Here is a 56,744-nt window from a genome sequence, read left to right as displayed (position 1 = left end):
GCGACGGCACGGACAATGGTGACGACACACCACTGGAAACCCGCGTTCTGCGAGTGCGCCAGGCCTTGACCAAGGGCCAGGCACTGATTGTCTTCGACCCGGAGAGCGAGCAATGCCAACTGATGCTCAAGCACGACGTGCCCAAGCACCTGTTTGATTGAAGCCTTCAGCGTCCCTTGGTTTTCACCCGTTTGTTCTGGATGCGTTCGTAGATTTCGCAGCGATACACTTTGACGTCCTGTGGCGCTTCGACACCAAAGCGGATGCTGCTTCCGTTGATCGCGAGAACACACACGGAAATGTTGTCACCGATGGAAATGGTTTCGCCCACAATGCGAGTGAGTACGAGCATGAGGAGTGTCCTTCAGGGGTTACTGGCCCTTGAAGATGCCCGGCCCGCGGTATGCCTACAATGCTCCGACAGCAAACCAGACCGGACTGACAGCCATGACGCACTACGCTTACGGAAAGGTCTGACAATCCGGCTGATTGTAGGACCGATCTGTCAGGACGCGGAGAATCGCGGCCCGAACAGGATGATGCTCGCGCCGATCACACACAACGCCACGCCAAGCCAGTCCGAACCCAGCGGACGAATCCGCTCGACCACGGCCAACCAGCCGATTGACGCAATGATGTAGATGCCGCCGTAAGCGGCGTAGGCGCGGCCGGCGTAGGTGGCTTCGATACGGGTCAGCAGCAGGGCGAACAGGGTCAGGCTGAGGAGCGCCGGCACCACCCACCACATGCTTTTACCCTGGCGCAGCCACATCCAGAAGGCAAAGCAACCGGCAATTTCGAACAGCGCGGCGAGAAAAAACCACAGGTAATTGAGCATGCAAGCGTCTCGCGAGGATGGCCGATGGCGGCCACCCTAACCACAGCGCTGCCTGCGAGCAAGATCAGCTTGCGGATTGCCTGGCCTTGGCGCGCATTTTGTCGGCCATGACGGTCATTTCGTTGTAGAGCAGTTGCGGGTTCTTCTGCTTGAGCGCCCAGGCCATGCGGCCCTGTTCGTGGGGCAGGATCATGAACTCGCCGGCGGCGACCTGCCGGTAGATGTAGTCGGCGATGTCAGCGGCGCTGATCGGCGAGCTTTCCAGCAACTTGCCGACCTGGGCTTTCATGGCCGGGGTCGGACCGCGGAAGGAGTCCAGCAGGTTGGTCTGGAAGAACGATGGACATACCACATGCACGCCGACTTCCTGATGCGCCAGTTCGATCAACAGGCTTTCGGACAACGCCACCACGCCCGCCTTGGCCACGTTGTAGTTGCTCATCGCCGGGCCTTGCATCAACGCGGCCATGGACGCGATGTTGATGATCTTGCCTTTGCTTTTTTCCAGCAGCGGCAGGAAAGCCTTGCAGCCCTTGACCACGCCCATCAGGTTGATCGCGATCTGCCAGTCCCAGTCCTCCAGGGACAACTCACTGAAGAACCCGCCAGACGCCACACCCGCGTTATTGACGATGACATCGATGCCGCCGAATTTGACTTCGCAGGCCTGGGCGAACGCCGTCAACTGGCTGTAATCGCGCACGTCGCAGCGCTGGATGAAACCATCGCCACCGGCTTCACGGACCAGCTTCAGGGTTTCCTGCAAACCGGGCTCGCTGACGTCCGACAACGCCAGTTGCCAGCCTTCACGCGCCCAGCGCAGCGCGATTTCGCGACCCAGGCCAGAGCCTGCACCAGTGATCATCATGCGATTTTGCATAGCAAACAGCCTTGTTGTTCTCGGAAGATGCACCGAGTGTAGCGAAGGATATTGCCCGACCCACGCTCCATCAGATTGCTGAATGGCCCGAGCAAACCGCGGGAGCCTTTGACGTAACCAATGCAGCAAAAAAAAAGATAGAGGCCCGCCAGGCAAAAAAAAGAGGCTCTTGAAGAGCCTCTTTTTCTATTGCGTCACAACTTAGTCCGGCTTGCCATCAACAACACCGGCGGTGTTGTCCAGCAGGCTCTTGGTCGCTGTTTGCAGGAACGCTTCGAGCTTGAGTTTTAACTCGGCGGTACGCGGCGCATCGGCAATGACTTCGGCGCGAGGGTTGGCCCCCAATTCATACTGATACAACTTCGGCGCCATGTCCTTGTCCTTCGGCAGGACCAGAATCTGGTCTGCGGTGAGGATGGCCGTGGTCTGCTCGCTGCCCGACGGCTTGATCACACCAATACCGGCGTCACCTTCCGGCAGGTTGAGCAGGTCGCGTCCCCAGCACTGATGGCGCACTTCGCCACCAATGCGGCCCATGATGGTCGGCACGATGTCGATCTGAGTGCCCACGGTGTGGTCACGCTGGCCGAACTTTTCCTGGATGCCCGGCGCGATCATCAGCATCGGCACGTTGAAGCGGCCCAGGTCCATTTCGGTGATCTGCTGTTCGTTACCAAAACCGTGGTCACCGACGATGACAAACAGGGTTTCCTTGAAGTACGGCTCCTTGCGGGCCTTTTCAAAGAACTGGCCCAGTGCCCAATCCGAGTAACGCATGGCGGTCAGGTGTTCGTTCAGGCTGCCACGATCGGTCACGCGCTCGACCGGCAATGGCGTCGGCAAGGCGTAAGGCGTGTGGTTGGACAGGGTTTGCAGCAAGGCATAGAACGGCTTGCCGTTTTCCCGTGCCTTGAGCTCGACCAGGCCACGGTCGAACATGTCCTGGTCGGACACGCCCCAGGTCGGATCAGAGAACACCGGATTCACGAAATCGTTACGGCCGATGAAGTTGGTCATGCCCTGATTGCTGAAGAAACCCGACTGGTTGTCCCAGGCGAAATCACCGTTGTAGACATACACGTCGTCGAAGTTACGGGCGCTGAGTAACTGCGGCAGACCGGACAGCTTGTGGCTGCCTTCCGGGGTCTGCATCAGGTATTCGAAACCCGGCAGGTTCGGGAAGCAGGCCATGGTGGCGAACATGCCCTGGTGGGTATGGGTGCCGTTGGAGAAGAAGCGGTCGAACATCAAGCCTTCCTTCGACAGTTTGTCTAGGTACGGCGTGATGTTGCCCGGCCCACCCAGCGCACCCACCGAGTGACCGGCCATGCTTTCCATCAGGATCACGACGACGTTCTTGATCGGCAGGGTCTTGTCCGCTGGCGGGGTGTAATCGCGACGTACCGCCGCGGTATCGGCATCCACCAGTTTTTCGGACGGCAGCACCAGCATGTCACGCACCACTTGCCGGGCTTGTGGCTGTGGCAGGGTTGCCTTCCAGATATTGTCGCGATCTTCGGACATCCGGCTTTTGGCTGCGGCTACCAGCGACAACGTGCCGTTGAGGCCCAACTGGTTGGCGAAATTCGAATCGGTGGTATAGACGTCACCCCAACGCAGCGGCGGGCCCTGGCGCAGGGTGCCACGGGCGGCGACCACGCAAACCAGCAGGCACACCACGAATACCGCGATACGTGCATACCACGGCGCAACCTGGCGCGTGCCGATGCTGCCGCCACTGAACGGACCACGGGGACGGGTCGCACGATCGGCGCCCATGAACGCCAGGCTCAGGATCCAGGTGCCCACGGCCCATGCCAACAGGTAACGGACCACCGGGAAACCGTACCAGAGCATGCTCATCACGGTTTTCGGGTCTTCCTTGACGTACTGGAAGACCAGGCCGTTGAGGCGCTGGTGGAACTCACGGTAGAAGTCCATTTCCATCAGGCCCAGGAACAGCGCGATGCTTGAGACGATCGTCAGCCAGAGACGGAACAGCCCGCGTGCCGCCATGGCCCGGACGCTGAACATTGCCAGCAGCAACGGAATGCTGAGATAGACCACCAGGCGCAGGTCGAAACGCAGACCGTTGGCGAATGCCTCGAGGAAGGTCGAAGCCGGTGTGTCGAGGATCATCGAGCGGTTGTAAACCAGCAGCGCGACGCGCAGCAGGCTGAACATGACCATCATGACCAAGGCACACAACAGCGTGTAGGCCAGATGCGATTTGACGGTTGGTTGCAGCAGGCGACTAGAAGCTCGCTGCTGATTCAGGGCGTCCGGGATTGCCATGTCGTTTTAGGACCCATTGGAAGTTGAAGTTTCAAAAATACAGCTGCGCCTTGCCCTCTTTTCGGCCCGTACAAGGCCTGGGGGTTTGCGCGGTGCGCAAATGTTGCACGATCAACGGCAGCATTGCCATTGATAACTACCCTCATTCCGACTGTTTCATCCTGCATTCAGGAATACGCAGCGCGCTGCGGGAGAACCGGCGAATTGTCTTGGAGACTGGGTGAAAATTTCGTGCAACGCACATTCGGAAACAAATTAAAGCGCCCCGCCCTGTCAAAAACGCAAACGCCCCGAACCGGTCGGGGCGCTACGAAGTCACCTTGAAAGCACGACAGCGTTACTTCTCGGCGCGTTCCTTGAGAGCTTTCAAGGTATTGAACGGGGCATCCACCACAAACTTGTTGGCCACCATCGACGGCACGCTGCCGCCCGGCTCGGTGTGCACCTGATAGGTCACTTCGACCTGGTCGCCCTTGGGCACGAACTTCCAGAAACCGTCGACCTTGGTGACCCGGACGAAGCCTTTTTCTTCAGGAATGTATTTTGGTACGCCTTCGAGCTTGCGGGTCAGGCTGCCATCAGCGCCTTCGATGGTGGTGACGTGCAGCACCGAATCACGCGCAGTAACCGGCCACGGGGTGTTGAACTGAGTGTACGTCCAGCTCTGGTCACCTTCGTGCTTGAGCAGCTTCTGGGTTTTGCATTCGTGAATCCAGGCGCAGGCTCCGGACACGTCTTCCTGCAACGCGCGCAGCTTGGCTACGGTGGTTTTCATCAGCGTGACGCCCTGGTAGGCCTTGTAGTCGGAGCCGGCCACCTCACTCAGGGAGATCTTGATGCCGTCTTCGTCTTTTTTGACTTTCCAGTCTTCGGCCTGGGCCGTCGAAGTGGCCAGCACAACCGTCAATCCACACAACACAGCCATACGATGCAGCGAACCCATAGTCTTATTCCTTATTGTTGAAGTTCCGTTCGTTGGGCTTGCACCTCCGATCACCTTCAGGTTTTTCGGAGGTGATCGGAGGTGCAAGCCCACACATCACGCCGCCGTCATTTGCTCCCACCAGCCAATCAACCGGATCGCTTCTTCGCTGCTGCTTCCGCACACCTCAGGGTCGGCCTCGAAGGCAGAACACACCGCCGGCCGTTCCGGCTGGCCGAAAATATTGCACAGGTTATCGGAGGAAAGTTGCAGGCAACGCTCCCCCGCGGCTTTGCCGTTGGGCATACCGGGAATCGGTGAACTGATAGAAGGGGCAATGCAACAAGCGCCACAGCCCTCACGGCATTTCATGACGACAAGCTCCTCGCGACGAGCAATGTATAAAAGGACGGGGCACAGAGTACCCGCTTAAACAGTTGTTTTAAATTACCTGCGAGCGGGTTTTTCAATGCAAACAAGCATGACCGACCAGTCGCCGACAAAGCGTCTGGTCTGCGGTTCGCGGATCCTGGTGAGGTTACTGCTTGAACTCGAAGTCCAGTGCCGCGCCTTCGACATCGCGGCGCTCTTCCTTTCGCAGTTGCAGCTGCATTTCATTGCTGAGCAGGCGCCCGTTGAGCTGGAACGGGCTGCTGCCGCTTTTGTCACCGAACATCTGGGGTAACAACGATTCGCGCCCGGACAACGGCACCGCTCCGACCGGCTTGAGCTCCTGGACCATATCCTTGGGCAGGCTCAGGTCCAAATTGGCGGATGGAAGCTCGGTCTTGACCACTTCGCTGGCCGGTTTCGATTTGGAGGCAATGGGCGGGCGCTTTTTCACGGGCGTCGCCGGTTTCTCGGCCGGCGAGGCTTTTTTCACAGGCTCGGGTTTTATCGGTGCGACGTGGAAACTGCCGGTGGCCTCCTGATCCTGCTCGGTAGCTGCTACGACGAATGCCGGCTGAATACTCGCAAACAGGCAGAGCAAAAGCCAGGCGGCAGGAAAAGTCGGTTTCATGTATCCCACGGTGGGTGCAAACGGCAGAGGTGCATATGCTCGCCTGTTGCAGCCCACAAGACAAGCACCGTAGCAGCCTGTTACAAACCGCCCGCCAGCTCCTGGCAGAGCTGGGTGGCCAGCATGCCCAAGGTCATCAACGCGCGCTCGGCTTCACGATTCCACGGGATGCCGCAATTGAGGCGAATGCAGTGATTGAACTGCTCGGTATTACTGAAGATCAGTCCCGGCGCAATGCTGATGCCCTGCTGCAATGCCCGCACGTGCAACTCCTGGGTGTTGACCCGTCCCGGCAGACTGACCCACAGAATGAAGCCGCCGGTAGGCCGGGTCATCTGCGTGCCTTCCGGGAAATACTGCTGCACGGCCAACTGGAAGGCACTGAGGTTCTTACGGTATTCCTGACGGATGAAGCGCAAATGCCGGTCGTACCCGCCATTTTCCAGGTAAGCGGCGATGCCCATCTGGGTCACGCTGCACGCAGAATGCGTGCTGAAGGTCTGCAAGCGCTGGATTTCCTGCTGATACTTGCCGGCAATCATCCAGCCGATCCGCACGCCAGGCGACAGGGTTTTAGAGAAGCTCGAGCAATAGATCACCCGATCCAGCCTATCGTAGGCCTTGAGGGACTTGGTACGCCCTTGCTCGAACATCAGCTCGCCGTAGATATCGTCTTCGACAATCTGGATATCGAAGTCCGACGCCAGGCGCAGCAATTGTTTCTGCCGCTCCTCCGGCATGGTGCCGCCCAATGGATTGCTCAGTCGCGTGGTCAGCACCAACGCCTTGATCGACCATTGGTTGGCCGCCAGTTGCAGGGCTTCCAGGCTCATGCCCGTGGCCGGATCGCTGGGGATCTCGATGACCTTGAGGCCCAACAGGTCGGCCAGTTGCAGCAACCCGTAATAGGTCGGCGACTCGGCCGCAATCAGATCGCCCGGACGGGTCAGCACGCGCAAGGACATCTGCAGGGCATCGACGCAGCCGTGAGTAATCACCACTTCCGACGGATCGACCACCACACCGGCATCGCGCATGCGGATCGCCACCTGTCGGCGCAACGGCTCGAAACCGGGGCTGAACATGTAGCTGAAGGCCCGCGGGCTATGGAAACGGGTGACTTTGGCCAATTGCTGATGCAGTGCTCGCACCGGTAAATAATCGACACTCGGCACTGCAGCGCCCAGCGGGAAGACCCCTTCACGACGGGATTCGACCAGGACTTGTTGAATGATGCTACTGCGGGTGACCAGGCCGGGGCGCTCGACCCGGGCGATGTCCGGCGTCGGTGCGGTGAGTGCCGGCGTCTGGTGCACGTAGTACCCCGACTGCGGCCGGGCGCGGATCAACCCCTGATCCTCGAGATTGGCATACGCCTGCAACACCGTCGCATGGCTGACATTGAGCTGCGAGCTCATCTTGCGCACCGAAGGCACGCGCTCCCCCGGCTGATAGACCCCACGGCGGATGTCTTCGGCCAGTTGTTGAGCAATACGTTGATAGAGCAAAAGATTGGTCATGACGCAGCACTCGATTTCACGGGCATTTTATTCTTGTGTGAAACAATACCGGAACAGTTTAGAAGTGTACGGGGACAGTTGCCACAATAGTCGACCGTACAGTGCAGTGTCAGCAAAATCTGTACTGTTTTTTGCAGCAATCGGCGGACATAAAAAAACCCGGCGTTGCATGGCAGGCCGGGTTGTAGGAGCTGTAGGAGCTGTCGAGTGAAACGAGGCTGCGATCTTTCCAGGTTCACTTAAATCCCAAGCGAAAGATCAAAAGATCGCAGCCTCGTTTCACTCCGCAGCTCCTACAGGGTGCATAGCGCCACCCTGGAGCAGCCTTACCGGGCAGCGCCGAGCTGGCCCTTTTCGTCGGAAAACACAATTTCCACCCGACGGTTCTGCGCTCGACCCCGTTCCGACGCATTCGCGTCCACGGGATACTCGTCGCCATAACCCTCGACCTGGATGCGCTTGTCGTCGATGCCCAGGTCCATCAACACGTCAGCCACCGATTGTGCGCGGTCGCGGGACAGCTTGAGGTTTTCCTGCTTGCCCCCGGTACTGTCCGTATAACCTTCGATCCGTACCACACGCTTGGGGTTGAGTTGCAGGAACTGCACGATCTTCAACACCACACGGTTGGCCGAAGGTTTCAATTCCGCTTCGCCGGTGTCGAACAGCATGTCGCCCAATGTCATCACCAGGCCACGGTCGGTCTGGGTGGTCGTCAATGCCAGGATCTGCTCTTCGAGCCATTTGCCTTGCTGCTGCACGCTGAACAGTTTGGATTCACGCAGTGCCAGTTGCAGGCGCTGCCGCTCCAGTTCGAGTTTCGCCGCTTGCTCTTCGTTGAGCGCCTGATCGGTGTGTTCCCGGGCAATGGCGCTATAGCGCTGGCTCAGGTAGGCGTAATGCACCACGTCCGAACCGCTACCCCAATAGCTGGACAGGCGATCGGCACGGGCCAGGGACTCCCCGGCGCGAATCACGTCCTTGGGGGCGATTCGCAGCACATTGGAGTCTTCCTTGACCTTCTGAAAATCGGTTCCAGCCTGCTGCAATGCGGTCTCGCTGTGCTGGCTGGCGCAACCAGACAGGCTCGCGCAGCCCGCCAGGATCAAACCGCCGAGGGCTTTGCTCTTGAGGCTCATTCGGCATCTCCCAGTTGCTTTTGCAGGCGGGCGATGCGGGTGTTCAGCACGTTCAACTGCTCCTCGCTCTTGGCCTTCAACACCTTGGCTTCAGCCAGGCGCGCATCGAGTTCGGCCTGTTCGGCCCGCATGCGTGCGTTTTTGAAGGATTGATCGGTCATGTTGCCTTTGGCGCGGTTGTACTTGTCTTCGGCCAGTTTCATTTCCGGCACATCGTCGGTGGTGGCGCCCACGGCCTTGGCCTGTTCGAGAGCCTGTTCGGTCAGGCGCATCTGTTCATTCGGCGCAGGATCGGTTGCACAACCCGCCAGGGCGGCAAGGGCCACGGCAGCGAAAAGAGGTCGAATACTCACTGAAAATCCTTACTGTTTTGGGGCACTGACGGGTTGTTGCAAGGGTTGCTGCGGTTGTGAGCGTTGTGCCTTCCAACGCTCGATATTGCGCATCAGCACGGCTTCCGTCAGTCCGGACGCGGGCAATTCTGTCATCTTTTTGGCCAACTGTCCGCGCAACCACGGATCGTTGCAGGCCGAGTCATGGGAAATCGCCAGGTACAGGCCAGGCTTGTCGACCGGTTGCGAGCGAGTGACCAAATCACCGGCCATGCCCAGTGTCTGTGCGGTCGCCATACCCGAGTAACGTCCTGCCAGCACAAACTCGACCTCGCCCAACAGCAGTTTCTGAAAGGCCTGGGTCAGGTTGGACGTGCGCGTGAGGGTTAATTGCTGTCCGGCAAAGGTGCTGAATTGCGAAGTCAATCGAGCCTTTTCCGACACGGCACCGCTATGGCCGTGCAGATCTTGTGCTTCGTTATAGATCAGCGTCGAGTCCTTGCGGGTCCAGACCAGATAGTCGTTTTCCAGCACAGGTGGATGGATGTAATCCAGGGATTCCAGCTCACTGACGGTCAACGTCGCGTCCGCCAGCATGTCCATGCGCCCGCTGCGCACTTCGTCCAGGGCCTGGGCGCGTTTGCCGGCATACAGCAGTTCGACCTTGAGCCCCAACTCCCCCGCCACTTGCTGCAGCAAATCGGCACTGGCACCGATCAGGCGTTCGGGATTCTGCGGGTCTTGCCACAGGTACGGTGGCGCGTCCGGGCTGCCGGTGACCACCAGGCGTTCGCATTTGCCTGCGGCGACAGACAGCGCCGGCAATAGCGTCAATCCCAGCAAGCTCCACACACAGCGCAGATCCATGGTTTCACACTCCACTCATACCCGGTTATGCCCCCCTGTAGGAGCGAGCTTGCTCGCGATGGTTTCAAATGCACCGCTTGTATCCAGGATCCCCGCGTCATCGTTGACGTTCATCGCGAGCAGGCTCGCTCCTACAGGGGACAAAGCCCAAAAAAAAGCCCGACCAAAAGGCCGGGCTCTTTATAAGTGAAGCAGCCGGATTAGACCAGCTTCTCGAACTCAGGGATGGCTTCGAACAAGTCCGCCACCAGGCCGTAATCGGCCACCTGGAAGATCGGCGCTTCTTCGTCCTTGTTGATCGCAACGATCACTTTGGAGTCTTTCATGCCAGCCAGGTGCTGGATCGCGCCGGAGATACCGACGGCGATGTACAGCTGTGGAGCAACGATCTTGCCGGTCTGACCGACCTGCATGTCGTTGGGAACAAAACCTGCGTCGACCGCGGCGCGCGAAGCACCAACGGCAGCGCCCAGCTTGTCGGCCAGGGCGTACAGGTGTTTGAAGTTGTCACCGTTCTGCATGCCGCGCCCGCCGGAAACGACGATCTTGGCAGCGGTCAGTTCCGGACGATCGGACTTGGCCAGTTCTTCGCCAACGAAGCTGGAGATGCCAGCGTCGTGGGCAGCGCCAACAGCTTCAACGGCAGCGGAGCCACCTTCAGCTGCAACCGGGTCGAAACCGGTGGCACGCACGGTGATCACCTTGACCGCAGCGTTCGATTGAACGGTAGCGATGGCGTTACCGGCGTAGATCGGACGCTTGAAGGTGTCGGCGCTTTCTACCGAGATGATCTCGGAGATCTGGTCAACGTCCAGGGCAGCGGCAACGCGCGGCAGGATGTTTTTGCCGTTGGAAGTAGCGGCAGCCAGGATGTGGCTGTAACCCTTGCCTAGCTCAGCTACCAGCGGAGCGACGTTTTCCGGCAGCTGGTGAGCGTAGGCAGCGTTGTCAGCTACCAATACTTTGCTCACGCCAGCGACTTTCGCAGCGGCTTCAGCCACGGCGCCAGCGCCCTGACCTGCAACCAGAACGTGGATGTCGCCACCGATTTTGGCAGCGGCAGCCACGGTGTTCAGCGTGGCCGGGGCCAGCACTTTGTTGTCGTGTTCAGCAATAACCAAGATAGTCATTTAGATTACCTTCGCTTCGTTTTTCAGTTTCTCGACCAGTTCAGCCACCGACTTGACCTTGATACCCGCGCTGCGTGCAGCAGGCGCTTCGACTTTCAGGGTCTTGTTAGTGGAGGCGGTGGAAACGCCCAAAGCGTCCGGAGTCAGCACTTCGAGAGGCTTCTTCTTGGCTTTCATGATGTTTGGCAGAGACGCATAACGCGGCTCGTTCAAACGCAGGTCGGTGGTGACGATGGCCGGCAGTTTCAGGGAAACCGTCTGCGCGCCGCCGTCGATTTCGCGGGTCACGGCAACGGTATCGCCGCTGACTTCGACTTTCGAAGCGAACGTGCCCTGACCGTAGCCGCTCAATGCAGCGAGCATCTGGCCAGTCTGGTTGTTGTCGCTGTCGATGGCCTGTTTGCCAAGGATCACCAGCGATGGCTGTTCCTTGTCGACAACGGCCTTGAGCAGCTTGGCAACGGCCAGGGAGGTCAGCTCTTCAGCGGACTCAACCAGGATGGCGCGGTCGGCACCCAGAGCCAGCGCGGTGCGCAGTTGCTCTTGAGCGGTGGACGGGCCTACGGAGACGACGACGATTTCAGTCGCAACACCCTTCTCTTTCAGGCGTACGGCTTCTTCCACGGCGATTTCGCAGAACGGGTTCATCGACATCTTGACGTTGGCAAGATCGACGCCGGAATTGTCCGCCTTGACGCGAACCTTGACGTTGTAATCCACAACGCGTTTGACAGCTACAAGAACCTTCATGGATTCCTCGTTACTCTCCGGTGAAAAGAAAGTCGCCTAGGCGAACCTGGCGGTTGATGCTCATCGGGCGCAAGGGCACCTCCAAAAACGCCGGCAAAGCTGTCAAGTGACCATCGCTCATGATCTGGATGACCGTCCGTCAGTGGTGACTGACGAGTCATTCAACATCGCGGCGTGTAAACTGCGCATCAACCCCGCGCAGCGCATCACTCTCTACTGCCATCGCCCTGTCTTTAGAGGTGCTCTTGAAACCAACAGTCAGCCTACGGCGAGCGCAAAACCGCCCGTATCTTGACCGGAACGCCTATTCCGGTCAATACGCCAAAATGGCCGTTCATAAGGCGCGTGACTTTGATTTCTCTGGCTTTGAGCCAATTCAAACAAACGTTTGTATTGGACGCTGAGAGTGGTGTAGATATAATGCGCCACCCAAAGAGAAAGGTGGTCAATCGATTGTCCGCTCTCGGCGTTGCGCCGGGATTCATGGATGCGACACTGAACCTCCATATTAGAAAAAAAACTGTTGAGCCTTGAGTAGGAGATAACCTGTGGAACGCGAATACATGGAATTCGACGTTGTCATCGTCGGTGCCGGCCCCGCGGGTCTTTCCGCCGCCTGCCGCTTGAAGCAGAAGGCCGCCGAAGCCGGTAAGGAAATCAGCGTCTGCGTGGTCGAAAAAGGCTCCGAAGTCGGTGCTCACATTCTGTCCGGTGCCGTGTTCGAACCACGGGCCCTGAACGAACTGTTCCCGAACTGGAAAGAACTCGGTGCGCCGCTGAACACCCCCGTCACCCGCGACGACATCTTCGTGCTCAAGAACGCCGAAAGCGCGCAGAAAGTTCCTGACTTCTTTGTGCCCAAGACCATGCACAACGAAGGCAACTACATCATCTCCCTGGGCAACCTGTGCCGCTGGCTGGCCCAGCAGGCCGAGAACCTGGGCGTGGAAATCTACCCGGGCTTCGCTGCTCAGGAAGCGCTGATCGACGAGAACGGCGTGGTGCGCGGGATCATCACCGGCGACCTGGGCGTCGACCGCGAAGGTAACCCGAAGGAAGGCCTGTACACCCCGGGCATGGAACTGCGTGGCAAGTACACGCTGTTCGCCGAAGGCTGCCGCGGCCACATCGGCAAGCAACTGATCCAGCGCTTCAACCTGGACACTGACGCGGATGCCCAGCACTACGGCATCGGCCTGAAAGAAATCTGGGAAGTCGACCCGGCCAAGCACCAGCCTGGCCTGGTGGTGCACACCGCCGGTTGGCCGATGGACATCATGGGCACCGAGAACACCGGTGGCTCGTTCCTCTATCACCTGGAAAACAACCAGGTCGTGGTTGGCCTGATCGTCGACCTGTCCTACAGCAACACCTACCTGTCGCCGTTCGACGAGTTCCAGCGCCTCAAGCATCACCCGGTGCTCAAGCAGTACCTGGAAGGCGGCAAGCGCATCAGCTACGGCGCCCGCGCAATCAGCAAGGGCGGCCTGAACTCGCTGCCGAAAATGGTGTTCAAGGGCGGTGCGCTGATCGGTTGCGACCTCGGCACCCTGAACTTCGCCAAGATCAAAGGCAGCCACACCGCGATGAAATCCGGCATGCTCGCCGCTGAATCGGTGGCTGACGCGCTGTTCGCCGAGAAGGACGGCAGCGAAGAACTGACCACCTACGTCGACGCCTTCAAGAAGAGCTGGCTCTACGAAGAACTGTTCGCCAGTCGCAACTTCGGCCCGGCGATCCACAAGTTCGGCGCCATCGTCGGCGGTGGTTTCAACTGGCTCGACCAGAACATCTTCGGCGGCAAACTGCCGTTCACCCTGCACGATACCAAGCCGGATTACGCTTGTCTGAAGCTGGCGGCCGACTGCAAGAAGATCGACTACCCGAAACCGGACGGCAAGATCAGCTTCGACAAACTCAGCTCGGTGTTCATCTCCGGTACCAACCATGAAGAAGAGCAACCGTGCCACCTGAAGCTAGCCGATCCGAGCATCCCGATCAGCAAGAACCTGCCGCTGTACGATGAGCCTGCCCAGCGTTACTGCCCGGCTGGCGTGTACGAAGTGATCACCAAGGAAGACGGCGAGAAGCGCTTCCAGATCAACGCCCAGAACTGCGTTCACTGCAAGACCTGCGACATCAAGGACCCTGCACAGAACATCACCTGGGTGACGCCGGAAGGCGCTGGCGGCCCGACTTACCCGAACATGTAAGCCGAACCGCGAACATCAAGGCTCCCGACATGGGGGCCTTTTTGTTGCCTGCGATTGTAGGAGCGAGCTTGCTCGCTCCTACAGTAGGGGTGCTAAACCTCAAGCCGCGCGCTCGTCGCCAGGATTACGCTCGAAGTAGCGCTTGTACTCGCGACTGAACTGCGACGTGCTCTGATACCCCACCCGGTGCGCCACCTGCGCCACGCCCAGCCCCTCGCCCAGCAACAACTGCTGCGCCCTGAGCAGACGCAGTCGCTTCAGATACTGCACCGGCGACAACAAGGTGCTGCGCTTGAAATGCTCGTGAAAGGTCGACGCACTCATGTTCGCGCAACTGGCCAGGGTCTCGACGTTCAGCGGTTCGGCGAAATGCGCATGCAGATGACTGAGGGATGCCGCAATCCGGGCGAACTGCCCCTGCTGTTCAACCAGCGCCCGCAACACATCGGCTTGCGGACCGCGCAATGCGACGAACAGCAACTCGCGCAAACGCGCTTGCCCCATGATCTGGCACTCCAGCGGGTCGTGCAGGCAACGCAACAGTCGCTCGACACAACCGCGCATCGCATCATCGAGCACTGCCGAAGTCATGGACTCAGGTGTTTGCGCCGGAATATGCCGCCCCGGCGCCAAGCCCATTGCCAATACCAGCTCGCCCAGCATCACCCGGTCGATCGCGACAGACACGCCCAGCATTGGCCCGTCCGGCGCGGCAAAGGTTTCACACTCGAAGGGCACCGGCAGCGCTTGAATCAGATAGTGCCCTGCCCCGTACTCAAGGGTTCGCGGCCCCAGGTACGCCAGTTTGCTGCCCTGGGCGATGATCACCAGGCTCGGCTCGTAGATCTGCGGTCCACGGGCCACATCGCAACTGGCCCGCAGAACCTGCACGCCCGGCAATGCAGTCGGGACGAAACCGTTGCGAGTGGACAGCGGCTCGATCAGCGAAACCAGGCTGGCATTGGCATCAAGATGACGGGTCAACTGCATGAAAAAAACTTCGAAAAAAAGGGATGAAAGCATCATCGCAGGTCTGATCGCCAATGGAATCGCTCAAGGAGCGATGCCGGAGGAATAGGCATGACACCCGGAGGAATCGCCATGGCCGCTACCGGGTTCGACGCCCAGAATGCGCCACCTCACCCGTCAGCGCTTTTGCGAGGTTCACCATGTACACCGCCATTGGATACGCCGCCCAGTCGGCCACCACTCCCCTCGCCCCTGTGAAATTCGAACGCCGCAGCCCACGGGCCGACGACGTTGCCATCGAGATTCTCTACTGCGGCGTCTGCCATTCAGACATCCATCAGGCCCGCAACGAGTGGGGCATTGCCGTTTACCCGCTGATGCCTGGTCACGAAATCGTAGGCAAAGTGACCGCCGTCGGTGCGAATGTCACCCAACACAAAGTCGGCGATCTGGTCGGTGTCGGCTGCATGGTCGATTCATGCCGCCATTGCGAAGCTTGCCAGGCCAACCTGGAGCAATATTGCCTCGAAGGCCCGACCATGACCTACGCAACCCCGGACCGCGTGGATGGCAGCAACACCATGGGCGGCTACTCGGACAGCATCGTGGTCAGCGAGCACTTTGTGGTACGCATCCCCGAGAAACTGAACCTGGCCAGTGCCGCACCGATTCTTTGCGCCGGTATCACCACTTATTCGCCACTCAAGCACTACGGCGTGAAAGCCGGTGACAAGGTCGGGATTCTGGGCATGGGCGGCCTCGGCCACATGGGCATCAAGTTCGCCAAGGCGATGGGCGCCGAAGTGACGCTGTTCACCCGTTCGGCAAGCAAGGCCGAAGAGGCTCGCCGCCAGGGCGCGGACCATGTGATCGTGTCCACCGATGACGCGCAGATGCAGGCCGCCGCCGGGCATTTCGACTTCCTGCTCGACACCATTCCGGTACAGCACGACCTCAACCCCTACCTCGACACCCTGCGTTTCGACGGCGTGCATATTCTGGTGGGGTTGATCGAACCCGTAGAGCCGCCAGTGCATGCGGCCAAACTGGTCCTGGGCCGCCGGGTATTGGCCGGCTCGCTGATCGGCGGCATCGCCGAAACCCAGGAAGTGCTGGATTTCTGCGCCGAGCACAACATCACCTGCGACATCGAGATGCTCGACATCCGCCAGATCAACGAGGCTTACGCCCGTATGATCGCCGGTGACGTGAAGTACCGCTTCGTCATCGATATGGCGACCTTGAAAATCTAAACCTTTAAGCCAAGCTCCGCCGACAGCCGGGCCGTGACCCCTTTGATCAGGGGAATCAGCTCGGCCATTTTTTCCAGTGGCATATAGGGTACGGTGCTAGCGATGCTGATGCCGGCGACGATGCGTTTGCTGGCATCGCGCACTGGCGCCGCCACGCAACGGATCGACGGTTCGTTGTCTTCCAGGTCGAAGGCGTAGCCGCCGGCCACGTACTCGACCATGCGCTGCTCGAACTGCTCCCAGGATTGCTCCGGGTGCTGTGGCCAGAATTGATTTTTCCCACCCACCGGCAGACTGACTTCGTACAGGCGCTGCCACTCTTGCGGTGAATCATCGAGCATCAGTGCCTTGCCGATCCCGGTGCGCGCCAACGGCATGCGATGGCCGACCCGCGAACGCATTTCCGGGCCATTGCGCCCCGGATTCTTGTGCAGGTACAGCACTTCGTCACCTTCACGAATCGCCAGGTGAATGGTGTCGCCGGTCAATGCCGACAACTCGTCCAGATACGGCCCGGCCAGGGTCACCAAGGGCAGCTCTTCACGGGCCTGAAAGCCCAACTCGATCAGTTTCGGCCCCAGCAGATAACCGACTTGCGGCACCACCCGCAGATAACGCTCGTCCACCAGGCAACTGGCCAGGCGATGGGTGGTGCTGCGCGTGGTGCCGATCAGCCGGGCGATTTCCTTGAGATCGCGGGCGCCACTGGCCACGGCCTGGACCACACCCAGACCGCGAAGCAGGGTCTGGGTGCCGGTCGGCGCGGCGTCCTTGGCGATTTTTGGGGCGTCTTCCTGCATATCCAGCCTTTACCGTTGAGCGAGTGAACGGGCGGCATTATGGTCGCCCGCGTGCCACGACTACAACTTGATACGCTCGACCTTGCCCACCAGCAGGATGTAGGACAGTGCACCAATCAGTGCCAGCACCGAGATGTAGGTGATCGCCGGGGCAAAAGAATCTCCCGTCGCGAGGAAACCGATCACGATTGGCGTGGCGATCGCCGACAGGTTACCGATGAAGTTGAACACCCCGCCGGTCAGCCCGAGCAGGCGCGCCGGGGCGAGCGTCGATACCAGCGACCAGGTGATCGAAGCCAGGCCATTGCCGAAGAATGCCAGCGCAAGGAAGGCAATCACCAACGGCGTCGACTCGACGAAGTTGGCGCCGATGATCGAGGTGGAAATCAGCAGTCCGCTGATGATCGGCAACTTGCGGGCGAAACCTACCGTGCAGCCGCGACGGATCAAAAAGTCCGAGAAGAAACCGGAACACAGCACACCGATGAACGCGGCGAGAAACGGCAGCGACGCCAACAGGCCGGACTTGATGAAGTCCATGCCGCGGTATTTCACCAGGTAGGTCGGGAACCAGGTCAGGAAAAACCACAGCGTCGAATTGAGGCAGAACTGCCCAAGGTAGATACCCCAGAGTTTGCGCTTGGACAGGACAATGCCCAGGTCAGTCCAGCTGAATTTGGCTTTGACTTTGGCCTGTTCGGCCTGGATATCCACCAACCCGCCGCCCTCGCGGATCAAATCGATTTCCGCGTCATTGGCACCTTTGAAATCCCGCGGCTCGCGATACACCGCGTACCAGATCACCGCCCACACAATGCCCACCGCGCCGGTGGCGACAAACACCATGTGCCAGCCGAATTCGTGCTGAAGCCACGCCAGTACCGGCGTCAGGAAGGCCAGGCCGACGAATTGCCCGGAGGTGTAAAAACCAATCGCAGTGGCACGCTCGCGCTCGGGAAACCAGGTGGTGACCACGCGGCTGTTGATCGGATACGCCGGCGCTTCCAGCGCACCGACTGCCATACGCAACACGAACAGTGCAATGAAGCTGGCGGCGAAGCCGAGCATCACCGTGGCCACCGACCACAGCAGCAAGGCAACGCTGTACAGAATCCGTGGCGGCACACGATCCACCAGCCAGCCGCCAGGGATTTGCATGGCAGCGTAGGTCCAGCCGAACGCGGAGAAGATCAGGCCGACGTGGATCGGGTCGATGCCCAGGTCACTGGTCAATGCCGGGGCGGCAATCGACAGGTTACTGCGGTCCAGGTAGTTGATCACCACGGTGATGAACAACAGCACCATGATGAAAAAACGCTTGCGGCTGGGCGTCACCAACGACGCCTGCCCGGTGAGGGTTTGCGGTTGCATGGGGAGTGCCTCTTCTTATGTTTATTGAGGTCGTTCTAAAGATTGGCGCTGAACCCTGTAGGAGCTGGTTTGCCAGCGAAGGCGGTGTGTCATTCAGCATTGATGTCGACTGACACACCTTCGCGAGCAGGCTCGCTCCTACAGGGGATTTGCGGTGGGTCAGGGAGCACTCACCACTCGGCAAAGCTGCCATCGGCATGGCGCCAGATCGGGTTGCGCCAGCGGTGGCCGATGGCCGCGCGTTCGATCACGTATTCCTCGTTGATCTCGATGCCCAGGCCCGGGCCGTTCGGGATCTTCACGAAGCCTTGGTCGTAGTCGAACACCCGTGGGTCTTTGACGTAGTCGAGCAGGTCGTTGCTCTCGTTGTAATGGATGCCCAGGCTCTGCTCCTGGATGAATGCGTTGTAGCAAGCCGCATCCAGTTGCAGGCAAGCCGCCAGGGCAATCGGGCCCAGCGGGCAATGCAGCGCCAGCGCGACGTCATAGGCTTCGGCCATGTTGGCGATCTTGCGGGTTTCGGTGATGCCACCGGCGTGGGACGCATCCGGCTGGATGATATCGACGTAGCCTTCGCTGAGCACGCGCTTGAAATCCCAGCGCGAGAACAGCCGCTCACCCAAAGCGATCGGCGTGCTGGTCAGCGGCGCGAGCTCTTTGAGCGCCTCGTAGTTTTCGCTGAGCACCGGTTCTTCGATGAACATCAGCTTGTACGGATCGAGTTCCTTCATCAGCACCTTGGCCATGGGCTTGTGCACCCGGCCATGGAAGTCCACGCCGATGCCGACGTTCGGGCCAACGGCATCGCGCACGGCAGCGACATTGGCCAGGGCCTGGTCGACCTTGTCGAAGGTGTCGAGGAATTGCAGTTCTTCGGTACCGTTCATTTTCACCGCGGTGAAACCACGCTCGACCGCTTCTTTCGCCGCCCGTGCGGTATCTGCCGGACGGTCGCCGCCGATCCACGAATACACACGAATCCTGTCCCGCACCTGACCGCCCAACAGGTCGCTGACCGACACGCCCAGCGCCTTGCCCTTGATGTCCCACAAGGCCTGGTCGATACCGGCCAGGGCGCTCATGTGGATCGCGCCGCCACGGTAGAAGCCGCCGCGATAGAGCACGGTCCAGATGTCTTCGATGTTGCGCGGGTCTTTGCCGATCAGGTAGTCGGACAATTCTTCAACGGCAGCGGCAACGGTGTGGGCGCGGCCTTCGACCACGGGCTCGCCCCAACCGGTGACGCCCTCGTCGGTTTCGACCTTGAGGAAGCACCAGCGCGGCGGAACGATGAAGGTGGTCAGTTTGGTGATTTTCATCTATTTGTCTCTCTTGTTAGATGCAGCGCTCGCAGCGCCCAAAAGTCTTAGCGAAGGGCCTTCCACGCAGCGACATAGGCCTTGGCATTGGCCGCCACTTGTTCCGCCGTCATGCCCGGTTTGAACAGCCCGGAGCCAAGGCCGAAGCCTTTGACGCCAGCGTCGATAAACACCTGCATGTTGTCCGGCGTGATGCCGCCGACCGGTGCCAGAATCGTTCCCGCCGGCAGCACTGCCAGCCAGGCTTTGACGACCGCCGGCCCCATCTGCTCGGCCGGGAACATCTTCAGCACATCCGCGCCTTCAGCCAGTGCCGCGAAGGCTTCGGTCGGCGTAGCGACACCCGGCGACAGGTAAAGTCCCGCCGCTTTCGCCGCGCGCAAGACCTTCGGATCGCTATGGGGCATGACGATCACCTGGCCGCCCGCGGCCTTCACTTGCTCGACCTGCTCCGGTGTCAACACCGTGCCGGCACCGATCAGGCAATCGGCGGGCAAGATGCTGCGCAGGATGCGGATACTTTCGTACGGCTCAGGGGAATTGAGCGGCACTTCGATGACGCGAAATCCGGCGGCGTACAGGACTTCGCCGATGGCGGCCGCTTCCTGCGGGCGCAGGCCGCGCAGGATCGCGATCAGTCCGTTTTGCGCCAAGGCTTGTTTGAGCATGTCAGGTCTCCAGTCAGGTTTAACGGGATGCGGTGCGCGTGACCAGGCCGGCAGCCAGCGCCAGTTGCCACAATCCGCGTTCGGTGGCCTGTTCGGCCAGGGTCACCCGGGCAAAACCGCAGGCGTCGAGCGCACGGCTGTAGCGGGCACAGAGTTGGGTGTTGCCGATGAGGATGATCGAAGGCAGGTGCACGCTGTTGCGTCGGCGCCGCTGGACGCTGGCCAGGGCCGCCAACTCATGGCCGATCAGCAGGCCGGACAGGTAGTCCGCCTGGGCGGTGGCGCTCAATTCGCCGGTCAGCCCGAGACTGCGGGCGCTGAACATCGTCGACAGCGGACCGGTTTCACCGTCCGCCGACAACGCGACCTGCACGCCACGATCAAACGCATCGCCATCGAAGGATCCGCCACGCTGATGGGTGCGTCCGAGAATGCTGTGCTCGCTGAGCACGGCGAACACTTCGCCGGTCATGAACGTATCGAAATGCACGATGCAGCCGTCGGCCACTTCCACCCATTTCGAATGGCTGCCCGGCAGGCCGATCAGCAGATCAGCGCCCGCCTCGCTCGCCAGGTTTTGCAGCACACCGAGCACCTGGGTTTCTTCGCCGCGCATCACGTTCGGCAGACGCGAACGCTCGATGACGCCGGGCACGATGTACACATCGATGCCGCGCAGGCTGCGCACAGTTTGCAAGGAAGTACCGAGAGTGGCGACGTTTGCCGGCGTGTCGCGGTAGGCCGCTTCGCGCCAGCCCTGGGCGCTGCCGACCATGCCGCAGGCAATCACCGGCAAATCCTGCTGGGCGTCGAGCCAGTCGCCGCAGGCCTCGTCGAACGCCAGTTCAAAGCCATCGGCGCATTCCCGACCGCCAATGATTCGCGGCGCTTTCGGTAGCTGCATGATCCCCGACGACAGCGAACGCTGTTCGAGGACCAAGCCACCTTCAGCCAGTTTGTAAGCACGTAATGAGGTTGTCCCCCAGTCGAGCGCGATCAATTGCGCCTGCATCGCTTCACCTGTTTTGGTTTTTGGCAGTGAGTGAGCGGGACTATAAACCTGCGCCGGGATAAATCTCAATATATAAATATCGATCCCATATTATGAGACATGACAAAAAAAGATCGCAGCCTTCGGCAGCTCCCACACGGGATCGTCCGCCGCGGTTTGGCGGTGTACATCGATCCGTAGGAGCTGCCGAAGGCTGCGATCTTTTAAGAGGTTTCAGTTACCCGCTGCGAAATCCCGCAACACCGCTCCATCCATCCGATAGCGAACCCACTCCTCCTGCGGCTGCGCCCCCAGGGATTTGTAGAATTCGATGGCCGGGGTATTCCACTCCAGCACGCTCCACTCGAAACGGCCGCAGTCGTTGGCGCAGGCGATTTTCGCCAGATGCCGCAGCAGGGTCTTGCCCGCGCCTCCGCCGCGCTGTTGCGGGGTGATGTAGAGGTCTTCGAGGTACAGGCAATTGCTGCCAAGCCAGGTGGAATAGCTGAAGAAGAACACCGCGAAACCGATGGGTGCACCGTCGCGCAGGCAGATCAGGCCATGGGCGGTGGCGCCTTCGCTGAACAGGCTGCGCTCGATGTCGGCAACACTGGCGATGACCTCATGGCGGGCACGTTCGTAGTCGGCCAGTTCAGTGATGAACGCGAGGATTTGCGGTGCGTCACTGGGGGTCGCCGGGCGGATTTCGATCGTCATGGACGTGCCTTGTCAAAAGTGGAAAACGCCATACTAAGTCGGCGCGGTACTTGTGGCGAGGGGGCTTGCCTGTGGCGAGGGGGCTTGCCCCCGTTGGCCTGCGAAGCAGGCCCTTCCTCAGCGATTGCGTTACACCAGAAAGACTCCAGTGTTTTTATTGGGGTTGCTGCGCAACCCAACGAGGGTAAACCCCCTCGCCACAAAAGCGGGATCGCCACAACAGTGCAAATGCGTTACTCCGGCCAACACTAACCCTGGCATCGATAACCTCGGACCTAACATTCGGGCACTGCGTGATTAGATAGCCGCGCTGCTCATTTATCCGGCCAAGGAACCACGTCATGCCTACCGCAACACCTCCTGTCTCAAGCAAGTTGTTCGGCCTGTTTTGCCTCGCCAGTTACCTGTTGTCGCTGTCCTACGGTTCGACGTTTTTGCTGTCGTTGTTGATTGGTTCTCGCGGTGGCAACGAACACGACGCCGGCAGTGTGATTTCGGCGGCGATGCTCAGCACCTTTGCGGCGGTGATTGTTTCCGGTCATTTGTCCGACTTGCTCGGTGCCGCCCGATCGGTGGCGCTGTTCGGTGTGTTGCTGGTAGCGGCCAGCCTGGGCTTCGCCCTGACCCCGGGCTTCGGTCACCTGCTGTTGTTTTTCGGGCTGTTGCTGGGCCTGGGCTGGGGCGTGTTCTACACCCTCGGTCCGATCATCGTCGCAAGCCTGGTGACACCCGCACAGCGTGCGAAATACTTCGCCCTGCTGTCGGGCAGCATGATGACCGGGATCGGCAGCGGCCCGTTGCTCGGCCGCGCGGCGAGTGCGCTCGGTTATCCGGTGACCGCCGCGTTTTACCTGGCGGCGCTGGCCAGCCTGATCGGTGTACTGCTGTTCTGGCAACTGGACCGGCAATTGAAACAGGCTCCCATGCGATCGACCAGCGTGTCGCGGATTTCCTGGCGTGCAGCGGCTCAGGTGCTGTCGTCCAGGGCCGTTTTCCCGATCATCATGGTCGGTCTCGGCGGCTGCGTTTTCGGTGGTCTGTCGAGCTTTCAAACCAGTTATGCGGCGGCGCACTCGCTCGACTACTCGTTGTTCTTCCTCGGTTTCATGAGCGCGGCGATCAGCGGCCGCATGCTGGTTGCCGGCTTCGTGGTCAAGCGCGATCCATTGCGTGCATCGTGCCTGCTTTCGGGGTTGATGCTGACGTCGATCGTGATGTTCGGTTTTGTCGTCGACAGCAGCTTCAGCTACCTGCTCGCGGCGGTGATGCTCGGGATCGGTTACGGCCTGACCTACTCGGTGATCAACGGCCTGGCCGCCAATGAAGCGCCGAACGGCAGCACCGCGCAATCCTTGTTGTTGTTCAGCCTGTCGTACTTCATCGGCGTGTTCGGCTTTCCATTGCTGGCCGGGAAAATCATCGTCGAACAAGGCATGCCCACGCTGTTGCTCACGGTGTTGGCGGTTGCCTCGCTCAACTGGCTGATCACCTTGGGCCGTTTGATCTGGCGTAGAGCCACAGCGGTCAGGGCATTGGAACAGGCCTGAGCCGTTCGTCGCTGACAATGCACCCATCCGGATCGAGGGCGGACTAATCAGGTAAGGACTCTACCCGTTGGAGACAACACCATGATCCTGTCCAGGTTGACCGCCCTCGCCCTCGCCGCCCTGCTGTCTTCTGCCGCGTTCGCCGGGACCATCGGCTCGAGCACCGGCCCGACCAACCCGGTGGAAAAGCCCAGGGCACCGGCGATCCAGAGTGCTCCTGGCATGAACACCGATGGGACGACGATCGACCACAACCTCCCGCCTGCCACCGGCACCGACCCGCGAACCCAGGGCAAAGACATGGGCCGTCAGGGCGGGAAGAACCTGCCGGACAAAAAAACACCCGGCAGTGGCGGCCTCGGTTCAAGCACCACCGAGGACGAGGAAAGCAACATGAGCCAGTAATCAAGCCAGGAGAAATCCCATGCCTCGTGGAAGCAAAACCAAATACACGGCCGAGCAAAAACGCAAGGCGCAACACATCGAAGACAGTTACGAAAGCAAAGGCCTTTCAAAGGACGAAGCCGAAGCCCGCGCCTGGGCGACAGTGAACAAACAGTCCGGCGGCGGCGAACGGGCCGGTGGGTCGGGGCGCAAGAAACCGGCCAGGGCAAAGTCGGCAGATCGCAAGGAGTCGGCGCGTCGAGCGGTGGCCACTCGTAAGGGGCACTCACGCGATAGCGCTGTATCCAGAGAGGCCCAGACGGTCGATAGCTTGAGGAAGGAAGCCCGGGCCAAGGGTATTCCCGGGCGGTCCTCGATGCGCAAAAAAGAGCTGATCGAGGCGTTGCGCAAGGCGGGTTAAGGCCAACTGTTTTGTGTTGAAGCTGATGGCCTCTTCGTCGGATCGCCGCCCGGAGCAAGCCCGCTCCCACAGGGGACCGCGTTCGTCTGAACAATCCGGTCAACTGTGGGAGATCATCTGTACCTTAATACTTCGGTGGTCAGCGCTGTTTCAGGCGGTCAATCACGACGGCCAACAGCAGAATCGAACCCCGAATCACATACTGATAAAACGTATCGATGTTCTTCAGGTTCATCGCATTCTCGATGATCGCCAGAATCAGTACCCCGGCTATCACGTGCCGGATCATGCCGATCCCGCCACTCAGCGAAACCCCGCCCAACACACAGGCCGAGATCACCGTCAGCTCGAAACCCTGGCCGATCATCGGTTGGCCGGAGGTCATGCGCGACGCCAGGATTACCCCGGCCAACGCACCGATCACGCCATGCACGGCAAAGATGATGATCTTGGTCCGGTCGACATTCACACCGGCCAGCAATGCCGCTTCCTGATTGCCGCCGATGGCCATGGTGTTGCGCCCGTAGGTGGTGTAGTTCAGCAGCCAGCCGAAGAACAGGAAACAGACGATGGTGATCAGGATCGGTACCGGTACACCGAACAGCTGGCCGTTGCCGAAGACGAAGAACGATTCCTGGGACACCCCCACCGCTTTGCCGTTGGCGAAGATGTAGGCCAGGCCACGCACGATCTGCATGGTCGCCAGCGTGGTGATCAGCGCGTTGACTCGCAGCTTGGCAATCACGATGCCGTTGATCAGCCCGACGATCAGGCCCATCACCAGCGCCGCACAGACTCCGAGAAACACGCTGTCGGTGTCGCGCATCACCACCGCCGCGACTACTCCGGCGCAGGCAATCACCGAGCCCACCGACAAGTCGAAATGCCCGGACGCCAGGCAATACAACATGGTGCACGCCGCGATCCCGGTGGTGGAAATCGCCAGGCCCAGGCCGCGCATATTCAGCGGTGACAGGAAGTTGTCGATCAGCAAGGTGCAGGCGACAAAGATGCCGACCGCCGCCAGCAGCATTACCCAGTCATCGAGAAAACGCCGCATATCCAGGGGTTTGCGCGTGGTCGGCAGGGTGTTGTTTTGGGTTGTCATCATAGTCACCTCTCAGTTCGCCACGCCGTCGGCGCGTTGGCGCGGCAAAGCCAGTTGCAGCAGGTTGGATTCGTTGGCCTGTTCGCGGCTCAGCTCGCCACGCAGGGCGCCTTCGCACAACACCAGGATGCGGTCGGAAATGCCCATGACTTCCATCAAGTCGCTGGACACCACAATCACCGCGATCCCCTCGGCGGCCAGGTTATGGATGATCTGGTAGATCTCGGCCTTGGCACCGATGTCGATGCCGCGGGTGGGTTCGTCAAGCAGCAGCACTTTCATCGGCATCGACAGCCAGCGGCCGAGAATGGCCTTTTGCTGATTACCGCCGGAAAGAAACTTGATCTGCTGCCCGGCGTGGGGCGTTTTCACCTTGAGCGCCTTGATCTGCTGGTCGGCGTTGTCCTTCTCCCACAGGCCACGCAACAGGCAGCCGAAGGTGGCATGGGCGCCGCGTGCGCTGATGTTGATGTTCTCGGCGACGCTGGCCAGCGGCAGGATGCCTTCCTTCTTGCGGTCCTCGGGGCACAACAGGATGCCGGCGGCAATCGCGTCCCGGGGTGAACGCAGCTTCAGTTCATGGCCACGAAGCTTCAGGTGTCCGGCGCTGTGGCGCGCCAGGCCGCTGAGCAGGCGCAACAGCTCGGTGCGACCGGCACCGACCAGCCCGAACAGCCCGAGGATTTCGCCCTTGTGCACCTCGAAACTCACCGGCTCACGCAACCCCGGCCCAAGCAAACCTTCGACCTTGAGCGCCACGGCGCCGCGCTGACGGGGACGGTAATCGTAGATGTCCTGAATATCACGACCGACCATGCAGGTGACCAGTTGATCGTGGGTCAGCTGGCTCATGTCGTCGAACGTACGCACGTACCGCCCGTCCTTGAACACCGTCACCGCGTTGCAGATACGGAACACTTCTTCCATGCGGTGGGACACGTAGAGCACCACTTTGCCCTCGTCCCGCAGCCGGCCGATGATCGCCATCAAGCGCTCGATCTCCCGCGCGGAAAGGCTGCTGGTGGGTTCGTCGAAGGCAATCACATGGGCGCCACGGGACAACGCCTTGGCGATTTCCACCAGTTGCCGCTGGCCGAGGGACAGGCGCCCGACTTTCTCTTGCGGGTCGATTTCATCGGCCAGGCCTTTGAGACAGGCCAGTGCCTGCTGGCGCAGGGCACCGCGGTTGATCAGGCCGAAACTGGCCGGCAGATGCCCGAGAAACAGGTTCTCCGCCACGGTCATTTCCGGCACCAGGTGCAGCTCCTGGTGGATCACCGCGACACCACTGCCGATGCTGTCGGCGGTGGACTTGAAGTCCATCGCCCGCTCGCCGATCTGCAAGGCACCGCTGCTGGGCGTATAGGCCCCGCCGAGGATTTTCAGCAGCGTCGACTTGCCGGCACCGTTCTCGCCCATCAAGGCATGAACCTGCCCCGGATGGGCGACGAAGCTGATGTTGTCCAGCGCTTTCACCCCGGGAAAGGTCTTGCCGATCCCGTTGAAGCGCAAGCTGCCGCTGTGTTGTTGTGTATTTGTTTGCGCGCGCATAACCCACCTCTTCAAACCGGTCAGGCAGCCCCGTCGCCGAGGCCGCCGCTGAAATCAAACGGCTGTCAGTTCCACAGGCCGATCTTTTCCAGTTCCTGCTTGAAGTTGTCGCGGGTGATCAGCGTCACGTCGTCCATGGCGGTGAATTTCGCCGGTTCAGTGCCGGTGGTGACCCACTCGTACATCATGCTCGCGGTGTTATAGCCCTCGATATGGGGGCTTGGCAGCATCGAGCCGTAGAAGCCGCTGTCGGGTTTTTTCAGCTCGCCGATGGCGTCGGTACCGTTGATGCCGATGCCGATCACGTTGGCCGCAGCGAAACCCGCACTCTCGGTGGCGCGCACGCCGCCCAGGACGGTGTTGTCGTTCATGCCACCAATGATCAGGTTCTTCGCTGCACCCGGCAGTTTCACCAGGGCGGAGTTGGTGGCGTCCATGCTGCCTGGTACGTCGAGGGTCTTGAGGGCCGCAAACAGGATGTGGTCTTTCGGCATGCCGGCATCTTCGAGTGCCTTGACCGAGCCGTCGGTGCGCTTCTTGCCGGTGTCGAGTTCGTTGTAGGTGTTGATCACCGCATAGGTGTCTTTCCAGTCCCAGCCGCGCTTCTTCGCCTCGCTGGCCATGGCGCTGCCCTGCTTCTGGCCGACTTCGAACGCGGCCATGCCGAGGTACGGCACATCCTCCATGAACTTGCCGCTGGCATCGACGAAACGGTCATCGACGGCAATCACTTTCAGCCCGTTGAGTTTGGCCTTGGCCATGATCGCAGGTCCCAGGGACACGTCAGGCGGGCAGATCACGAAGCCTTTGGCACCGTTGGCCGCGAGACTGTCGATGGCAGAAAGGGTTTTCTCACCGTCCGGCACGGCGATCTTGATCAGGGTGAAGCCCTTCTCTTTCCCGGCTTTTTCGGCAAAGGCCCATTCGGTCTGGAACCAGGGCTCCTCCGCTTGCTTGACCAGGAAACCGATTTTCACTTGCTCGGCCGCCAGCAGAGTGCTGCTCAGGCTGACCGCCGAGACCGCCAGCGCGGCACAGCACAGGGAACGGATAGCATGACGACGATTCATAAGCTGACTCCTTGTTATTGTTCTTGAGTGTTCTTTGAAAGCGTTCTTTGTTAACCAATGGGCGGTAAAACCGTACTACCAATAGTCATATCGTATGATGATTGGATTTCAGACGTAGTAGTACGCCTGAAAACCCGATCACTCAATCGTGGTACATCACCGAGCGCCCACCATCGATAGTGATGCACGAGGCATTGATGAACGGCGCTTCATCGCTGGCCAGGAACACGGCGGTCATTGCCACTTCGATCGGCTGGCCGATGCGACGCGGCGGGTGCAGGTCAAACGCGCGCTGGCGTTCGGCGTGGGGGTCGGCGAAACCGTTCCAGTAATCGATGTTGATCTGGGTTTCGATATAGCCCGGCGCAATGGCATTGACGCGGATGCCCTTGGCCGCATATTCGATGCCCAGCGCGCGGGTCAGGCCGAGCAGGCCATGCTTGGCCACCGGGTACGGGAAGCAGCCCGGAATGATGTGGGAGGAATGGGTGGAGGCGATGTTGATGATGCTGCCGATGCCCTGTTCGATCATCTGCGGCAGCACCGCCTTGCAACCGTACCAGGCGCCGTCGAGGTCGATGGCAAAGCAGCGATGCCAGTCTTCCTCGGTCATTTCCAGCGGGTCACGGAACACGTTGACCCCCGCGCAGTTGACCAGCACGTCGATCCGGCCATGCAGGTCGATCGCCAGCCGGGCCATGGCGTGTAAATCCTGTTGACGCGACACGTCGGCCTTGATCGCCACCACATCGGCGCCCTGGTCCCGCCAGTGCGCCGCGACCTTCTCGACTTTCTCGGCCTGAACGTCACTGATGATCAGCCTGGCCTGCTGGGACGCGAACGTTGCCACGATTGCTTCGCCAATGCCCTGGGCGGCACCGGTCAGCAACACGACCTTGTTTTTCAGGCGTTCGCCCTTGGGCGGTTCGGGTACCGGGGGCAATGACAATGGTTCAGCCATGGATCAAGACTCCTGTTCGAAAACACGACGAAAACCGGGCATCTGTCGATGTCCGGTCAAAAGGCATTGAGGAAGAAACAGGTGAGTGCGAAAACGTTTCAGCCTGGAAACGGTTTGAGGCACTGCCTGCGCAAGGGAGCACGGGGAAACTTCGCTGCATCACTTCACCTGTTTTGTTTTTTTAAGTGTGAGTGCATGTAACTGGTGAGGCCGACTATAAACCCGGCCCGCGACAAATCTCAATATATATATTCACATCCCATATTTTGGGATTTATCCAGCAAACCGTGTGCAATGCTTTCCAGGCACATCCACCGGAGTCGACAACACGGCCCCATCCAACGGATGGCCCAGCGGACTTGCCGCACTGGTGATGTACAGGGTTGTCAGGTCTGCACCGCCGAACACACAGCTGGTGGGACGACTGACCGGCAGCTCGATAGTCCGATCGACGTTGCCGTCCGGGCTCAACCTGAGCAGGCAACTGCCGTCCCAACGGGCATTCCAGATAAAACCTTCGGCATCCATCGCCGAACCGTCCGGGCCGCCACGTCCGTGCGGACCAAACCAGACCTGCGGCGCATCGAGGGCACCGTCGGTACGGATGAAATGTCGATACAAGGTGCCGTCGAGGCTGTCGCCGAAATACACGCTGGTGGCGTCATCGCTCCACAGCAGCGTGTTGGGAATGCCCAGATTGCGCAGCAATGGCGCAACCCGCCCGGCGCGATCGATGCGGAAAAGTCCACCGGAACGATGGACGATGGGCAGGTCTTCGCCGTGTTCTCCGATATTGTTTTGCATGGTGCCGAGCCAGAGCCGGCCCTGGGCGTCGCAGCGGGCTTCGTTGGGGCGGTTGCCCGGTTGCGGATCGGCCACGCAGAACAACGTCAGGCGTGGTTCCAGGCCAGGAGAGTCGAGATCGAGCCGATAAACCCCGCTGCTCAATGCCACCAGCGCATCGCCGCTTTCACAGGGGATGAAGGCTGACACATGTTCCGGCATCTGCCAGATCTGCACATTGGCGCCGATCAACCGCAGTGCCTGTTTGCCCGCGATATCCACCCAATACAGCGCTTGGGTCGGCGCATCCCAGAACGGGCCTTCGCCCAGTTTCGCCCGATGTTCGGTCACCGCCGTCAACGTCATGAAACCTCCTGCTTTGTTCTTGTTTCGGGGGTGTAGGAGCTAGCTTGCTAGCGAAGGTGGGCCAGTCGACCTCGTGGTAGCTGATACACCTTCGCGAGCAAGCTCGCTCCTACAGTAGCCCTTCGTTGTCAGCTGGCTTTTTTATCGGCCATGACTTGCGGGTAGTAACGCTTGATCGCAAGGTCGGCGTTATCGATCAGGGTCATGCAGGCCCAGACACCCCGGGCGGTATCACGGGCCGCGATAGCCTCGGCCAGGTCCCGGTGAATCGGCAGGGTGCGGCGCAGTTCATCCGGGTCGGCGGCGGACACTTCAAAGGCCACCGCCAGCAACGCGCCGAGGGCGGGAACCATTTGCTCGATGAATTGATTGTGGCTGGCAGCGAGGATGCATTCGTGGAAGAACTGGTCGGCACGGTTGTAATCGATGCCGCTGTCCACCGCCCGTTCCAGCGCGTTGCAGGCCAACAGGATCGCGTTCACCTGTTCGCCGGTTGCGCGCTCGCAGGCCCAGCGCACGGCCATCGGTTCGATGGTGCGGCGCAGGTCGAGCAGATCGTCGACGAAGTTTTCCGGCAAGCCGCTGCGCGACAACCAGCCGACGACTTGTGGATCGAAGAGGTTCCAGCGCCGAACCGGCAACACCCGCGTGCCGACTTTCGGACCGACTTCGAGCATGCCTTTGGCAACCAGGGTTTTGATCGCTTCGCGGATGACCGTGCGGCTCACGCCGAGTTGTTCGCCCAGGTCGGCTTCGACCTTGAGTGACTCACCGGGCTTGACCTGCCCCGTGGCGAGCCAGCATCCCAGCCAATCAACGGTCGAAGCATGAAAGCTGCTGGACATGGACACCTCAAAGCCGTACTTGATGGAAGCTCACGCTAATCATCATATGATTGGATGTCAAATAAAAAAGATCGCAGCCTGCGGCAGCTCCTACAGGGGAATGTGGACTCCTGTAGGAGCTGTCGCAGGCTGCGATCTTTTCAGGGTTCGAGGCCGATGGGGAAGAACTCGCCGCCACTCCATACACCGAGCCAGCGCTGGCCGTCGATCTCGCGGCTCACTGCCAGCTCCACCAATTGATAGAACACGTTGCGATGGATCAAGGCTTCAAGATTGCTGCGCACATGCACATAAGGGGCCGGTTCCTGCGTTACCGGGTCGATGACCACTCGCATCGGGTGCTCGGCACCGGCCTCGGTGGTTTCATCGACGTTGGTGGTAAAGCGCAACACCTGCGCCTCGCCCTCGCCTTCCACGTCCACCGCAATCGCCACGAACGGCGCATCGTCGACCTTGATGCCGACCTTTTCGACCGGCGTGATCAGGAAATAATCATCGCCGTCGCGGCGAATGATGGTGGAGAACAGCTTGACCATCGGCTTGCGCCCGATCGGCGTGCCCAGGTAATACCAGGTGCCGTCGCGGGCGATGCGCATGTCGATGTCGCCGCAGAAATCGGGATTCCACAGGTGCACCGGCGGCAAGCCTTTGGTCTTGGGGATTTGCCCCAGCAGGTCGTTGGCTTTTTGCGGGCCACTCATAGTGTTCTCCTTGGCATTACTGGTCGCTGAGCCCCAGCAGGCTGCGCGCGTATTGTTCCAGCGGCGGGCCCATCAGGTCTTCGGGTTTTTTATCGTGGAACGTCAGTAAACCGCCACGACTCTTGATGGTCGCAGTATCAATCAAATACTGGGTGCTGGTCTCGATCAACATGATCTGAATCATACCGCTATCGATGCCGAGACGATCCAGGGCTTCCTGGTCCAGCCACTCGTCCGAGTTGCCGATACGGTCGTCAGACTTGGCAAAACGGGTGTAGAGCAGATAGTGCGCACCGGCGGCACGGGCTTCGCCCATGGCCTGGTCGAGGCCTTCCGGCGTACGGGCACGGCGGACCATCGGGAAGTATTCGACGAAGCCATCGAACGCGACCTCGGCAATTACATTGGGCCGCGGGTAGACGGCGCTGCCCGCTGGCATGAAAGCGCCCTGGGCGATGTAGACGAACGAGTCCGGCTGAATGCGCAGGTTGTTTACGCGACGGCTGTCACTGTGGTCGAGTAACCCCGCATCGCTCATATGGTAACGAGTCCCTTCGGCCATATCGCTGACGTTCATGCAGCCACCAAGTGCCAAAACGGCCAGCAGCAAAACCAGGCTACGCATCCTATCCTCCAGAGGCCGGTGTCGGAAAACCGGCGAATGGCCGTAGGATGCAGCTTTTGCGCCAGCTCATGAACATTGTTGACTGATCTATCGCCATCGCGAGCAAGCTCGCTCCCACAAGGATTTATGCAATACCTGCTCGCGATGACGGACGATCAGCCGCCGATAATCTTCATGACAGTCGCACCACCAGAGAACGCCACTTCCTGCTTGTCGCCCAAGGCCTTCACCAGAAGGCGTTGCAAGGCCGGCAGTGCTTGATGGCGCGGCTTGTCCAGCAGGTCGCCGATGTAATGGCGATTGCTCGACGACAGGCAGCCATGCAGCCACCCGGTGGAAGATAAACGCAAGCGTGAACAGGTCCGGCAGAAAGGCACGCTCTCGTTGGCGATCACACCGAAATAACCCTGGCCGGGGATTTCATAGCGAACGGCCGTTGCATCGACCGGCGCGTCGGCCTGCCGGTATTCATAGCGCTCGCCGATCAGGCTCAACAGTTGCTGGAGGCTGACGAACTGTTGCAGAAAGGCATTGGAATCGCTGGCCAGGTGCCCCATGCGCATCAGCTCGATGAAGCGCAGTTCATAACCACGCTCCAGACAGTAGTCGAGCAGCGGCATCACTTGATCGAGGTTCTGCCCGCGCAGCGGCACCATGTTGACCTTGATCTTCATGCCGGCCGCGCTGGCCTCGCTCATGCCGTTGAGCACGGTGGCCAGGTCGCCGCCCCGGGCAATGGCACGGAACGCACTGGCGTCGAGGGTATCGAGGGAAACGTTGAGGCGCCGAATGCCGGCGTTCACCAGCAGCGGCAGTTTCTTCGCCAGCAACTGGCCATTGGTGGTCAGGCTGATGTCTTCCAGGCCCATCTGCCCGACCGCCGTCATGAACGCTTCGAGTTTCGGGCTGACCAGCGGCTCGCCGCCGGTAATGCGCAGACGCTCGATCCCCGCCGCTTCAATCAGATAAGCCACACCACGTGCCATGGCTTCGGCCGACAACTCATCCTGCGCAGCCACCAGACGCTTGCCATTGGGCACACAGTAGGTACAGGCGTAATTGCAGGCTGAAGTCAGACTGATTCGCAAGTTGCGAAAACGCCTGCCTTGACGGTCAACGATCATGGTCACTCCGGCGGAAGAATATCGGGCCGCTAAAACTTGACTCAGAAATCAAGTTTTAGCAAGTCCTCTACCTGAGTATATTCCTGCGGCACTGCGCCAAGTAGCGAAATCATGGCGCAATAAGGCAACTGAATGGCTCAGCTGCCGGGAGTGTCGGTGTCGCGCTTGCGCTTGTTACCCATGCGCACGCCGATGTCCATCAGGAACTGGAAGAAACCTTCCTGATCTTCCAGCACATTGCTCCAGAACGGCGAGTGATACAGCGCGACAGCACCGTGCACCAACGCCCAGGCCGCGCAGTAATGGAAGTAAGGCGGTACATCTTCCAGCTTGCCTTCACTGATCCGGCCTTTGATCAGCAGGGTCAGGCGTTCGAAATTCGAGGCACGGATCTTGTGCAGTTCCTCGATCATCTCCGGCACCTGGTTGCCCTTGACCACTTTCTCTTCGAGGCGGTCGAACAGGCGATAGCGTTGCGGATCGCGCATGCGGAATTCGAAGTACGCCCGGGACAGGGCTTCCTTGTCCTTGTCGACATCGGCCGAATGCAGCAGTGTGTTCAAATCGCGCTCGTAGTCGAGCATCAGGCGCAGATAGATTTCCGCCTTGGACTTGAAGTGTTTGTAGATCGTGCCTTTGCCGATACCGACGGCATCAGCGATCATCTCGACGGTGACACTGTCTTCACCTTGTTCGAGGAACAGCTTGAGCGCGGTATCGAGAATTTCCTGCTCGCGGCGACGAAATTCACGGACCTTACGAGGTTCTTTATGCATAAGAAAAGGTCTGTCGGGGTCAAAATTCGAAGCCGCGTATTATGCCTAACTTGCGCCAAAATGCACGGATCATCCGACCATATCTGCGCTTTCTGGTCATTCTGCGCACGTTTACAGGGTGATGAGAACTCTTCCGAAGCGCACGTATTCCAAATTTGTTTAAAAACCCGGGCCGCCAAACTGGACGAGGCGCGATCCTGATCAATACTTGAACTGTCGGCGGGGCATCTCCCCCAAGTGTCACGCCGATATTGGTACCAACGGACCGCGTGCCATTGTTTTACTCCTAATGGTCTTAACCCGGATTCACCCCCCAGAACCCGGGTTTTTTTTGCCTGCGATTTAACCTTGTGGGAGCGAGCCTGCTCGCGAAAGCGGCTTCGAACCCTAAACTGATTTCACATGCGCCAACGGAAACAACCGCTTGAAGTTCTCAGTGGTCTGCTCGGCAAAACGCTCGTAGGGCTCACCACGCAACATTGCCAGAAATTCCGCAACTTCACGCACGTACTGCGGCAGGTTTGGCTTGCCGCGATAGGGTATCGGCGCCAGGTACGGCGAGTCGGTTTCCACCAGCAATCGGTCGGCCGGCACCTTGCTGGCCACATCGCGCAACGCGTCGGCATTGCGGAAAGTGACAATCCCGGACAGGGAAATGTAATAGCCCATGTCCAGTGCAGCCTTCGCCATTTCCCAGTCTTCGGTAAAGCAATGCAATACACCTGCCTGGGGCAGCGCCGCTTCACGCAACAAGTCCAGGGTATCGGTGCGGGCGCCGCGGGTGTGGATGATCACCGGTTTGCCGGTCTGCTGCGCCGCTTGCAGGTGCAGGCGAAAGGATTCCTGCTGCAACTGCGCCGCTTCCGGCTCGTAGTGGTAATCCAGGCCGGTTTCACCGATGGCGACCACCCGCGGGTGATTGAGCTCCTGCAACAGCCAGTCCAGCGCCGGCGCGGCACCCGGCTGCACATCCAGAGGGTGCACACCCACCGAGCAGTCGACGTCGTCATAACGTTCGGCCAGGGCTTTGACGTCGGCCGCGTTGTCCGCGCTGACACCGATACACAGAAAGTGCCCTACCCCGCGCTGTCGGGCCGCATCAAGGGCGGCATCCAGGGAGCCGTCGTGGGCGGCCAGGTCGAGGCGATCAAGGTGACAATGGGAATCTACGAGCATAAAAGGGCTGCAACTTACATCGAATGAGTGGGACGGTCGGATGTTCTGATACTCGGAGTCTAGGCGCGGACAGTCATCTTTGGCCAGGCAACGACGCCCATTGCACCAGCAATGCCTCCAGCAGCAAGGCCGGATTGAGGTTGGCCTTGCTCAGGACTTTCTGTCGCTGGGCGAGGATCCAGTCCTGAATATCGAGGACTTTGCCCTGGGCGCTTTTCTGCGCCAGGTATTGCACGACCTTGCGCATGTCGGCAAGACCCAGGCCAGCTTCGTCCTGGGTCAACTGATAGCGCAGGATCAGGCTCGACCAATCGCAGAACCAATCGAACAGGCGCAACATCGGAATGTTTTTCCACTCTTCGGCCAGTTGCGTCGGCGACTGCTGTTGCTTGAGGAGTTTTTTCACCCCTTCCACCACTTGCGCGCGCTGTTCTCGTACGCCCTGGGCCTGGAGATTGACCGCTGCCAGCGGCGAACCGGCGGCCAGTGTCAGCAGTTCGATGCGCTCTTCTTCGGAACACTCCGGCAACGCCTGAGCCAGCCACTTCAAGCTCATGGCCTCGCCCGGCAGCGGACAGGCCTGCTGCACGCAGCGACTCTTGATGGTTGGCAACAATCGGCTGGGCTGATGGCTGACCAGCAACAAAACCGTATCGCCGGACGGTTCTTCAAGGCTTTTGAGCAAGGCGTTGGCGGCATTGATGTTCATCGACTCGGCCGGCTCGATCAACACCACCTTGCGCCCGCCCAACTGCGCAGTCTGCACCACGAAACCGACCAGATCGCGAACCTGATCGACCTTGATCGCCTTGTCGGCTTCTTCCGGTTCCAGGATGTAGTTATCCGGGTGGCTGCCAGCCTTGAGCAGCAGACAGGATTTGCATTCACCGCAGGCTTGCAGCGCGTTCGGGCGCTGGCACAGCAAGCTGGCCATCAGGCGCTCGGCCAGTGCCCGCTTGCCGATCCCGGCCGGGCCATGCAGCAGGTAGGCATGCGCATGCTGGGCGCGACCGGCCAGGTGCTGCCAGAGGGTTTCCTGCCACGGATAGGCCTCAGCCACGGCTCAACTCCAGCAGGCGCGGCAGCAAGGCATCCAGCGATTGCTGAACCTGTGCCAACGGTTGGGCAGCATCGACCAGCACATAACGCGCCGGATCCGCCTCGGCCCGCTTGAGGAAGGCTTTGCGTACGGCATCGAAAAAGGTCCGGCCTTCGCGTTCGAAGCGATCCAGACGACCGCGAGCACTGGCGCGGGCCAGACCCACCTCGACAGGCAGATCGAAAATCAGCGTCAGGTGCGGGCGCAGATCGCCCTGGACGAAGGTTTCCAGGGCTGCGATGCGCTCCAGCGACAAGCCACGGCCGCCGCCCTGGTAGGCGTATGTCGAATCGGTAAAACGATCACACAAGACCACGGCACCACGGGCCAGCGCCGGGCGAATCACTTCTGCCAGGTGCTGGGCACGCGCCGCGAACACCAGCAGCAACTCGGTATCCGGGTTCATGACTTCGTCGACCGGGGCCAGCAGCACTTCACGGATGCGCTCGGCCAGCGGCGTGCCACCCGGCTCGCGGGTCAGCACCACCTCGATGCCGGCGGCGCGCAGGCGCTCGGCCAGGTATTCGCGGTTGGTGCTCTTGCCGGCGCCTTCCGGGCCTTCCAGAGTAATAAACAAGCCAGTCACAGGCAGTCCTTAGTCAGAGTCATTGCGGGCTTTCCGGTGCGTTGGCATCGAGTTCCGGCATTTCAGGGGCTGGTGCAGGGTCTTGCGCCGGCACCTGAGGCAGCGCCTCGGGAGCCGTGTTCGGTGAAGCGGCCGGGATCGGAGCCAACTTTTGCGAAGACTTGGCCTCCTGCGTACCGGTTTGCTCAGCCTCGGTTGGCGGCGTCTCGGGCGTGGAGGCAGGCGCCGGGCTGGAGCGATAATCGGCGCGACGCTTGAGCTGGAACTCCTTCACAGCATTGTTGTGAGCGTCCAGATCGTCGGAGAACACGTGAGTGCCATCACCACGCGCCACGAAGTATAGGCTGTTGCCCTCCACCGGATTGAGTGCCGCATGGATGGCTTCGCGACCGACCATGGAAATCGGCGTCGGCGGCAGGCCCGCATTCATGTAGGTGTTATAGGGCGTCGATTCCTTGAGGTGAGCCCGGGTCAGCTTGCCGTTGTAGCGGTCGCCAAGGCCGTAGATCACCGTCGGATCGGTCTGCAGCAGCATGCCCATCGCCATGCGTCGTACGAATACGCCGGCAATTTGCCCGCGCTCCTGCGGTACCCCGGTTTCCTTCTCCACCAGCGAGGCCATGATCAGCGCCTGGTAGGGTTCGGTGTACGGCACATCGGAAGAACGCTGTTCCCACTCCTTGGCGAGCACTTCGTCGAGGCGCTCGTAAGCGGTTTTCAGCAGTTCGATATCGGTCATGCCGCGCACGTAGCGATAAGTGTCAGGGAAGAAGCGCCCTTCCGGGAAAATCCCGCTGTGGCCGAGCTTGTCCATGACCTGGCTGTCGCTCAAACCGTCGAGGCTATGGTCGAGCTTCTCTTCTTTGGCCAGCGCTGCGCGGACCTGACGGAAATTCCAGCCTTCGACCAGGGTCAGGCTGTACTGAACCATTTCCCCGCGTTTCCACAGGTCGATCAGGCCTTCGACGGTCATGCCCGGCTTCATGCGGTATTCACCGCTGTGCAGGGGTTGCTTGGCGAGGTTGAAGCGCCAATATACCCGCAGCCAGAATGCGTCCTTGATGACGCCATTGGCTTCGAGTCGGTAGAAGGTGCGGGTCGGCGTGGTGCCCTTGGGCACATCCAGCAATTGTTCCTGGGCAATGTTCAGCGGCTGTACCAGCGCCGAATGAATTTTCCAGGCTGAAGCACCCAACAGCAGCCCCGCCAGAACCAGTCCGGTTTCCAGCAGCAGCAAGAATTTACGTCTCACGTTTCAAGCATCCAGTAGCGCACAGGCAATGGTTTGGAGTTTACGGGTGAGCGACCCAACCGGCCAGTGAAGAGCAGCACAGGCGCGCACTGGCCAAACGCCATACACGCTGTTGCAAATAAATACTTCATCAGCCCATTGCAGTTGTTCGAGGGGAATGTCGGTGATTTGCGTAGGGATTCCCAGTGACCTGGCCTGAAACAATATTTCGCCACGCATCACGCCGGCCACGCCGCAGCGCTTGAGGTCAGCGGTAATGAGTGCGCCATCACGCACCAGGAACAAATTGCTGAACACGCCTTCAATCACGCGCCCGGCCTGATCGAGCATCAAGCCTTCGGCATGCTCGGTGTCCTGCCATTCGGCACGGGCGAGGACTTGTTCAAGACGGTTCAGGTGCTTGAGGCCGGCCAGTAATGGCTGCCTGGACAATCGCGTGGTGCAAGGAAACAGACGAACACCCTGCTCGCCATGCACGGCAGGGTAAGCCGCGGGTGGATTGCCTTGCAGAATGCGTCGAGCCTGAGCCGAAGGATCCGGGGCGTAGCCGCGCAGACCATCGCCACGAGTGAGGATGAGCTTGAGCACTCCATCACCCAGTGCCGCGGCGTAGGCCAGCAGTTCGCTGCGGATCAACACCTGATCGGCGGCAAGCGCCAGACGCGAACAGCCGTCCGCCAGACGCGACAGATGCCGGTCCAGCAATACGGGCTGCCCGTTGCGCACGGCAATGGTCTCGAACAGACCATCGCCATAAGCCAGGCCGCGATCCTTCAGCGACAAAGCGTCAGCCGGCTGACCGTCGACCCAGCTGTCCATCAGCCTGCGAACCGGCGGAACACCAGCGAGCCGTTGGTGCCGCCAAAACCGAAGGAGTTGGAAATGACCACATCGATATCCATATTACGCGCCGTGTGCGGCACGAAATCGAGGTCGCAGCCTTCGTCCGGCTCATCGAGGTTGATGGTCGGCGGCGCTACCTGGCCGTTGATCGCCAGAACGCTGAAGATCGCCTCGACCGCGCCCGCCGCACCCAACAGGTGGCCGGTCATGGACTTGGTGGAACTGACGGCCAGCTTGTAGGCGTGATCGCCGAACACCGACTTGATCGCATTGACTTCGGCCAGGTCGCCTGCGGGAGTCGAAGTGCCGTGGGCGTTGATGTACTGCACTTGATCGCCATTGATTTTGGCATCGCGCAGCGCATTGGTGACGCAACGAGCAGCACCGGCGCCATCGGCTGGCGGCGAGGTCATGTGGTAGGCATCGCCACTGGTGCCGAAGCCGATCAGCTCGGCATAGATGGTCGCACCACGGGCCTTGGCGTGTTCCAGCTCCTCCAGAACCAGCGCACCGGCACCGTTGGACAGCACGAAGCCATCACGGCCCTTGTCCCATGGACGGCTGGCGCGGGTCGGCTCGTCGTTGCGGGTCGACAGCGCGCGGGAGGCACCGAAGCCGCCCATGCCCAGACCGCAGGCCGCCATCTCGGCGCCACCGGCAATCATCACGTCGGCTTCGTCGTACATGATGTTGCGGGCGGCCATGCCAATGCAGTGGGTACCGGTGGTACAGGCCGTGGCGATGGCGTAGTTAGGTCCCTGTGCCCCCAGATGGATCGACAGGAAACCGGAAATCATATTGATGATCGAGCCTGGCACGAAGAACGGAGAGATCCGTCGTGGGCCGGTCTCGTGCAGGGTGCGGGCGGTTTCTTCGATATTGGTCAGACCGCCAATACCCGAGCCCATGGCCACACCGATACGCTCACGGTTGGCGTCGGTGACTTCCAGACCGGAATTGCGTACCGCCTGAAAACCTGCGGCCAGACCGTACTGAATGAACAGGTCGAGCTTGCGGGCTTCCTTGACCGACAGGTATTCCTCGACATTGAAGCCCTTTACCGAGCCGCCAAAACGGGTGGAATAGGCAGAAAGGTCGGCGTGTTCGATCAGACCAATGCCACTGCGGCCAGCCAGAATGCCCTGCCAGCTGCTTGGCACATCCGTGCCCAGTGGCGACAACATACCCATACCGGTGACTACGACGCGTCTACGCGACACAGCACTCTCCTTTTTCAAATGACGACTTTGCATCAGGCCTAAAGAAAAAACCGCACGCCGTGATGGCAGTGCGGTTTTTCCACGACAGCGAGCAACGATTACGAACTATTACGCCTGGTGGCTAGTAACGTAGTCGATTGCAGCTTGTACGGTAGTGATCTTCTCGGCTTCTTCGTCAGGGATTTCGGTCTCGAATTCCTCTTCCAGAGCCATCACCAGCTCAACGGTGTCAAGGGAGTCGGCACCCAGGTCTTCTACGAAGGAAGCAGTGTTGACCACTTCTTCTTCTTTAACGCCCAGTTGCTCAGCAACGATTTTCTTGACGCGCTCTTCGATGGTGCTCATACCTTGTTTTCACTCCTAATGGACAAATTCAGGCAGCTGGCCAGTGGGTAAGTGTATAGAAAGACTTTTCAGCTTTTCAACTGAAAGCTTCACTCCTCAAACCCGGTGACCCTATGCCGATAAAATAGATTGCAGCTTTATAACGGATTTTAGACAGCTCGTATGACATTTTTTTGAAGCAATCCGTCACATTTGAATTACATGTACATCCCGCCGTTCACCGGGATTGTAGCTCCGGTAACGTAAGCCGCACCGTCCGACGCAAGAAAAGCGACCACGGACGCGATCTCTTGAGCCTGCCCCAGACGACCCAGCGGAATCTGCGTCTGCAAGGCTTCACGCTGCGCCTCGGGCAGTTCACGGGTCATATCGGTATCGATGAACCCAGGGGCCACCGAGTTTACCGTAATCGAACGCGAACCGACTTCACGCGCCAGAGCACGGCTGAAACCTTCCAGGCCGGCCTTGGCGGCAGCGTAGTTTACTTGGCCTGCGTTGCCCATGGCACCCACAACCGAACCAATACTGATAATTCGGCCCCAACGAGCTTTGGTCATACCGCGCAAAACGCCCTTGGACAGGCGGAACAGACTGTTCAGGTTGGTATCGACAACGTCATGCCACTCGTCGTCTTTCATGCGCATCATCAGGTTATCGCGGGTGATGCCGGCATTGTTGACCAGGATCGCCGGCGCACCGAACTGCTCCTGAATGCTCGCCAGAACAGCCGCCACGGACTCGTCGCTGGTGACATTGAGTTCCAGGCCAGTACCTTGAATACCGTTTTCCTTCAGGGTCGCGGCAATGCGCTCGGCACCCGACGCGGAGGTCGCGGTACCCACAACGATGGCGCCCTGACGACCCAGTTCCAGGGCGATAGCCTGGCCGATGCCACGGCTGGCACCGGTGACCAGTGCAACTTTACCTTGCAGACTCATGCAAGCTTCTCCTGATTCAGGCCAGCGCTGCACGGGCGGCAGCGAAAGCGTCTGGGGTATTGAGGTTGGATGTCGACACGCCTTCGGCGCAGCGTTTGTTCAGACCGGCCAGTACTTTGCCCGGGCCGCACTCGACCAGATTGGTCGCGCCCTTGGCGGCCAGCGCCTGTACGGATTCGACCCAGCGTACTGGCTTGTACAGCTGTTCGAGCAGATCACGCTTGAGGGTTTCCAGATCGGCCGGCACCTGGGCACTGACGTTCTGCACCACAGGAATCTGCGGTGCCTGCCAGTCGATAGCGGCGATCGATTCGGCGAAACGCTCGGCAGCCGGGCGCATCAGCTCGCAATGGGACGGCACGCTAACCGGCAACGGCATGGCGCGCTTGGCACCACGTGCCTTGCAGCCTTCGATGGCGCGCTCGACGGCAGCCTTGGCACCGGCGATGACCACCTGGCCCGGCGAGTTGAAATTCACCGCGCTGACCACTTCGCCTTGCGCCGCTTCGGCACAGGCTGCCAGTACGTCGGCATCGTCCAGGCCCAGGATGGCAGCCATACCGCCTTGCCCGGCCGGCACGGCTTCCTGCATCAGCTGGCCACGACGTTCGACGAGCTTCACTGCATCGCCCAGGCTCAGACTGCCTGCCGCGACCAGCGCGCTGTATTCACCCAGACTGTGCCCGGCAACGTATGCCGGGCGCGCACCACCTTCCGCCAGCCACAGACGCCACAGGGCGATCGAGGCAGTCAGAATGGCCGGCTGGGTTTTATCGGTTTGATTGAGTTGCTCTTCCGGCCCTTGCTGGGTCAGTGCCCACAGGTCGTAACCCAGTGCATCGGAGGCTTCTTTGAATGTTTCGAGAACAACCGGATGTTGCGCGCCCAGCTCGGCCAGCATGCCGAGGGACTGCGAACCCTGTCCCGGAAAGACGAATGCGAGGGAAGCAGACATGTAACAAGCCCCTAATGATCTTGTCGTCGGAAATTGGCGTCCCGCTTTGGGGGCGCAAGAAACTGACAGTTGGATGGCCCATCGAACCAACCGGTCACATTTAAGCATTGTCCGACGAAAACGCCTAAAGCAATAAATCCTCCAGACGACCGTGAATGCGCTCGGGCAGGTTTTCCTGAATCTCGATCAGTGCACGCTGAATGGCACTCTGAAAACCCTGCACTCCGGCAGAACCGTGGCTCTTCACCACGATCCCCTGCAATCCGAGAAAGCTCGCGCCGTTATGCCGGGCAGGTGCCAGATCGGCCTGCAGACGTTTCATCAAGGGCAGCGCCAGCGCGCCGACCATGCGAGAGGCTACGCTCTTCCTGAACAACGCCTCGATGCGCCCGGCAATCATGGTTGCCAGGCCTTCGCTGGATTTGAGCAGGATGTTGCCGACAAAACCGTCACACACCACCACATCCGCTTCGCCGCGGTACAAACCATCACCTTCGACGAAACCGATGTAATTGATGCCGCGAGCGGCCTGTAACAAAGTGGCGGCCAGCTTGACCTGCTGGTTGCCCTTGATGTCTTCGGTGCCAATATTCAGCAACGCCACCCGTGGACGCGCTATGCCCAGAGTTTGCGCAGCAACCGAGCCCATGACCGCAAACTGCAGCAGATGCTCGGCACTGCAATCGACGTTGGCACCCAGGTCGAGCAATTGGCAGTAACCCTTCTGTGTCGGAATCGCCGCCACCATGGCCGGACGATCAATACCCGGCAAGGTCTTGAGCACGAACCGCGACAACGCCATCAACGCCCCGGTATTACCGGCACTGACACAGGCCTGGACTTTGCCGTCGCGCAACAATTCCAGGGCTACACGCATCGACGAGTCAGGTTTGCCACGCAAGGCCTGGGTGGGCTTTTCGTCCATGGTAATGACTTCGCTCGCCGGGGCAATCGACAGGCGCGCGCGATCCACAGCCGAATGGCCAGCGATCAATTCTTCAAGCAGGGAGGGTTGACCGACGAGGGTCAGGTGCAGCGAGGGTGTAGCAGACAGGCAAGCAAGGCTGGCCTGAACAATGCTGCGGGGACCGAAGTCCCCGCCCATTGCGTCAATCGCGATGACTTGAGCGGACAAGTGATTACTCGTCAGCGCCCTTGTCGATCACTTTACGGCCACGGTATACGCCTTCTGGCGATACGTGGTGACGCAGGTGAACTTCACCGGTGGTTTTTTCTACAGACAGGGTGCTAGCCTCGAGAGCGTCGTGCGAACGGCGCATGTCACGGGCAGAGCGGGATTTTTTGTTCTGCTGAACAGCCATAATTGATTAACTCCTAAACGTTTGGGTCACGCTTTAACTGCGCCAATACACTGAACGGGTTGGACCGCGTTACCTCGTCCTCGCTCGGTTCGGGCTCATCGAGACCCGCCGGCTGCTGGCATTCTTCCGGATGATGAGCAGGCACAATGGGCAAGGCGAGCAGAAGCTCCTCCTCGATCAGTGACTGCAGATCCAAAGGATCTTCGCCCAGTTCCAGCACGTCATAACCTTTCGGCAACGACTGGGTATTCGCACCCTCCTTCACCACGGCGTAACTGCATTCGCTGTGGATCGGCAGGGTGACCAGCTCAAGACAACGCTGGCAAACCATTTTGACTTCAGTGTCGATAAAGCTGTGGATGACCACAGATTTACGTTCATCTCGTTCAAAAACGAATTTAGCCTGCACCGTACCGACATTGTCGGAAAGCGGGTCGCAGAGTCTCTCCAAATCGGCCAGCAGCATTTCACCTTGAAGGGTGGTGCCACGATCAGCCAATTTGCGCGGGTCAACGTGAGGTGGAATCGGGTCATTCAACATAGGCGCAGCATTATAGGGATGCACCCGCCCATGTCAAAGGAAATTCAGCCCTGTCCGTCACTTGCAAGCCTCGCTAGAATTCGCACCTGCCTTATGGAGATGCGCATGCTGCCTTTATTACTCGCTTCTGGCTCGGTCTATCGCCGGGAATTGCTGGCCCGCTTGCAGCTGCCTTTCACGTGCAGCTCGCCGGATATCGACGAAAGCCATCGCCCTGGTGAATCCGCCATCGAGCTGGTCAAGCGCCTCGCCGAAGAGAAAGCGCGCGCCCTGGCCGACAGCCATACCGCTCATCTGATAATCGGCTCCGATCAGGTCGCCGTACTGGGAGAGCGGATTATCGGAAAGCCCCACAGCTTCGAAAAGGCCCGTGAACAACTGCTGGCCGCCAGCGGTGCCCGCGTGACATTCCTGACCGGCCTGGCCCTGCTCAACAGCCAGACCGGACACTGCCAGGTCGATTGCGTGCCGTTCACCGTACACATGCGCACACTCGACGCGACCCGCATCGAGCGCTACCTGCACGCCGAGCAACCCTACGACTGCGCAGGCAGCTTCAAGGCCGAAGGGTTGGGGGTGAGCCTGTTTCAAAGCACGGAAGGCCCTGACGCCACCAGCCTCGTCGGCCTGCCACTGATTCGTTTGACCGACATGCTCCTGACCGAAGGCGTGCAAGTCCCCTGAAGATCAAAAGATCAAAAGATCGCAGCCTGCGGCAGCTCCTACAGGATTTGGGTGTGCCCGCGATTCATGGATGAAACCGGCCCGCGTAGGAGCTGCCGCAGGCTGCGATCTTTTGATTCTAAAAAAAACCGGCTGATGCCGGTTTTTTATCACAAGAGATTCAGCGCAGCGACGGACCGTTAAAGCCCATCCACATCGCCAAATGCTCAGCCACGCTGGCACCGAGCTTTTTCGAGAAGCGATCGAACGGCGACTCCTGAACAGTGAAGTCCACCAGCTCTTTCTCGCCGATCACATCCCGCGCAACCGAACTGGCATTACCCAGTCCATCGATCAACCCCAGCGGCAGCGCCTGCTCGCCGGACCAGACCAGGCCGGAGAACAGCTCCGGATGCTCCTTGTCCTTCAGGCGATCGCCGCGCCCCTGCTTGACGCTGCTGATGAACTGCTTGTGGGTCGTATCGAGCACGCCCTGCCAAAAAACAGTTTCTTCCGGCTTCTGCGGCAGGAACGGATCGAGGAACGACTTGTGTTCGCCAGCGGTGTAGGTGCGCCGCTCGACGCCCAGCTTCTCCATGGTGCCGACAAAGCCATAACCGGCAGCCGTTACTCCGATGGAGCCGACCAGGCTGGCCTTGTCAGCGTAGATCTGATCTGCCGCGCTGGCGATGTAGTAAGCCCCGGAAGCCCCCAGGTCGGAAATGACCGCATAGAGCTTGATGTCCGGGTGCAGACCGCGCAGACGACGGATCTCGTCATAGACATAACCCGACTGCACCGGACTGCCGCCCGGGCTGTTGATGCGCAGGATGACGCCCTTGACCTTCTTGTCCTCGAAAGCCGCGCGCAGACTGCCAACGATATTGTCTGCGCTGGCGGGCTCCTTGTCGGCAATCATGCCTGTCACATCGATCAACGCCGTGTAATTGGCACTGAGGGTAGCTGCCTTCTCCATATCCATCAGCGGCGAAAACAGGGCAATGGCACCGAACAGATACACAAAAGTCAGTGATTTGAAGAATATTCCCCAGCGACGGGACCGGCGCTGCTCCTGTATGCCGGCCAGCAGCGTCTTTTCCAGCAGCTTCCAGCTCTTGTCGTCACCGCTCTCTGCGCTCGCCTTGGCGGGCGCCTTCCATTCGTCGGTCATGCCATCCACCCCAAAAACAACCGGTTAAGCCCGCTGACTCAGCCAGGCATGCAATTCTGAAAAACGGTCAATGGCCAGTCGCGGCTCATACAACTTCAACGCATCGATCGATTGAGCGCCATAGCTGACAGCCACCGAACCCATGCCGGCATTGCGCGCCATCTGCAAATCAAAGGACGAATCACCGACCATCAACGCCTGCTCCGGGCGAACCTCGCAATGCGCGAGAATCTGCTCGAGCATCAGTGGATGGGGCTTGCTGGCGGTCTCGTCGGCCGCGCGGGTGATATCGAAGTAATTCTCCCAGCCATGGGACTTCAACACCCGGTCCAGCCCGCGACGGGCCTTGCCGGTCGCCACAGCCAGATGATAACCCTCGGCACGAAATGCCTCGAGCGACTCGACCACACCCTCGAACAGCGGCGAAGGCACAGCTTCCGACGCAATGTAATGTTCGGCATAGTGCTCGCGGAACGCGATCAACTCGTCGTCACCAATCTCGGGATACAGGGTGCGGATCGCTTCCGGCAAGCCCAGGCCGATAATGCCTTTGACGGCAAAATCATCGCGCTGTTCAAACCCGGAGCGCTGCGATGCCACGTGCATCGCCTCGACAATCCGGCCAATGGAATCGGCCAGCGTGCCATCCCAATCGAAGATCAGCAGTCTGTAATCAGAAGGGCGCACTCAATCGCTCCACAGTCTTGGCCCACATCTCGTCGACCGGGGCCTGCAACTTCAGCTCGCCGCCATCAGGCAACGGCACAGTCAGCATGTAGGCATGCAGGAACAGGCGCTTGCCGCCCAGATCGCGGATTTCCTTGCTGAAACCTTCGTCGCCATACTTGGTGTCGCCAGCGATGCAATGCCCGGCGTGCAGGGTATGGACACGGATCTGGTGAGTCCGGCCGGTAATCGGCTTGGCTTCGATCAGGGTGGCAAAGTCGCCGAAGCGGCGCAGGACCTTGAACACGGTCACGGACTCCTTCCCCTCCTCCTCGTCGACCTCGACCATGCGCTCGCCGGAACGCAGATTGCTCTTGCCCAGCGACGCACGGACTTGCTTGATCGAGCTCGCCCAGTTACCGCGGACCAGCGCCATGTAGCGCTTGTCGACGCCATCACCGCGCAACGCAGCGTGCAAGTGGCGCAACATGCTGCGCTTCTTGGCGATCATCAACAGGCCGGAGGTATCACGGTCGAGACGGTGAACCAGCTCGAGCTCCTTGCAATCGGGGCGCAACTGACGAAAGGCTTCGATCACCCCGAAAGTCAGGCCGCTACCGCCGTGCACAGCAATGCCCGCAGGCTTGTTGATCACGATCAGGGCCTTGTCTTCGAAGACAATCGAGGCTTCGAGTCGCTGCAGCAACCCCTGCGCCAGTGGCACCGGCTCGTCGCGCTCAGGCACTCGAACCGGCGGCACGCGCACGATATCGCCCGCCTGCAGCTTGTACTCGGGCTTGATCCGACCTTTGTTCACACGCACTTCGCCTTTGCGCAAAATGCGGTAAATCAAGGTCTTGGGCACGCCTTTGAGTCGGGCGAGAAGGAAATTATCAATACGTTGGCCGGCATATTCCGGCGAGACCTCAAGCAGTTGTACGCTTGGAGTCGGGAGGGTAGTCGTCGTCATGCCGCGGATGATAACAATTTTTTATGGAATTGAAGCACTTAATCATTGCTGCTATAGTCGCGAACGTCGCCAAAAGCGGCCTGGACAGCGGACCAACGGTCAAAAACCGGCCCTGACCAACGCAATTCACCAGGACGCGAGGCCGTCCTACGCGGCTTTCGCTACGTAACGGTGGAGTTTGCAAGTGTAACGAGCGCAGGTGACATGAGGCCTGAATCACGCCACAAAGCAGAGTTCTCACTCGTTTTGCGAGCCATATTCACGGCCAGTTCACAAAGTGCAGTCAGTTGCGAATGACCCCGAGCGAAGGCATCGGAAACAACGCCTAAATTAGCCATGATGCGTGACCTCCCCTATCGGAGCTCACGGTAAATGCCAACCCGCTGCGGATTCTGCGCGCGGCAGCACCCGAATTATCAGGGATACGTGTAGGGTGGAGATGCACAACCGCCGGACTGTGTAGCAACAGGCTTTCTCAAGACGCTTCATCTCGTCCACAGCCGCTGGTTGATTCCTCCTCCTGACTGAGTGCTTAAGTAGCCACAGCAAGCAGGACGCGTACGTCGCGATGAAGGCCCTCATTGGCCGGACTTCGCTGGACACGGGAAATGGCCAACCACTCCCGACGCACCTGACACCGACCGTGAGAAGTCGTGTGTGCCGAACGCCGTTTCCGGCAGCCCGGAAACCGACGGTACTACATGAAAAGAATGCTGATTAACGCAACTCAACCCGAAGAGTTGCGTGTTGCACTGGTAGATGGCCAGCGCCTCTACGACCTGGACATCGAATCCGGTGCACGCGAGCAGAAGAAGGCCAACATCTATAAAGGCCGGATTACTCGCATCGAACCAAGCCTCGAGGCTGCCTTTGTCGATTTCGGCTCTGAGCGCCACGGCTTCCTGCCCCTCAAAGAAATCTCCCGCGAATACTTCAAGAAAGCCCCGGAAGGTCGCGTCAACATCAAGGACGTCCTGAGCGAAGGCCAGGAAGTCATCGTTCAGGTCGAAAAAGAAGAGCGTGGCAACAAGGGCGCCGCCCTGACCACCTTCATCAGCCTGGCCGGTCGTTACCTGGTGCTGATGCCGAACAACCCGCGTGCCGGCGGTATTTCCCGTCGCATCGAAGGCGAAGAGCGCAATGAACTGCGTGAAGCGCTGAACGGTCTGGTTGCCCCGGCCGACATGGGTCTGATCGTGCGCACTGCCGGCCTGGGCCGCAGCAGCGAAGAAATGCAGTGGGACCTCGACTACCTGCTGCAACTCTGGACCGCCATCAAGGAAGCTTCGCTGGACCGCGCCGCGCCGTTCCTGATCTACCAGGAAAGCAACGTGATCATCCGCGCGATCCGCGACTACCTGCGCCAGGACATTGGCGAAGTGCTGATCGACAGCGTTGAAGCCCAGGACGAAGCCCTGACCTTCATCCGCCAGGTGATGCCGCAGTACGCCAGCAAGATCAAGCTGTACGAAGACAGCGTTCCGCTGTTCAACCGCTTCCAGATCGAAAGCCAGATCGAAACCGCTTTCCAGCGCGTCGTCGAACTGCCTTCCGGCGGTTCCATCGTCATCGACCCGACCGAGGCCCTGGTGTCCATCGACATCAACTCGGCGCGCGCCACCAAAGGCAGCGACATCGAAGAAACCGCCCTGCAAACCAACCTTGAAGCGGCCGAAGAAATCGCCCGTCAGTTGCGCCTGCGCGACATCGGCGGCCTGATCGTCATCGACTTCATCGACATGACCCCTGCCAAGAACCAGCGCGCCGTGGAAGAGAAAGTCCGCGAATGCCTGGAAGCCGACCGCGCTCGCGTGCAAGTCGGACGCATCTCGCGCTTCGGTCTGTTGGAAATGTCTCGTCAACGCCTGCGTCCATCCCTGGGCGAAAGCAGCGGCATCGTCTGCCCGCGTTGCAACGGCACCGGCATCATCCGTGACGTTGAATCGCTGTCCCTGGCGATTCTGCGCCTGATCGAAGAAGAAGCCCTGAAAGACCGTACCGCCGAAGTTCGTGCACAAGTGCCGATCCCGGTGGCTGCGTTCCTGCTCAACGAAAAACGCAACTCGATCACCAAGATCGAACTGCGCACCCGCGCCCGCATCGTCATCCTGCCGAACGATCACCTCGAGACGCCGCACTTCGAAGTGCAACGCCTGCGTGATGACAGCCCGGAAGCGGCCACCAACCAGTCCAGCTACGAAATCGCCGCTGCCGCTGCCGAAGTGGAAGAAGTCCAGCCAGCCGCTGCGACCCGCACCCTGGTTCGCCAGGAAGCAGCGGTCAAGACGGCGCCGGCCCGCGCCAACGCTCCGGTTCCGACCGAAGTTGCCGCGCCGGCCCCTGCGCCGGTCGCCGTGCCAGAGCCAAGCCTGTTCAAAGGCCTGGTGAAGTCGCTGATCAGCCTGTTCGCCACCAAGGAAGAGCCTGTCGCGCCGGCTGTGGTTGAAAAGCCTGCCGCCGAGCGTCCGGCCCGCAACGAAGAGCGTCGCAACGGTCGCCAGCAAAGCCGCAACCGCAACGTTCGCCGCGATGAAGATCGCAAGCCCCGCGAAGAACGTGCACCGCGTGAAGAACGCGCACCGCGTGAAGAGCGCCAGCCACGCGAAGTTCGCGAGCCTCGCGAGCCCCGTGAAGAAACTCCGGTAGTCGCCCGTGAAGAACGCGCACCACGCGCTCCTCGTGAAGAACGTGCACCGCGCGCTCCGCGTGAAGATCGCAAGCCACGTGGCGAGCGCGAAGAACGCGTTCGTGAACTGCGCGAGCCTCTGGATGCCGCTCCGGCTGCTCCGGCTGCTCCGGCAGCCGCTGCCGCTACCGCTGCTACCGCTGAAGAGCGCCCGGCTCGCCAGCCACGTGAAGAACGCGCGCCACGCCCTCCGCGTGAAGAGCGTCAGCCACGCGCCGAACAAGCTGCCGCAGCCGAAGCCGAAGAAGAACTGACCACCAACGAAGAGCAACTGCAGGAAGACGGTCTGGAAAGCGCCGAGGGCGATCGTCCACGTCGCCGCTCCCGTGGCCAGCGTCGTCGCAGCAACCGTCGCGAGCGTCAGCGTGACGCCAACGGCAACGTGATCGAAGGTTCGGAAGAGTCCGAGTCCGGCGAAAACGCCGAAGCACCAAGCGTTGCCGATCTGGCCGCCGGCCTGGCTGTTACCGCAGCCGTCGCCAGCAGCGTGATCAGCGCGCCAGCCGAAGCACAGGCCAACGAGCAAGCCGAACGTGCCACTGCCGCGACCCTGGAAGCAGCTCCGGTTGAAACGCCAGCCGTTGAAGCGACCACCCCGGTCGAATTCACTGCGTCACCGGAAATCGAAGTAGCGCCAGCGCCTGAGGCACAGCCTGCCGTTGAAGCGGCTGCCGAGCCAGCGCCAGTGGTTGAAGAAGCCGTCGTCGAAACCGTGACTGAAACCGTTCGCGAAGTGCGTGAAGAGCAAACGGCGTTCAACTGGGTGGCCGAGCCAGCCGTCGCTGAAACACCAGCGCCTGCTGCCGAGACCCAAGTGGCTGAAGCCATGGTTTCCGAGCCGGTGGTTGCCGCCGCGCAGCCGACTCCAGCGCCAGTCGTTGAAGCTCCGGTCGTTGCCGAAGCTCCTGCACCGGTAGTCGAAGCCGCTCCTGTCAGCGCCCTGACGCCAAGTGGCCGTGCGCCTAACGACCCACGCGAAGTGCGTCGTCGCAAGCGTGAAGCCGAGCGTCTGCAGAAGGAAGCCGAACTGGCTGCCGCTGCGGCTCCGGTTGAAACGGCTGTCGCTGCCGAGCCTGCACCGGTTGCTGCTGAAGTGGTTGAGGCAGCGCCTGCCCCGGCCGCTGAAGTGGCTGCCGAGCCGGCTGATTCGGTGATCCACGAAGCACCGCGCTCCGTTCAGGAAGCGGTAGAGCAACACGAGCAAGCCGAGGAAAAAGAACACGAGCCTAAACCTCTCGTCTGATTCCATCGGCCAATGAAAAGCCCCGCCTGGTGATCCAGGCGGGGCTTTTTATTTCAGTAAAGATCAAAAGATCGCAGCCTTCGGCAGCTCCTACAGATGATCGACGTAGGAGCTGCCGAAGGCTGCGATCTTTATGACTTCACTCAAAAACCAATTTCTGTGGCACATCCACATCCCACAAAACCCCGGGATCATTCACCGCAACCTCAACCACCCGCCCCTGGGCGAACAACGGTTTGGCGCCACGATCCCCCGATAGCGCCATCAACCCCGCCGCGAAGTCCCGTCCGAACCCGACAGGGTGCCCGTACACGCCGTCCTGAACGGGCACACTGATACTCTCATCGCCAATTCCCGCCACCACTTGCTCGATACTGTACGGCAGGATGAACGGCATATCCCCCAGCACCATCAGCCAGCCATCGAGTTGCTTGCAGGCAGCGACCCCGGCGGCAATGCTGTCACCCATTCCCGTCGATTCGATCAGCACAATCGCGCAGCCATAGGCCTGAGCCATGCGAATCACTTGCGGGCGGTCAGCAGTGGTCACCAGTACGCGCTTGCCCAGAGCGACCGGCAGGTTGACCAATGTGTGCTCGATGACGGACCGCACAGCACCGTCACGACCGGAGCAATCGGCCAGCAATTTGTCCTTTTCGGCGCCCGCCACCCGACGAAACCGGCTGCCCTGCCCCGCCGCCAGCACGATGACGCCAATGGACTGGCTCATACCCCCTCCTGCAAGACTTTCTTCTGCTTCAGTTCGACGCCGTTTTTGACCGCCACGATTTCCGCCATGAGCGACAAGGCAATTTCCGCCGGGTTATGACTGCCAATGTGCAAACCGATCGGACCATGCAAGCGGTCAATCGCCGGTTGCGACAAACCCAGTTGAGCCAGGTTTTCCCGGCGCTTCTGGCTGTTGACCCGCGACCCCAGCGCCCCGACGTAAAATGCCCTGGAATCCAGGGCCGTGAGCAGCGCCATGTCGTCCAGACGCGGATCATGGGTCAAGGCCACGATGGCCGTGCGTTCATCGGTCTCGATATTCAACACTGCCTCATCCGGCATGCCCGAAACGAATCGTCCGTGCTGCTCCTCCCAGCCGTAGACGAACTCGCTACGCGGATCGCAAATCGACACCTCGAAATCCAGCAGGCGGGCCATTTCCGCCACATAGCGCGATAGCTGCCCCGCGCCGATCAGCAGCAAGCGCCAGCGCGGGCCATAGATCGCCCGCAGGGTCTGTCCGTCAAACGTCAACACGTCAGCTTTACTGGCCGGCTGCAAAAGCACTTCGCCGGTGGCCAGGTTCAGTTCACGGGCAACGATTTCATGGGCCTCGCAACGGGCGAGCAATTGCTCGACCCAATCCCCATCGTCGATACGCTCCTCGGTCAAGCGCAAGGTGCCACCGCAGGGCAAGCCGAAACGTGCGGCTTCCTCGCGGGTCACGCCGTAGGTGATCAATTGCACCGGCGGCCCGTCAAGCGCAAGGCGCCCGTCGTGCAGCCGGGCGATCAAGTCATCTTCGACACACCCGCCCGAGACCGAACCGATCACCATGCCGTCTTCACGCAAGGCCAACATGGCGCCGGGTGCCCGGGGCGCGGTGCCCCAGGTTTCGACCACGCTGTACAACATTACCCGCTGACCGGCGCGATGCCATTGCAACACGCTGCGCAGGACGTTCAGATCCGCGCTGTCCATCAGGCTTCGGCCTTCTGCCAGCCCGACAGCTGATAACGAACCGGCAGGTTACGGATGCGTTTGCCAGTGGCCGCAAAGATCGCATTGCACAGCGCGGGCGCAATCGGTGGTACGCCCGGCTCACCGACACCGCCCAATGGCACGTCGCCAGGCGGCGTCACCAGATGCACAGCCACCTCTTTTGGCGCCAGGGACATGCGTGCCACCTCGTACATGTGGAAGTTATCCTGCTGGACCTTGCCGTCCTTGAAGCTTATTTCCCCCAGCACCGCATTACCCAGGCCCATGACGCAGGCGCCTTCGAACTGCGCGCGAATACGCTCGGGGTTGATCTGCGGTCCGCAATCGACGGCGATGTCGGCCTTGTGCACCACCAGCGTGCCGTCGTCTTTGACCTCCACTTCGATCACCGCCGCCACATACGTCACGAAGCTGTAATGCACCGCCAGTCCCAGACCGCGGCCCTTGGGCAACTCGCGCCCCCAACCGGCAGCCTTGGCGGCGGTCTCCAGTACTGTGCGCAGGCGCGCAGTGTCGATCGGATAACGCTCGGGGGATTCGCCGTAGTTCCACTCTTCACTCAAGGTGCGCGGATCGATCTGACGGTCCGGACCGAGCAGTCTGATCTGGTACTTCAGCGGATCCTCCCCGGCCTTGTGCGCCAGCTCATCGACAAAACTCTGGATCGCGAAACCATGGGGAATGTTCGACACCGAGCGATACCAGCCGACGCGGGTGTGCACCGTTGCCTCGGGGTTCTCCAGGCGAATGTTGGGGATCGCATACGCCATGTTGGTGAATCCCATGCCCAGTTCGAACGCCGCCTCATGGTTCATGCCCGGTGCAAACAACGCGGTGATGCTCGGGGCCACCGTGCGGTGCAACCAGCCGGATGGCAGGCCATCCTTGTTCAGGCTGGCCTTGAGGTATTCGGCCGATACGGTGTGGAAGTAGGAACAATGGATGTCGTCTTCGCGGGTCCATTGCACCCGCACCGCTTTACCGGGGAATTCCTTGGCGAGGATGGCGGCTTCGATGATGAAGTCAGGCTTGGACTTGCGCCCGAACCCGCCCCCGAGCAAGGTCACGTTGAACGTGACCTTGTCAAACGGCAGGCCCAGGCGTTCACCGATCCGTTCCCGGGTGACCTGCGGCGCCTGGCTTGGCCCCCAGGCTTCACAGGCACCGTCCGTGAACCGCGCAATGGCGACCATCGGTTCCATCGGCGACTGTGACAAATGCGGCAAGTAGTAGGAGGCTTCCAGGGTGCTGTCGGCGCTGGCGCTGGCCATGGCCTTGTCGATGTTGCCGGTATTGCGCACCACCTTGCCGGGCTTGAGCGAGGCTGCTTCAAGTTCCTTGCGATAGGCGATCGAGTCGTAGCTGGCATTGGGGCCGTCGTCCCACTCGATTATCAGCGCCTCGCGGCCCTTGATCGCCGCCCAGGTATTGCTCGCCACCACGGCGATCCCGCCGAGCGGTTGAAATTCCGAAGGCAACGGACGGCTTTCGATCTGCACCACCTTGACCACGCCGGGGACTTTCATTGCCGCGCTGCCATCGAAGCTTTTGACTTTGCCGCCATACACCGCGGGCCGTGCAATGGTGGCATACAGCATGCCGTCGAAATGCACGTCGGCGCCGTACACCGCCCGGCCGTTGACGATGTCCTCCCCATCGATGGCCTTGGTGCCTTCCTTGCCGATGTAACGGAACTGCGCGGGTTGCTTGAGCTTCAGGCTGTCGCGGGCCGGAACCGGCAAGGCGCCTGCGGCGGAGGCCAGGGCGCCATATCCGAGCTCGCGGCCAGACGGCTCATGGACGACCTTGTGCAGTTGCGCATGGCACTCACCGACCGGCACTTTCCATTGTGCGGCGGCGGCCTGTTCGAGCATGGTCCTCGCGGCGGCACCGCAGCGACGCATCGGCTCGTACCAGTGACGCATGCTGCGCGAGCCGTCGGTGTCCTGGTTGCCGAAGCGCACTTCATCGCCGGGGGCCTGCTGCACCTTGACCATCGCCCAGTCGGCTTCCAGTTCATCGGCCACCACCATGGTCAAGCTGGTGCGCACGCCCTGGCCCATCTCCGAGCGGTTGCAGATCACAGTCACCGTGCCATCGGCGGCGATGCTCACATAAACTTTCGGATCGTCGACCCAGCCATGGGGCATGCCGTCGGCGCCGAATTTTTTTTCTTTCTCTTTGGCAAATGCATCCTGCCAGCCCCAGCTCGCGGCGACGACCAATACACCGGCAGCGCTGACGCCTTTGATAAAACCACGCCGACTGAGGTTGCTCAGGGCGAAATCATTCGGTAACCGGCTCATGCCTTGACCTCCTTCAGGTGAGTGGAGGCCTGGCGGATCGCAGTCTTGATCCTGTTGTAGGTGCCGCAACGGCAGATGTTGCCGACCATGGCTTCTTCGATCTGCTCGTCGCTCGGGTTCGGATGGGTCTTGAGCAGCGCCGTCGCCGACATGATTTGCCCGCCCTGGCAGAAGCCGCATTGGGCGACTGCCGTGTCGAGCCAGGCTTGCTGCACGACTTTGCCGATCGGGTCGGCGTGCAGGTTGTCGATGGTGCTGACATTCTGTCCGACCACTGAACCGATGGGCGTGATGCAACTGCGTGCCGGAGCCCCTTCGATATGAATGGTGCAGGCCCCGCACAGGCCCATGCCGCAGCCGAACTTGGTGCCGTTGTAACCGGCCACGTCGCGGATCGCCCAGAGCAGCGGCATGTCCTCGGTGACGTCGAGTTGATGGTCTTGACCATTGAGCTTCAGGGTAATCATGGGCACGCCCGCATGGATCTTGAGTTATGGGGTCGAGCAATCTGCCGCTGGATTTCGGTGGGGCGCACGCAGATCGACTCAGGCTAATAGGCTCTCTTGTCCAGACGCAGACGTCTGGACCGGGCCTTTGGTGGAGCAAGAGTGTGCATCGTTAGCTGACTAAGTTAACCGAGCATTAACAAAAAAGCCCTGCACGATAAACATCGTGCAGGGCTTTTTGATACATCCTGGAAGCTTAGGGGGCGTTCTCAACTAGTTTTCCCGTCGCGTTGTCGCCTTAAAGCGGGCCAGGCAAGGCGCAGGCCGC

General features: G+C 60.3%; 57 protein-coding genes (1 of these 57 only partly in view). 8 read left to right on the top strand and 49 right to left on the bottom strand.

Annotation, left to right across the window (positions count from 1 at the left end; all coding sequences use genetic code 11):
• Positions 1–161, top strand: the 3' portion of a protein-coding gene (locus KW849_RS03165) for a YheU family protein (RefSeq protein WP_008017754.1). 67 nt of this gene lie to the left of the window's left edge; the window shows 161 of its 228 coding nt (coding positions 68–228); its start codon lies beyond the left edge, outside the window; the stop codon is at positions 159–161.
• Between the two features lie 5 nt (positions 162–166).
• Here the strand turns inward: KW849_RS03165 and csrA are convergent, their stop codons facing one another.
• The 13 genes from csrA to KW849_RS03100 all read right to left on the bottom strand — a co-directional run bounded on the left by csrA (position 167) and on the right by KW849_RS03100 (position 11,694).
• Positions 167–352: a carbon storage regulator CsrA gene (gene csrA, locus KW849_RS03160; protein ID WP_218427559.1), complete on the bottom strand. Its 186-nt coding sequence runs from the start codon at positions 350–352 to the stop codon at positions 167–169.
• Between the two features lie 153 nt (positions 353–505).
• Positions 506–838, bottom strand: coding sequence for a YnfA family protein (locus KW849_RS03155; RefSeq protein WP_008004345.1), 333 nt, complete (start codon positions 836–838; stop codon positions 506–508).
• 64 nt (positions 839–902) lie between these two features.
• Positions 903–1,718, bottom strand: coding sequence for an SDR family oxidoreductase (locus KW849_RS03150; protein WP_218427556.1), 816 nt, complete (start codon positions 1,716–1,718; stop codon positions 903–905).
• 201 nt (positions 1,719–1,919) lie between these two features.
• Positions 1,920–4,013 (bottom strand): LTA synthase family protein, encoded by a 2,094-nt coding sequence (locus KW849_RS03145; protein ID WP_218427554.1) that lies wholly within the window; start codon positions 4,011–4,013, stop codon positions 1,920–1,922.
• Positions 4,014–4,350: 337 nt separating this feature from the next.
• On the bottom strand, positions 4,351–4,956 hold the full coding sequence (locus KW849_RS03140) for an START domain-containing protein (protein WP_218427552.1): 606 nt from the start codon (positions 4,954–4,956) through the stop codon (positions 4,351–4,353).
• 96 nt (positions 4,957–5,052) lie between these two features.
• Positions 5,053–5,307, bottom strand: a complete 255-nt coding sequence (locus KW849_RS03135) for a YkgJ family cysteine cluster protein (protein ID WP_108215386.1) — start codon at positions 5,305–5,307, stop codon at positions 5,053–5,055.
• 166 nt (positions 5,308–5,473) lie between these two features.
• The gene (locus KW849_RS03130) at positions 5,474–5,956 is read right to left on the bottom strand and encodes a translation initiation factor 2 (protein ID WP_218427549.1); all 483 of its coding nucleotides are present in this window, start codon (positions 5,954–5,956) and stop codon (positions 5,474–5,476) included.
• A gap of 80 nt (positions 5,957–6,036) precedes the next feature.
• On the bottom strand, positions 6,037–7,476 hold the full coding sequence (locus KW849_RS03125) for a PLP-dependent aminotransferase family protein (protein ID WP_218427547.1): 1,440 nt from the start codon (positions 7,474–7,476) through the stop codon (positions 6,037–6,039).
• Positions 7,477–7,802: 326 nt separating this feature from the next.
• Positions 7,803–8,615 carry an OmpA family protein gene (locus KW849_RS03120; protein ID WP_108215384.1) on the bottom strand — a complete coding sequence of 271 codons (813 nt, stop codon included), beginning with the start codon at positions 8,613–8,615 and terminating at the stop codon, positions 7,803–7,805.
• Positions 8,612–8,968 (bottom strand): DUF4398 domain-containing protein, encoded by a 357-nt coding sequence (locus KW849_RS03115; protein WP_218427544.1) that lies wholly within the window; start codon positions 8,966–8,968, stop codon positions 8,612–8,614. The genes KW849_RS03120 and KW849_RS03115 overlap by 4 nt, the downstream gene beginning before the upstream one ends.
• Before the next feature lie 9 nt (positions 8,969–8,977).
• Positions 8,978–9,814, bottom strand: coding sequence for an ABC transporter substrate-binding protein (locus tag KW849_RS03110; protein WP_218427542.1), 837 nt, complete (start codon positions 9,812–9,814; stop codon positions 8,978–8,980).
• A 200-nt stretch (positions 9,815–10,014) separates the two neighbouring features.
• Complete coding sequence (locus KW849_RS03105; protein ID WP_218427539.1) at positions 10,015–10,944, bottom strand: electron transfer flavoprotein subunit alpha/FixB family protein; 930 nt, start codon at positions 10,942–10,944, stop codon at positions 10,015–10,017.
• Positions 10,945–11,694 carry an electron transfer flavoprotein subunit beta/FixA family protein gene (locus KW849_RS03100; RefSeq protein ID WP_218427536.1) on the bottom strand — a complete coding sequence of 250 codons (750 nt, stop codon included), beginning with the start codon at positions 11,692–11,694 and terminating at the stop codon, positions 10,945–10,947.
• A gap of 548 nt (positions 11,695–12,242) precedes the next feature.
• Here KW849_RS03100 and KW849_RS03095 point away from each other — a divergent pair.
• The gene (locus KW849_RS03095; RefSeq protein ID WP_218427534.1) at positions 12,243–13,907 is read left to right on the top strand and encodes an electron transfer flavoprotein-ubiquinone oxidoreductase; all 1,665 of its coding nucleotides are present in this window, start codon (positions 12,243–12,245) and stop codon (positions 13,905–13,907) included.
• 99 nt (positions 13,908–14,006) lie between these two features.
• Here KW849_RS03095 and KW849_RS03090 read toward each other — a convergent pair whose 3' ends face one another.
• Positions 14,007–14,897: an AraC family transcriptional regulator gene (locus KW849_RS03090; protein ID WP_218427532.1), complete on the bottom strand. Its 891-nt coding sequence runs from the start codon at positions 14,895–14,897 to the stop codon at positions 14,007–14,009.
• Between the two features lie 179 nt (positions 14,898–15,076).
• On the opposite strand from KW849_RS03090, the gene KW849_RS03085 reads away from it, so the two are divergent.
• Positions 15,077–16,129 carry an NAD(P)-dependent alcohol dehydrogenase gene (locus KW849_RS03085; protein WP_218427529.1) on the top strand — a complete coding sequence of 351 codons (1,053 nt, stop codon included), beginning with the start codon at positions 15,077–15,079 and terminating at the stop codon, positions 16,127–16,129.
• Here KW849_RS03085 and KW849_RS03080 read toward each other — a convergent pair.
• The 6 genes from KW849_RS03080 to KW849_RS03055 all read right to left on the bottom strand — a co-directional run bounded on the left by KW849_RS03080 (position 16,126) and on the right by KW849_RS03055 (position 21,995).
• The gene (locus tag KW849_RS03080) at positions 16,126–16,929 is read right to left on the bottom strand and encodes an IclR family transcriptional regulator (protein WP_116263302.1); all 804 of its coding nucleotides are present in this window, start codon (positions 16,927–16,929) and stop codon (positions 16,126–16,128) included. The genes KW849_RS03085 and KW849_RS03080 overlap by 4 nt on opposite strands.
• A 60-nt stretch (positions 16,930–16,989) precedes the next feature.
• The gene (locus KW849_RS03075) at positions 16,990–18,300 is read right to left on the bottom strand and encodes an MFS transporter (RefSeq protein WP_218427526.1); all 1,311 of its coding nucleotides are present in this window, start codon (positions 18,298–18,300) and stop codon (positions 16,990–16,992) included.
• Between the two features lie 170 nt (positions 18,301–18,470).
• Positions 18,471–19,619, bottom strand: a complete 1,149-nt coding sequence (gene dgoD, locus KW849_RS03070; RefSeq protein WP_085715455.1) for a galactonate dehydratase — start codon at positions 19,617–19,619, stop codon at positions 18,471–18,473.
• A 47-nt stretch (positions 19,620–19,666) separates the two neighbouring features.
• On the bottom strand, positions 19,667–20,287 hold the full coding sequence (locus KW849_RS03065) for a 2-dehydro-3-deoxy-6-phosphogalactonate aldolase (RefSeq protein ID WP_218427524.1): 621 nt from the start codon (positions 20,285–20,287) through the stop codon (positions 19,667–19,669).
• Between the two features lie 19 nt (positions 20,288–20,306).
• Complete coding sequence (locus KW849_RS03060; protein WP_218427522.1) at positions 20,307–21,299, bottom strand: 2-dehydro-3-deoxygalactonokinase; 993 nt, start codon at positions 21,297–21,299, stop codon at positions 20,307–20,309.
• A gap of 213 nt (positions 21,300–21,512) precedes the next feature.
• The gene (locus KW849_RS03055) at positions 21,513–21,995 is read right to left on the bottom strand and encodes a GNAT family N-acetyltransferase (protein WP_057400335.1); all 483 of its coding nucleotides are present in this window, start codon (positions 21,993–21,995) and stop codon (positions 21,513–21,515) included.
• Between the two features lie 341 nt (positions 21,996–22,336).
• On the opposite strand from KW849_RS03055, the gene KW849_RS03050 reads away from it, so the two are divergent.
• From KW849_RS03050 to KW849_RS03040, 3 genes are all read left to right on the top strand, one after another.
• Positions 22,337–23,542: an MFS transporter gene (locus KW849_RS03050; RefSeq protein WP_218427519.1), complete on the top strand. Its 1,206-nt coding sequence runs from the start codon at positions 22,337–22,339 to the stop codon at positions 23,540–23,542.
• Between the two features lie 81 nt (positions 23,543–23,623).
• The gene (locus KW849_RS03045) at positions 23,624–23,947 is read left to right on the top strand and encodes a hypothetical protein (RefSeq protein ID WP_218427516.1); all 324 of its coding nucleotides are present in this window, start codon (positions 23,624–23,626) and stop codon (positions 23,945–23,947) included.
• A 19-nt stretch (positions 23,948–23,966) separates the two neighbouring features.
• Positions 23,967–24,347 (top strand): Rho termination factor N-terminal domain-containing protein, encoded by a 381-nt coding sequence (locus KW849_RS03040; RefSeq protein ID WP_218427514.1) that lies wholly within the window; start codon positions 23,967–23,969, stop codon positions 24,345–24,347.
• 139 nt (positions 24,348–24,486) lie between these two features.
• On the opposite strand, the gene araH is transcribed toward KW849_RS03040, so the two are convergent.
• The 22 genes from araH to KW849_RS02930 all read right to left on the bottom strand — a co-directional run bounded on the left by araH (position 24,487) and on the right by KW849_RS02930 (position 44,534).
• Entirely contained in the window at positions 24,487–25,455 is a 969-nt protein-coding gene (araH, locus tag KW849_RS03035) for an L-arabinose ABC transporter permease AraH (RefSeq protein WP_218427512.1), read from the bottom strand.
• 12 nt (positions 25,456–25,467) lie between these two features.
• Positions 25,468–27,006 (bottom strand): L-arabinose ABC transporter ATP-binding protein AraG, encoded by a 1,539-nt coding sequence (araG, locus tag KW849_RS03030; protein WP_218427509.1) that lies wholly within the window; start codon positions 27,004–27,006, stop codon positions 25,468–25,470.
• Between the two features lie 65 nt (positions 27,007–27,071).
• Positions 27,072–28,076 carry a substrate-binding domain-containing protein gene (locus KW849_RS03025; RefSeq protein WP_218427507.1) on the bottom strand — a complete coding sequence of 335 codons (1,005 nt, stop codon included), beginning with the start codon at positions 28,074–28,076 and terminating at the stop codon, positions 27,072–27,074.
• A gap of 142 nt (positions 28,077–28,218) precedes the next feature.
• The gene (locus KW849_RS03020) at positions 28,219–29,037 is read right to left on the bottom strand and encodes an SDR family oxidoreductase (protein WP_218427505.1); all 819 of its coding nucleotides are present in this window, start codon (positions 29,035–29,037) and stop codon (positions 28,219–28,221) included.
• Between the two features lie 273 nt (positions 29,038–29,310).
• A complete protein-coding gene (locus KW849_RS03015; RefSeq protein ID WP_218427503.1) occupies positions 29,311–30,186 on the bottom strand; it encodes an SMP-30/gluconolactonase/LRE family protein in 876 nt (291 codons plus the stop codon).
• Between the two features lie 128 nt (positions 30,187–30,314).
• On the bottom strand, positions 30,315–31,031 hold the full coding sequence (locus KW849_RS03010) for a FadR/GntR family transcriptional regulator (RefSeq protein WP_056727210.1): 717 nt from the start codon (positions 31,029–31,031) through the stop codon (positions 30,315–30,317).
• Positions 31,032–31,171: 140 nt separating this feature from the next.
• Positions 31,172–31,732 carry a DUF1285 domain-containing protein gene (locus tag KW849_RS03005; RefSeq protein ID WP_110661219.1) on the bottom strand — a complete coding sequence of 187 codons (561 nt, stop codon included), beginning with the start codon at positions 31,730–31,732 and terminating at the stop codon, positions 31,172–31,174.
• Positions 31,733–31,748: 16 nt separating this feature from the next.
• Positions 31,749–32,357 carry a DUF4823 domain-containing protein gene (locus tag KW849_RS03000; RefSeq protein ID WP_218427501.1) on the bottom strand — a complete coding sequence of 203 codons (609 nt, stop codon included), beginning with the start codon at positions 32,355–32,357 and terminating at the stop codon, positions 31,749–31,751.
• 155 nt (positions 32,358–32,512) lie between these two features.
• Positions 32,513–33,481 (bottom strand): GTP 3',8-cyclase MoaA, encoded by a 969-nt coding sequence (locus KW849_RS02995; RefSeq protein WP_108215362.1) that lies wholly within the window; start codon positions 33,479–33,481, stop codon positions 32,513–32,515.
• 137 nt (positions 33,482–33,618) lie between these two features.
• Entirely contained in the window at positions 33,619–34,257 is a 639-nt protein-coding gene (locus KW849_RS02990) for a TetR/AcrR family transcriptional regulator (RefSeq protein WP_108215361.1), read from the bottom strand.
• A 387-nt stretch (positions 34,258–34,644) separates the two neighbouring features.
• Positions 34,645–35,433: a TatD family hydrolase gene (locus KW849_RS02985; protein WP_218427499.1), complete on the bottom strand. Its 789-nt coding sequence runs from the start codon at positions 35,431–35,433 to the stop codon at positions 34,645–34,647.
• Positions 35,434–35,506: 73 nt separating this feature from the next.
• Complete coding sequence (locus KW849_RS02980) at positions 35,507–36,493, bottom strand: DNA polymerase III subunit delta' (protein ID WP_218427497.1); 987 nt, start codon at positions 36,491–36,493, stop codon at positions 35,507–35,509.
• Positions 36,486–37,118: a dTMP kinase gene (gene tmk / locus KW849_RS02975; RefSeq protein WP_218427495.1), complete on the bottom strand. Its 633-nt coding sequence runs from the start codon at positions 37,116–37,118 to the stop codon at positions 36,486–36,488. Before tmk ends, KW849_RS02980 begins: the two co-directional genes overlap by 8 nt.
• 19 nt (positions 37,119–37,137) lie before the next feature.
• Positions 37,138–38,370 carry an endolytic transglycosylase MltG gene (mltG, locus tag KW849_RS02970; protein WP_218427493.1) on the bottom strand — a complete coding sequence of 411 codons (1,233 nt, stop codon included), beginning with the start codon at positions 38,368–38,370 and terminating at the stop codon, positions 37,138–37,140.
• A gap of 3 nt (positions 38,371–38,373) precedes the next feature.
• Positions 38,374–39,189 carry an aminodeoxychorismate lyase gene (gene pabC / locus KW849_RS02965; protein ID WP_218427491.1) on the bottom strand — a complete coding sequence of 272 codons (816 nt, stop codon included), beginning with the start codon at positions 39,187–39,189 and terminating at the stop codon, positions 38,374–38,376.
• The gene (gene fabF, locus KW849_RS02960) at positions 39,189–40,433 is read right to left on the bottom strand and encodes a beta-ketoacyl-ACP synthase II (RefSeq protein ID WP_218427489.1); all 1,245 of its coding nucleotides are present in this window, start codon (positions 40,431–40,433) and stop codon (positions 39,189–39,191) included. The genes pabC and fabF overlap by 1 nt, the downstream gene beginning before the upstream one ends.
• A 108-nt stretch (positions 40,434–40,541) precedes the next feature.
• A complete protein-coding gene (gene acpP / locus KW849_RS02955; RefSeq protein WP_003175607.1) occupies positions 40,542–40,778 on the bottom strand; it encodes an acyl carrier protein in 237 nt (78 codons plus the stop codon).
• Between the two features lie 197 nt (positions 40,779–40,975).
• Complete coding sequence (gene fabG, locus KW849_RS02950) at positions 40,976–41,716, bottom strand: 3-oxoacyl-ACP reductase FabG (RefSeq protein ID WP_007997043.1); 741 nt, start codon at positions 41,714–41,716, stop codon at positions 40,976–40,978.
• Positions 41,717–41,732: 16 nt separating this feature from the next.
• Positions 41,733–42,671, bottom strand: coding sequence for an ACP S-malonyltransferase (gene fabD, locus KW849_RS02945; RefSeq protein WP_008050436.1), 939 nt, complete (start codon positions 42,669–42,671; stop codon positions 41,733–41,735).
• Between the two features lie 124 nt (positions 42,672–42,795).
• Positions 42,796–43,806, bottom strand: coding sequence for a phosphate acyltransferase PlsX (gene plsX / locus KW849_RS02940; protein WP_218427487.1), 1,011 nt, complete (start codon positions 43,804–43,806; stop codon positions 42,796–42,798).
• Positions 43,807–43,810: 4 nt separating this feature from the next.
• Positions 43,811–43,993, bottom strand: coding sequence for a 50S ribosomal protein L32 (gene rpmF, locus KW849_RS02935; protein WP_003179396.1), 183 nt, complete (start codon positions 43,991–43,993; stop codon positions 43,811–43,813).
• Between the two features lie 13 nt (positions 43,994–44,006).
• Positions 44,007–44,534, bottom strand: a complete 528-nt coding sequence (locus tag KW849_RS02930; RefSeq protein ID WP_008050439.1) for a YceD family protein — start codon at positions 44,532–44,534, stop codon at positions 44,007–44,009.
• Positions 44,535–44,639: 105 nt separating this feature from the next.
• On the opposite strand from KW849_RS02930, the gene KW849_RS02925 reads away from it, so the two are divergent.
• Positions 44,640–45,218 carry a nucleoside triphosphate pyrophosphatase gene (locus KW849_RS02925; protein WP_218427484.1) on the top strand — a complete coding sequence of 193 codons (579 nt, stop codon included), beginning with the start codon at positions 44,640–44,642 and terminating at the stop codon, positions 45,216–45,218.
• Between the two features lie 160 nt (positions 45,219–45,378).
• On the opposite strand, the gene KW849_RS02920 is transcribed toward KW849_RS02925, so the two are convergent.
• Genes KW849_RS02920 through rluC form a run of 3 tightly spaced genes read right to left on the bottom strand, consistent with a single transcriptional unit; the run spans position 45,379 to position 48,004 of the window.
• Positions 45,379–46,368 carry a S49 family peptidase gene (locus tag KW849_RS02920; RefSeq protein ID WP_218427481.1) on the bottom strand — a complete coding sequence of 330 codons (990 nt, stop codon included), beginning with the start codon at positions 46,366–46,368 and terminating at the stop codon, positions 45,379–45,381.
• Positions 46,369–46,392: 24 nt separating this feature from the next.
• Positions 46,393–47,055: an HAD-IA family hydrolase gene (locus KW849_RS02915; protein WP_218427479.1), complete on the bottom strand. Its 663-nt coding sequence runs from the start codon at positions 47,053–47,055 to the stop codon at positions 46,393–46,395.
• Positions 47,042–48,004 carry a 23S rRNA pseudouridine(955/2504/2580) synthase RluC gene (gene rluC / locus KW849_RS02910; RefSeq protein WP_218427477.1) on the bottom strand — a complete coding sequence of 321 codons (963 nt, stop codon included), beginning with the start codon at positions 48,002–48,004 and terminating at the stop codon, positions 47,042–47,044. Before rluC ends, KW849_RS02915 begins: the two co-directional genes overlap by 14 nt.
• 701 nt (positions 48,005–48,705) lie before the next feature.
• Between rluC and rne the strand changes: the two genes are divergently transcribed.
• Positions 48,706–51,933, top strand: coding sequence for a ribonuclease E (gene rne / locus KW849_RS02905; RefSeq protein WP_218427475.1), 3,228 nt, complete (start codon positions 48,706–48,708; stop codon positions 51,931–51,933).
• 139 nt (positions 51,934–52,072) lie between these two features.
• On the opposite strand, the gene KW849_RS02900 is transcribed toward rne, so the two are convergent.
• Genes KW849_RS02900 through KW849_RS02885 form a run of 4 tightly spaced genes read right to left on the bottom strand, consistent with a single transcriptional unit; the run spans position 52,073 to position 56,437 of the window.
• Positions 52,073–52,663, bottom strand: coding sequence for a nucleotidyltransferase family protein (locus KW849_RS02900; protein WP_218427473.1), 591 nt, complete (start codon positions 52,661–52,663; stop codon positions 52,073–52,075).
• Positions 52,660–53,643, bottom strand: a complete 984-nt coding sequence (locus KW849_RS02895) for an XdhC family protein (protein ID WP_218427471.1) — start codon at positions 53,641–53,643, stop codon at positions 52,660–52,662. The genes KW849_RS02900 and KW849_RS02895 overlap by 4 nt, the downstream gene beginning before the upstream one ends.
• The gene (locus tag KW849_RS02890) at positions 53,643–55,970 is read right to left on the bottom strand and encodes a xanthine dehydrogenase family protein molybdopterin-binding subunit (RefSeq protein WP_218427469.1); all 2,328 of its coding nucleotides are present in this window, start codon (positions 55,968–55,970) and stop codon (positions 53,643–53,645) included. The genes KW849_RS02895 and KW849_RS02890 overlap by 1 nt, the downstream gene beginning before the upstream one ends.
• Entirely contained in the window at positions 55,967–56,437 is a 471-nt protein-coding gene (locus KW849_RS02885; RefSeq protein WP_218427466.1) for a (2Fe-2S)-binding protein, read from the bottom strand. The genes KW849_RS02890 and KW849_RS02885 overlap by 4 nt, the downstream gene beginning before the upstream one ends.
• Positions 56,438–56,744 lie beyond the last annotated feature (307 nt).

Origin of the sequence: Pseudomonas sp. PDM26, assembly GCF_019219185.1 — a bacterium.
Classification (GTDB): domain Bacteria; phylum Pseudomonadota; class Gammaproteobacteria; order Pseudomonadales; family Pseudomonadaceae; genus Aquipseudomonas.
Note: the sequence above shows the minus strand (reverse complement) of the source record. Positions and strands in the feature narration are given on the sequence as shown.

Excerpts from the sequence above, each read along its gene's own strand:
- csrA (WP_218427559.1), bottom strand. The coding sequence starts at position 352 with ATGCTCGTACTCACTCGCATTGTGGGCGAAACCATTTCCATCGGTGAC.
- KW849_RS03155 (WP_008004345.1), bottom strand. The coding sequence starts at position 838 with ATGCTCAATTACCTGTGGTTTTTTCTCGCCGCGCTGTTCGAAATTGCC.
- KW849_RS03150 (WP_218427556.1), bottom strand. The coding sequence starts at position 1,718 with ATGCAAAATCGCATGATGATCACTGGTGCAGGCTCTGGCCTGGGTCGC.
- KW849_RS03145 (WP_218427554.1), bottom strand. The coding sequence starts at position 4,013 with ATGGCAATCCCGGACGCCCTGAATCAGCAGCGAGCTTCTAGTCGCCTG.
- KW849_RS03140 (WP_218427552.1), bottom strand. The coding sequence starts at position 4,956 with ATGGGTTCGCTGCATCGTATGGCTGTGTTGTGTGGATTGACGGTTGTG.
- KW849_RS03135 (WP_108215386.1), bottom strand. The coding sequence starts at position 5,307 with ATGAAATGCCGTGAGGGCTGTGGCGCTTGTTGCATTGCCCCTTCTATC.
- KW849_RS03130 (WP_218427549.1), bottom strand. The coding sequence starts at position 5,956 with ATGAAACCGACTTTTCCTGCCGCCTGGCTTTTGCTCTGCCTGTTTGCG.
- KW849_RS03125 (WP_218427547.1), bottom strand. The coding sequence starts at position 7,476 with ATGACCAATCTTTTGCTCTATCAACGTATTGCTCAACAACTGGCCGAA.
- KW849_RS03120 (WP_108215384.1), bottom strand. The coding sequence starts at position 8,615 with ATGAGCCTCAAGAGCAAAGCCCTCGGCGGTTTGATCCTGGCGGGCTGC.
- KW849_RS03110 (WP_218427542.1), bottom strand. The coding sequence starts at position 9,814 with ATGGATCTGCGCTGTGTGTGGAGCTTGCTGGGATTGACGCTATTGCCG.
- KW849_RS03105 (WP_218427539.1), bottom strand. The coding sequence starts at position 10,944 with ATGACTATCTTGGTTATTGCTGAACACGACAACAAAGTGCTGGCCCCG.
- KW849_RS03100 (WP_218427536.1), bottom strand. The coding sequence starts at position 11,694 with ATGAAGGTTCTTGTAGCTGTCAAACGCGTTGTGGATTACAACGTCAAG.
- KW849_RS03090 (WP_218427532.1), bottom strand. The coding sequence starts at position 14,897 with ATGCAGTTGACCCGTCATCTTGATGCCAATGCCAGCCTGGTTTCGCTG.
- KW849_RS03085 (WP_218427529.1), top strand. The coding sequence starts at position 15,077 with ATGTACACCGCCATTGGATACGCCGCCCAGTCGGCCACCACTCCCCTC.
- KW849_RS03080 (WP_116263302.1), bottom strand. The coding sequence starts at position 16,929 with ATGCAGGAAGACGCCCCAAAAATCGCCAAGGACGCCGCGCCGACCGGC.
- KW849_RS03075 (WP_218427526.1), bottom strand. The coding sequence starts at position 18,300 with ATGCAACCGCAAACCCTCACCGGGCAGGCGTCGTTGGTGACGCCCAGC.
- dgoD (WP_085715455.1), bottom strand. The coding sequence starts at position 19,619 with ATGAAAATCACCAAACTGACCACCTTCATCGTTCCGCCGCGCTGGTGC.
- KW849_RS03065 (WP_218427524.1), bottom strand. The coding sequence starts at position 20,287 with ATGCTCAAACAAGCCTTGGCGCAAAACGGACTGATCGCGATCCTGCGC.
- KW849_RS03060 (WP_218427522.1), bottom strand. The coding sequence starts at position 21,299 with ATGCAGGCGCAATTGATCGCGCTCGACTGGGGGACAACCTCATTACGT.
- KW849_RS03055 (WP_057400335.1), bottom strand. The coding sequence starts at position 21,995 with ATGACGATCGAAATCCGCCCGGCGACCCCCAGTGACGCACCGCAAATC.
- KW849_RS03050 (WP_218427519.1), top strand. The coding sequence starts at position 22,337 with ATGCCTACCGCAACACCTCCTGTCTCAAGCAAGTTGTTCGGCCTGTTT.
- KW849_RS03045 (WP_218427516.1), top strand. The coding sequence starts at position 23,624 with ATGATCCTGTCCAGGTTGACCGCCCTCGCCCTCGCCGCCCTGCTGTCT.
- KW849_RS03040 (WP_218427514.1), top strand. The coding sequence starts at position 23,967 with ATGCCTCGTGGAAGCAAAACCAAATACACGGCCGAGCAAAAACGCAAG.
- araH (WP_218427512.1), bottom strand. The coding sequence starts at position 25,455 with ATGACAACCCAAAACAACACCCTGCCGACCACGCGCAAACCCCTGGAT.
- araG (WP_218427509.1), bottom strand. The coding sequence starts at position 27,006 with ATGCGCGCGCAAACAAATACACAACAACACAGCGGCAGCTTGCGCTTC.
- KW849_RS03025 (WP_218427507.1), bottom strand. The coding sequence starts at position 28,076 with ATGAATCGTCGTCATGCTATCCGTTCCCTGTGCTGTGCCGCGCTGGCG.
- KW849_RS03020 (WP_218427505.1), bottom strand. The coding sequence starts at position 29,037 with ATGGCTGAACCATTGTCATTGCCCCCGGTACCCGAACCGCCCAAGGGC.
- KW849_RS03015 (WP_218427503.1), bottom strand. The coding sequence starts at position 30,186 with ATGACGTTGACGGCGGTGACCGAACATCGGGCGAAACTGGGCGAAGGC.
- KW849_RS03010 (WP_056727210.1), bottom strand. The coding sequence starts at position 31,031 with ATGTCCAGCAGCTTTCATGCTTCGACCGTTGATTGGCTGGGATGCTGG.
- KW849_RS03005 (WP_110661219.1), bottom strand. The coding sequence starts at position 31,732 with ATGAGTGGCCCGCAAAAAGCCAACGACCTGCTGGGGCAAATCCCCAAG.
- KW849_RS03000 (WP_218427501.1), bottom strand. The coding sequence starts at position 32,357 with ATGCGTAGCCTGGTTTTGCTGCTGGCCGTTTTGGCACTTGGTGGCTGC.
- KW849_RS02995 (WP_108215362.1), bottom strand. The coding sequence starts at position 33,481 with ATGATCGTTGACCGTCAAGGCAGGCGTTTTCGCAACTTGCGAATCAGT.
- KW849_RS02990 (WP_108215361.1), bottom strand. The coding sequence starts at position 34,257 with ATGCATAAAGAACCTCGTAAGGTCCGTGAATTTCGTCGCCGCGAGCAG.
- KW849_RS02985 (WP_218427499.1), bottom strand. The coding sequence starts at position 35,433 with ATGCTCGTAGATTCCCATTGTCACCTTGATCGCCTCGACCTGGCCGCC.
- pabC (WP_218427491.1), bottom strand. The coding sequence starts at position 39,189 with ATGGACAGCTGGGTCGACGGTCAGCCGGCTGACGCTTTGTCGCTGAAG.
- acpP (WP_003175607.1), bottom strand. The coding sequence starts at position 40,778 with ATGAGCACCATCGAAGAGCGCGTCAAGAAAATCGTTGCTGAGCAACTG.
- fabG (WP_007997043.1), bottom strand. The coding sequence starts at position 41,716 with ATGAGTCTGCAAGGTAAAGTTGCACTGGTCACCGGTGCCAGCCGTGGC.
- fabD (WP_008050436.1), bottom strand. The coding sequence starts at position 42,671 with ATGTCTGCTTCCCTCGCATTCGTCTTTCCGGGACAGGGTTCGCAGTCC.
- rpmF (WP_003179396.1), bottom strand. The coding sequence starts at position 43,993 with ATGGCTGTTCAGCAGAACAAAAAATCCCGCTCTGCCCGTGACATGCGC.
- KW849_RS02930 (WP_008050439.1), bottom strand. The coding sequence starts at position 44,534 with ATGTTGAATGACCCGATTCCACCTCACGTTGACCCGCGCAAATTGGCT.
- KW849_RS02925 (WP_218427484.1), top strand. The coding sequence starts at position 44,640 with ATGCTGCCTTTATTACTCGCTTCTGGCTCGGTCTATCGCCGGGAATTG.
- KW849_RS02920 (WP_218427481.1), bottom strand. The coding sequence starts at position 46,368 with ATGACCGACGAATGGAAGGCGCCCGCCAAGGCGAGCGCAGAGAGCGGT.
- rluC (WP_218427477.1), bottom strand. The coding sequence starts at position 48,004 with ATGACGACGACTACCCTCCCGACTCCAAGCGTACAACTGCTTGAGGTC.
- rne (WP_218427475.1), top strand. The coding sequence starts at position 48,706 with ATGAAAAGAATGCTGATTAACGCAACTCAACCCGAAGAGTTGCGTGTT.
- KW849_RS02900 (WP_218427473.1), bottom strand. The coding sequence starts at position 52,663 with ATGAGCCAGTCCATTGGCGTCATCGTGCTGGCGGCGGGGCAGGGCAGC.
- KW849_RS02895 (WP_218427471.1), bottom strand. The coding sequence starts at position 53,643 with ATGGACAGCGCGGATCTGAACGTCCTGCGCAGCGTGTTGCAATGGCAT.
- KW849_RS02890 (WP_218427469.1), bottom strand. The coding sequence starts at position 55,970 with ATGAGCCGGTTACCGAATGATTTCGCCCTGAGCAACCTCAGTCGGCGT.
- KW849_RS02885 (WP_218427466.1), bottom strand. The coding sequence starts at position 56,437 with ATGATTACCCTGAAGCTCAATGGTCAAGACCATCAACTCGACGTCACC.